This window comes from Mycobacterium heidelbergense (assembly GCF_050205645.1).
Taxonomy (GTDB): domain Bacteria; phylum Actinomycetota; class Actinomycetes; order Mycobacteriales; family Mycobacteriaceae; genus Mycobacterium; species Mycobacterium heidelbergense_A.
In genome coordinates, this window is sequence record NZ_JBNMQT010000029.1 from 1 (window position 1) to 56,416 (window position 56,416).

The following is a 56,416-nucleotide window of genomic DNA, read 5'->3' on the forward strand; positions in this document are numbered from 1 at the left end:
GCTCAGGCCCTCCCAGCCCTCCCGCACCCGCGGCTCCCGCAGCCCCGCCCACAGGGCGAACTGCGCCGGGTCAATGGGCGCGGCATCCTTGGACCGCTGCTGTACTAGGCCCTCACGGTAGGCCACGATCACCGCCTGGACGCGGTTGCGTACACCAAGCTTCGCCACGATCGCGTTGAAGTGTGACTTTACGGTCGGCTCATTGAGGTAGTACCGCTTGGCGATCTCTTTCGTGCTGAGACCCTGTGTGGCCAGCACCCTCAGCATCTCGCGCTCGCGGTCACTTAACGGCGCCAGACCCCCCCGCAGAGCTGGTGGCGCGTCGGCGACAGACGGATGCTCTTCACCCCGTGCCAGCCCTTCCAGCCGCCCCGGCGACGCGGTGTCGGACGCCTCCTTTCCGGAGGCCGCGGAGCTGGTCGACCCTCGCCCTCCCCTCAAGGGGAACCCACGCTTACGTCGGTCGAACATGTCCGCGGGATCGTTGCGCGCATTGCGCTGAGCGTCCGGATCCCGGTGAAGACCGGCCGGTTCCGGATCCTCTGGGCCCTTGTCCTTTTCAACCTCGGAGCCCACCGGCTGTGTGATCGCGCGGTCAGGCATAACGGTGTCAGTGCTTTCACCCGGATCCTCAGCCTGCGAACCCGAATCACCAAGCGGCGGCGACTCCACCATGGTGGGCGGTGCCCAGTCATCGAGCCGGTCGGCCGCGTCGTCGAGCAGCGCCGCGACCTGGCGGGCCTGGATACTGTTAAGCGGGCCCGCCTCCCAGGAGACCTCGACGTAGACCCCCGGTGGCTCCTGGTCGACGTCGATGGTCCCGTCAGCGAATTGGGTGGCCCCCACAGACACCGTCAGATCGTGCCCTTTGACGCGGCGCTCGGCGGTCGTGATGAATCGATACGCTTGGGGCTGGCCAGGCTCCCACCGGCCGTCCCATTGGGCCCCCGCGGGTAACGGAATATCAGAACCGGTCTCAGCAGTATCAGCCCGATCCGACGAAGGACGCGACCCACGTGGAGCGACCTGATCTGGCGACTCGACCGCGGTGGGCGGCGCCCACTCGTCGAGCCGGTCGGCCGCGTCGTCGAGCAGCGCCGCGACCTGGCGGGCCTGGATACTGCTAAGCGGGCCCGCCTCCCAGGAGACCTCGACGTAGACCCCCGGTGGCTCCTGGTCGACGTCGATGGTCCCGTCAGCGAATTGGGTGGCCCCCACAGACACCGTCAGATCGTGCCCTTTGACGCGGCGCTCGGCGGTCGTGATGAATCGATACGCTTGGGGCTGGCCAGGCTCCCACTGGCCGTCCCATTGGGCCCCCGCGGGCAACGGAACATCAGAATCCGTCTCACCCGTATCAACCGAATCTGGCCACACGACTGAGGCGGGGGACGCTTGGAGCTGCTTCGGTTCACTCGCGGACAACGTCGTTTCGCCGACCCGGTGCGGACCGGGCTTCTCTGTCTGTCCGGCGCTGAACTCGTGCGGCTGGTCGCCACCGTCGGCGCCGCCGGACCTGGCCGGCCACGCTTTCCTTGACCGCGATCCACGCGCACCTCGGCCGAACCCGTCCTCGGGGTAGCCATCACGCGCATTGCGCTCAAATGGACCCAAGAAATCGCCAGGTCCACGCGCTTGGCGATCAGTAACCGCGCCAGGGGATTGTTCGCTTGCGCTGGGGCTTATCAACGAGTTGACGTGACGCGCAGCCTCCGCCGTGGCTGCCTCGATCGAGGCGGGCGTGCCGTCGGTGTGCACGACCTTCACGAGCTTCTCGAGCAGCAGGCGTCTATCGTCCATCCACTGCCTGCCGAAGTGGCCCATGTGGTCGGATTCCACGTCGGGGTACTTGAGCTCACCCGTGTTCAAGAACGATTCGATCTGTTCGGCGAGATAGGCGCTGCCGTTGTTGGGGCGGTTCTTGTCGGCGTCGTAGACGGCCTTGTCGCCCATCGGACCGCGCATCGAGTCGTCGGCCATGAGCACAACCGGGTTGCCCTTCTCGATGGCGCGCATGAAGTCGAAGACCGTCACATCGCGTCCACCCACCGCAACAAACGCAGTGGAGGCCAGGGCGGTCGCTTGGTTGTACTGGGCCTTGTCGTCGAATACGTGCTTGGGCGTGCTTGCATATGCGGCCCGGTCCATCTCGGCAGGGAACTTGCTGGGATCGATGTAGCGGACGTAGTCCTTTGCGGTGATCGACACGACGGGCACGCCCTTCTGCTGGCCGAGCATCGTCGTGATGGCGTCGATCGAGCCTTGATCAGCAGTCGGTGACGTCGTGAAACCGACGTTGGCGGAACCGAGTTCGTCGGCGAGCTTGTCGAGGAACGCGGCCGCGTTCTCCGCGTAGTTGGTGCCCGCGGGTGGAGCTGAATAGCCGGCCGTCGCGATGCGCACTTTGCGCCCCCCGAAGATACGATCGGCAATACCGGCAATCTCCTCGGGCGACGACATTCCCTTGAGGTTGAACTCCTCGATCTTCACTTGCTCGACGCCGTCAAGGACGCCCTGAACACTGACGCGGCCGGTTGGCGCCCCATCGCCCCGAGCTCGCTGGCCCAGCAGGTAGCCGTCGTCGTCGCTACCCAATTCCGTGATGTAGGTCTCGCTGTTGTCACCGAAGTCGTGGACTGGGGTCGCCGCCGCTGCGGGGGTAGCGGGGGGCCTGCCGAATTCGACGGTGAGGGTGGTGCCGTCGGGCGCCGTGGTCAGATTCCACGTGGTGTCGGCGAGCAAGGTAGCAAGGTCCTCGCCCCAGGCGGATGTCAAGTGCTCGGCGCTACTCGGGGCGGGCACCCCGACGGTAAGTTCCAGCCGCACGCCAGATTCGTTGGAATGCAGGGTTTCCCGGATCTGGCCGCCGGTGCGCCGGGAGATGCCATAGGCGCGGGAGCCCAATTCGTCGAGCAGCACGAGCGCGTGCGACGACAGCTGATATGCCGCGCGGGACGAATTGACCGTCGCGAACAATTGCGCAAAGTCCAGGGCCGCGGCGCGCGAAGCCGCCGCGCTCCGATAAAGCGCATCGATCTGCCCGACCAAATGCGGGTAGCGGCGCTTGGCTTCTTCTACCAGTGCAGCGGTCCACTCGGGGGCGAGAGCTTCGATCGCACCGTCGTCCCACCGGTCGCAGTGGACGGGACCGCGGTGGGCCTCCTGCGCGGTGATGACAGTGGCCCACTCGAATCGCCCGTACGAGTTCTGATCCCGCAGCACCAGTCCGGCGATTTCATCGCGGTCTGGTTCGAGCATTACTCGCACATTGTCGTTTTCGTCCATAAACGACTCGTAATCGGTTGCGATCTCACGCAATTCCTCGTCGCTGACCCCGGCCGTCTTCATGGCCGCCAGCGCCGCGGCGAGCTGGTAGGGATGCATCAATAACCCAGTGGCGTACTCGTTTTCAACAGACCGGAACTTCCCGGCACCCGTCAACCGATAGATGCCGCCCTCGCTAAGCGCGTTGACGGGAACCACCACAGTCCCGTCGTCCGTCAACTCAACACGCTGCCGCAGTGCACGCTGCGAGGTCGGGGTCTCCACGACCGGCAGCCCCCGCGCGGCGGCCAGTCGCTGCAACCCTTGGGCATCCAATGCACTGATGGGTGCACCATCGGCCTGCGGACTGACCACCCCAATGATTTCCACACCGGGCCCAAAGGTGCTTTCGAACTCGACCGGCCCGCCCTCAGGCGCGTCGGTGATCAGCTGATCACCGTTGATCTCGCCCGGATATGACGGCCGCGCCATCCGCCGCGGCGAAATCCACACCAACAGTCCGGCTTGCTCCGGCAGATGCCGCTCATCAATGAGAACCGCATGAGCCATAGGCCGCCGGTCATTTCGGTTACGCCACGGGTCAGCACCAATCAGGTCCGGATCGCCAAGCAACACATCCTGTTGAACCCACTGAGCTAGCCGAGAATTCGGGCCCGCGATTTCTTTGAGCCACCCGCCCAGCGCGCTCACTGGCACCATCGCATAACGCCAACCCGGACCATGATCTCGAGGATTGGTAACCCCCAACGGGTTCGGCGCCAAAACCTCTTCGGGATTCGGCACAGCCACGCTCGAGTTGTCGTGACTGGTAGCTGAGACAACCCTGGGCCTGTGCAGCGCAACCCGGCCTTTGTCCGGCTTGTAGCCGAAGAGTTCAAAAGCAAGATGCCGCTCGCCAGCAGAGCTAGACAGCGTCATTTGCGCATCCACGCCACCGGCTGCTGCTGCGTCGCGGTCCTTAACCTTGGACCACTTATTAGCCGCTTTGGCGGCGGTCCCCTGGAATTCGGAATCGCCTGCAGCGATGACACCCAGCAGCGCCTCGGCGTCATCGACGAGTGTGCGTCCGCTCGTACGGCGCCACCGCACAGTAAGCTGGCGGCCGCCCTGCTCATCGGGCGTAACGGACACTATATGGCTGCTACCCTGCACGCTGATCTCGAGGCCGTTCTTGCGATCAATAGTCACGTGTAGGTAGGCCAACCGTTCCTCACGTGGGTATATCGACGATGTTTGCGACAATAACCGTTGCGCCAGCACCTTGGTCACGGCGCCGGCGAGGAGATAGGGCTCGGTCATTCCAGCAGTCAGCGAACCGAGCACAGGGCCGACCCGCGCGGGGGTGACCCCCATAAGCGACACGCTCGTTTCCAGGGCGCCCGTGTCATCGGTATCCAAATAAATATGGAAACTCTGATTGTCGAAGTCGCGTGGTTTGAGGTGGACAGATAGACGCCGTCCGTAGCGCCTCACTTCCACCCGCATTCCGTCATCGTTGAATGCGGCCAGAACCCGGCGAATCCAGTCCTGCAACAGCGGAACTGACACTCCGGACGGAACGATGACGTTCGAAGCATCGCGAACAACGCGCCCGGCGGTATCGGCGGCATCACCCGGGAACTTGTTCCCGGTCACCCTGATCTCGCGATCGACGTGGTTGATCTGCTCGATGGGGCGCTGTGCTATCGGCTGACCACCTGGCATCGCCCCCGCAACCGTGACCGTCCACATCTGGGCCACCGGATCACCGGTGACCATGACAGTGAGCATGCCCCTGGACGGGGCAACGTCAGCCAGACACGACCAGAGTGCTCCGACAACCGACTCGCGGGTTTTGTTGTTCTGCCATGGCAGCAAAGCGTTGATTTGGGACACCAGGTCGTCTTGTGAGAACTTGCCGCCGACGAATCGGAACGCGAGACGCCCCAACACCTCGCCGTCGGTGTCACCCGACTGGCCTCGAACCCACTGCCAGTACTCATCGGCCCGAGCCACATCGCCGTCGAAGAACTCGGCGACGACGTCGGGTGCGCCGACGGCCTCGGGGGTATCACCATCCTGCAGCCGTTCGATATCGCCGGACGTATCGGGCGATCGAACCGCGGTTCCGACTTCACCACCAGGAGCCGAATCCCGTTGAGAATCAACATTGTCTGTACCACCGTCGTCCGCCGGCTCGTGGAGCTCGGTGTCTGGCTTCGAAATCGGTTGCTGGACAACGTGTTCCACGACCTCGGCGTGGTCCTGTGGCGACGCGGAAGCGGCCCGTGGCCCTACCGCCCGGAAGAGCACGGCCGAAAGTTTCGAGACCTTGTTGAGGGAAACGACCGAGACATCTCCGCTCGTCGGGTCGACCCGAAGGATGTTCGATCCAAACTGTGCGGTGATCACGACCAAAAGATCGCCGACGTTCAGGCCGTGGGTCCGTTTGGCTACCCAGGCTATGACGCTGCCTGCCGCAGGATTCATTGCCGTCTTCGCTGCCTCCATCCGCAGGTCAACCTTGTTGCGCTTGGAATGTGTTCCGGCGCGAGCGGACAGGTCTGCCGTAGCCCACTCGAGCGGCGATACGTCGGGCCACTGGGGATCGGCGGCAACCGGACCGGACGCGGCGCCGGTGCGCCTCGCACTTTCCGCCCGCTGCACCTCCAGCGCCGCAATCCGGTATTCCTCCTTCGCGGACTCCAAATCTTTAGCGGTGAGAGGAAAGCCAAAACTGGAGAGTCCTCCGGATTCCCGCAGCGCAGAACGCAATTCGCGCAGCACAGACTTAAGAGGCGACACACCGATGCCCAGCGCGTCTTCCACAACTTCGATCCGATGAGCCCACGAAACCATCCGCAGCACAGCCCAGGCGTGCGCGGCACGCAGTTGCCCAAGCCGCCGGTACTCCGCGGCAGCCGCCTTGACCGCCGACGGATCCCCGCTACGACGCGCGTCCTCTAACCGGGAATACGCCTGCTCCAACCGGCGGGTAAACCGCACCATCTGCTGGGCTATCTCCGGCTCACCTTCGCTGCGCGGCTCGCCGGTACCGCTGCGGGACCCCTCGTTGTCCTCGCCGTCGGGGTCGTCGGTGTTCATGCGCATCGAGTAGTCGTCATGGGGCAGGTCGGTGCCGGACCGCGCGGCCACCAGCTTGCGAACAAGGTCCCCAACGCCCAACGGCTGGTCCGCCTCGCCGGACAGCTGCAGCGCCTTGCCCAATACCTCGCTGACCCGCGCCGGCACGTCCACTGGCGGGGCCCGGCTGCCCCCGGAATCGACCTGCACCGCCGCGAGGTCGTCGGGCGCGAAGCCGAACCACACTTGTCTAACCTCGGAATCGACCACGACACCAGAGCGCCCATAGTGCTGCTCCAACCACGCCATGTCGGGCCCCTCACGCTCGCCGTGGGTCACACTGACCCGCAACCACGGGCCCGATGCATCCTCGAGCACTGCTGCGACGACGCGCCCCGCCTCGACACGGGTGGCCTTCACCAGTGCGGCGACCGCCGCGACCGCCTCCGCCGCAGCACGCAGCGCCGCCTCGGGCGCCCAGCCACGATTCAGCGCCATATCAACGATCTCCCACAGCCGCTGCGACTCCGCGCCCCGCCACACCCAACTCACGGCACCGCTGGCGTCGGTGCCCGGATGCTGGTGCGCCGAATCGAACACCGCCCCAAGCAGTTCTCGGGCGATGTTGACGCGGTCGGCGGCCGTGGCTTCATCGGTGCCGAACCGCTCAGCAACCCGCTCCAGGGACTGCCCGAGGAACACATGATCGACAATCGCGTCGAACTCGTCAGCGGAAAAGCCCACAAACGTGGCGCGAATCCACTCCAGCACCTCGTCATCGCTGACTTCCGGCTCCAACACGGGGTGCGCGGTCTGGCTCGCCACCGAACGGTCCTGGCCGCTGCGCCGTTGTAGCACCGCACGCGCGAACTGCACCTGCCCCACCGATAAACCGAGCGCCTCGAAACGCCGGCCGCGCCGACTGCGCACCCTGGCCACCACATCGTCAACGCGGCGACCCAGATACACATCCTCGAAGCGCTTCCGGATCACCGCCCGCCGCGCCCCCGCGACCGAGTACCCCAACGCCTCAAGCCACCGCTCAGCGACCTCTGCGGACGGCCGATTCTTGCCCGTCTCCACGAGGCTGATCATCCGCTGATCCACTTCGACGGGCTTGGCCAAAGCGCGCTGGGACAAACGAAGCCTCTCGCGGGTGGCGCCCAACCAATAGAGCCGGAAGTAGTCGCAGTCGATCAATGTCTGCACCGCCGGCACCGCCAAAAAGTGGTCAAGCACCATCCGCAGCGCCATCCCCGTGTACCCGACAGCCGCAACCAACCGCTTAGCAGTGTCCCTCGGCGGTTTCGCGCCCCGCATGACCGAACTGACGCCTTGCTGACTCACCTTGGCCCTCCCGGCCAACTTGGCCTGGGTCCAGCCAAGGGTCTCGCAGTGGTCGCGCAGCCAATCCCCAAAACGCCCCGGGTAGGTGGCCAACATGTCCCTCAGGTCAGCAAGGTCGTCGGCGCTAAGCGAGTCGCTGACCGGATACTGCGCCAGACCCGCTGTGTTGTCCCCGGGCAACGAATCGTGGGCGTCATCGATATCCGATGATCGGGGCGCACCAAACGTTGCCTCAAGCAGTTGGGTGGCCGCGTCAACGCAGCCAACGGCCGCGGCTTCCTCTACACACAACCGCTCGGCGGTCCTGCCCAGAGGCTCGCGCAAAAGCACCCGGTCGAGAATGATGTCGACCTTTTCTTCCCCGCTCAGGGGTGTTGCGAGCACCTCTGCCGGCAGCTCCAACAGTGGCCCCCTCTCCGGCAGGTCCAGGACGGTGTCGATCTGGGCTGCGGGCAGCTCGGCCAATCTGGTGCGCAAGAAGTCGAGCACCACGCTATCGCTAACTTGTTGCCCCGACACCGAGTCCGCGGCTTGGCTGGCCGCGGTCCGGTCATCGCCGATCTCCCGCTGCAGCACCGCACGCGCCAAGTCAATCTGCCCCACCGGCAAACCGAGTGCCTGGGCCACCTCGGAATCACTTGGAGAGCGGCCCAATTTCGCGGAAAGCTGCTTGCGCCCGGTGCGCACCAACTCCACCAATTCGTCAACCGGCCGACCCAGATAGGCGCCTTGGAACCGGATCCGGATCACCGCCCGGCGCGCCTGCTCAACCGAGTAGCCCAGCTCCCGAAGCAACCGCTCAACGAGCTCCGCGGTCGGCGAAGTCTTGCCCGACTCCATATAGCTGACCATGCTCTGAGACACTTCGGCCCGCGTGGCCAAAGCGTCCTGGGAAAAACGACCCTCGCGGGTAGCGCGGAACCAATACCGGAAGTAGTCGCAGTCGATCAACGCCTGCACCGCCGGCACCGGAACGTAGTGGTCGAGAATCACCCCCAGCGCCATGCCCCGGTACTCCAGACCCTCAACCAGCTGCTTAGCAATATCCCTCGACAACCATTGGCCGCTCACGACCTGAGAGACCGCGCGCTCAGGCACTCCAGCGCGCTCGGCAAAGTCGTGGTAGCTCAAGTCACGGGATCGGAGTTCCTCGCCTAGCGCCCGCCCGAAAGCGCGTGCGGTGTCGCGCGCACCGGTACCCGACCGCGGTGGACCAAGGGCCTCCTCAAGGAGCTGCATGGCTGTGTTGACACGTTGATCGGCCGTGGCTTCATCGGTCTCCAACCGCTCGGCAAGCCTGTCCAGAGGCTGCCCCAGGAGCACGTGATCGAGAATCGCTTCGACCTCGTCGGCCGCCAGGTCGGCCAACACTGCACGAACGACGTCCACCACCGCGCGGTCGAGGACTTCACGTTGCGACAACATCTGGTCCGCGGCCTGGCTCGTCGTCGAATCCTCATTACCGATCGCCCGGTCCAGCACGCTACGCACGAACTCAACCTGCACCTGCGGCAAATCGAGTGCCGCGGCCACGACGGCATCATCCGGGTATTGCCCCGATTCCTCGAAATGCGTGTCGCGCCAGGCGCGCACATCCGCCACCAGTTTGTCAACGGGCCGACCCAGATACACACCTTCGACGCCGATCCGCATCGCGCCCAGCCGCGCCTCCTCAACCGTGCAGTCAGGCAAGGCCGCAATCAACCGCCCAGCCGCCTGCCCGGATACCCGCACGATCCCCGCGGCCTTGCCCGACTCCACGTAGCTGACGAGGCTTTTATGCAGTTGGGCCCGTGCGGCCAAGTCGAACTGCGCCCAGCCCAGCGACCCGCGTTTGATGCGTAGCCACTTCCCGAAGGCCCCGGACCGGGCCAACACCTTCAGCACTAACGCCTCGGAACCGCCGTCGATGTGCTCGCCGCCGAGTGTGTTGTCGTCCGCGGGCTTCTCTGTCTGTCCGTTGGCGGACTCACGCGGCTGGTTGCCGCCACCGGAGACGCCGGCGGACCTGGCCGGCCCTCGCCCTCCCCCGAAGCGGAACCCAGGCTTGCGTCGGTCGATCGTGTCCGCGGGATCGTTACGCGCATTGCGCTGAGAGACCTCACCCCAGAAATCGTTGCCGAGTCCACGCTCCCGAGGATCGACAACCTCCGGCAACGTCGACGACGAATCGGCATCCGCAGCACCCTCCGGGGGCGATTCTTCAGAATGCGACGGGTCGGCAGCCCCCGATTGGTCAATACGATCGCCGGACGATGGCGAGGGCGAATCCTCCGGCTTCGTCAAATAAGCAACTGCGGTGAGTGACACCGTTGTTTCATCCAAAGGTGGCGGCCACGCTCCCCGCCGCCTGTTGTACGCGTCGACGTACTCGACCACCGAATCGCGGTTTTCGGCAATGATCGCGCTGCCGTTCGGCGAGGCTGTGTTCCACGATGCCAGGACACCCACCGAGCCCGGCGGCATCGCCGCCACGGTTGTCTGAATCTGGTCATAGGACGCCAACTGCACATCCGATCCGACGACGCTAAAGAACAACCCGGCGGAGATTGTCGTTGACCTGTCCATCAGGTTTTCGGCGCTGAACTCCCGCTCGTACATCAGCGACAAATAACCAAGCACAAACATCGCGCTTTCATCGAGAGGGCGCCCACGAATGGCAGCGAACGCGGGATTACGCGAAATGCCAAGGCTGTCAGCGACTTCGGCATCGGTAAGGCCGGACGCCGCCAGCCGCGTCAAGACATCACGCTCCCGCGCGGTCAACTCACGTTGGCGTGCGCGGGCCGCCTCGCCTGCCGCGTCGAGCCGACCGACGCGGTCAGCATCGCGGACCGCACGACTTGACAGCTGCCTTGCAGCCTCGAGCAACGCCTGCCGCTGCTCCGCGGCTAACGCGCGCCATTCCGAAACCCTGTCAGCGACTTCGGCATCGGTAAGGCCACGAGCCAGTCGCGTCAGCACTTCACGCTCCTGCGCGGTCAGGTCACGCTGGCGTGCGCGGCTGGCGGCCTCGCCTGCCGGGTCGCCGCTTTGGTCACCACTTGCCGAATCCTGTTGAGACTCAGCGTAGCTCGTACTATCACCGCCGCCCGACGTCGGCGCATCCGCTTCCGGCATGCCCGCAACGGCGATGTCGGTTGTGGGCAGGAAAGGCCGCTCAACATGCTCGATATCTGAGTGCTCGCAGTCGATTTCGAGCACCGACGCGTCCGGCCGCACCACCCGCGCAATGGTCGGCGTGCTGCTGTGCGCGTCGAACACTTCCAGTCGAATGGTCGGTCTGTACGACTGCAAGCTCTCCCACGTCCAGAAGACCGTCAACACCACCCGTCGAGGCCCCGCGGCACGCTGACGATCGACCTCATCCTCGAACATCTCGGACAGCACCGTCTGCAACGTCGAGGCCAACGCGGCGAATTCGCCCACCCGGCCGAAAGCGCTGCGCCCGAGGGCCCTCTCGACCGCGGCGTGCACGACCGGTTCGACGCCAGCCAATGGCTCACCCGTTCCCACCGGCAGCTCCGCACGCAGCACCGGGCCGTTCTGAGGGTCCGTCCACGAATCGACCACAAGTCCGTGACTTTCACCGCTCAGCACAGCCCTGAACTCGCCGCGTGGACCACCGCTGCCTACTGTCAACTGCCAAGCGGTGTGCGAGGCGCCAACGCTAATAACGGATCTCGCACTACGAAGGAACGCCGCGATAACGGTGTCGGCGATCGCCTGCAAGGATTCGCTGTATGGCAGGCTGGCCCCTCCCAACTTGCCGACGATCTCGTCGTCGACATACCCGCCGACGACCGGAAGTGTCACACTTGTGGTTTCGTCCGAGATGAATTCGAAGTGCGCCGCATCAAGCAACCCAGCCTGAATCCGGCCGCGCACGTCATATCCATTGAAACGGTGCGCCGTGAGCTCCACAGAACCGGCCCTCGCCTGCATCCGCTGTATCAGATAGCTGACCGCATTGGACCGCGCATGTCGCGCCACTCGCCAGTTGACGGCCCGGTCGATGCGCCGGGCAACGTCGGCTGGGGCGTCGCCGGGGCCGAAGCGTTCCACAACGGGGCTTTGCTCTGCGGCTATGCCGAACGCTCTGGCCTGTTCAGCTACTGGATCCCGCAGTGGGATAGGAAATTCGCGGTCGGCGATCAGTAGCCCGGCATCGTCGTGGGCGGCAACTCGAAATACCGAATACTGGTGCCGGTGCCCTAACCAATTCCAACGAGCAGCCTGTGCCCCATTGAATTCCATGACCAACCGGCCGGACCTGAAAGCGCGCGCATGACCCTCGTTACTGAACACCGCGAGCAACTCGCGCGCCTCAACGGCAGCGCGCCTCCCCGCCACGTCGATGGCCTCGCACAGATCCGCGGCCTCGTCCACCCGACCTGTCGCGTCTATCCACTCATGCGACGGCCGCCGGAAGCCCAACGCCATCCCATCGCGAACGAACCACCCTGCCGCGGCGACCCGCACAGCCAGGTCCAGATCTGCGTCGACGACCACCGGCACCTCGACCCGCACCACTGACGTCTCGCTCATGGCCGAAACATCAGGAGGCGGCGCCCGCGCATCAACGACGACCGAAAACTCGGGGCGGGGACCATCAACGGTGGCTCGCAATGAGTGCCCGTCGCTGCCATCCTGGCGCAACGTCGTGGTCAATTGGGTGGGCGCCGTTGGTGATTCGTCTCGCGCCAAGGTAGTCGACGCCGACTCGAAGGCCGCGCCGAGCACATAAGCTGCCGCCTCACCCCAACGACCGTGCTGCGCCAACTCGGCGATCACCCACTCAAGTGCCTCCCGGCGAGCCGGCGACGCTCCCGCCCAAACCGACGCATTCACCTGCACCTCAACACTGGACTGCGTCACCTGGATTACCAGCGACGCCGCCTCACCGGCAGGGCCATCCAAATCGATACGCACACCGCGCACATCGCCCTCGTGGAAAGACCGCACATCGATCCCTGCAACGAGGCCCGCACCGAGCGTGCCACCGTAGATGAAACGCGCTAAGAAACCGGCAGCCGCACGCGCCGTGTCCCGAACACCCTCGGGCCACTCCGACATCGCATCGCCGACGACATCACTCATGTACAACGTCGAGTGCACCGGTTGCGTCAGCGACTCGGCAGATTCTTGCGATGACGATCGTGTCGGCGCGATCTCACCTCGAATCGCCGCGAGCGCGGCCTCAAACTCGGCTTGTCCGGATGCCGCGCCCAGGCCGTCGGCGGGCTCGGCGCCCGCCTGAGTCGCGCGTTCCTCGTCCTCGCCGTCCGGGTCGTCGGCGTTCCTGCGCATCGAGTAGTCGTCATCGTCTTGGTCTGTGTGTGCGACGGTGAATCCATGTGGCGTATCGGGGCGGGCGGGACCGGTGCCCGGCCACACCGGGTAGCCGTCTGGGGTGAACACCGCCGCCCAACACTGACCCTGTGAGGTCGTGGGGGACATGTCGTCGTGTGGGGTGAGTTCGCCCAAATCGATCGTCTGTAAGTGGTGGCCCTCGCCGTGGTAGTCCCGGTCGTGCTCGCGGGCAGGGTCATAGTGGATCTTCAGCTCCACCCGATACACATGCCCGGCGCGCTCTCCCGGTGCGGGAGCCCGCACCACCACCGCAAACACACCGTCATCGCTGTGCTCGCGAATGGGCTGATCCTCACCGGCGTTGATCTCATCCATGCGTCGCAGCGCCTTGGCCTGCTGACGCAGCAACCGCTCAACGGCAGCCTGCACCAGCGACCGATCGCCGTCGGGCAGCCGGCGATATTCGGCCCCGGTGAAGGCCCCCACGAACTCCACATCGGCCCCGGCCCGCCCGATCACATCGCGGGGACCAAAGCCCACCCGCGCCCGGCCGGCACCCAAGCGGGGACTGGCCCAATCCAGCCGGAAGTAGCGATCTCCACCCAATTCCGTTGCCGGGTCGCGGTATTCGTCAAACCACGCCGGCACATGCTGACCCTCCGCATCGGTGAACACCACCCACACTGGCTGCGTCGGATCCTGGTCCTCGGTCTCGGTCACGCCCGTCACGGTCTCGTCCACGAAATCCAGAACAACCTTGCCAGCACCATCCAACCGGGCAATCCACGAATGCACCGACCCCAAATCCCCGGCAACCACCGGTGATTGCACGATGGTGGCCCGCAGACCCTCACCCGCTGCCCCCAACTCCGCGGCCCGCTCTGCAAGCAGCCGCTTGGCCTCAGCCACACCGGCCGCCCGCATCGCCGGCCCGCCCCGCACCGCCTCCAACACCGCCACTGTCGGCGCCGTCACCGCACAACCCGTGCGCTCCTCAACCTCAGCCAACGCCAACGCCAAACACTCATTAGGCGGCGGTCGGTGGTCGATCACCTCGATGCGACGGTTTCCGTCCTCGTCCTCAAGGCTTTCCAACATGTTCTTGACGGCGGGAGGCGCACCCAGCAAGCAATGCACCTGGATCTGCGCTGCCTCCCCGTCGACCCAGTACTCCCGGTTGAAATGGGAGATCTGAAGTAGCTCGACGCCATGGGCTTCCAGCCTTGTTTTGCGGTCGAGTAGTTTGCGGGGCGACAGGGCTCTCGCTAGATGCCAGACCCCACCGGCGACGACGTCGATGTCGGCGGCGATGACACCTAGCGTCGGGTGCTCGGCAGTGACACGCTGGGACAAGGCTTCGATGCGATCGAATCCTTCGGCCAACCCGATCGCGCCGAGCAAACCACGTACCTCTCCCGCTACACCACCGATCCCACGCAAGTCCACGGTGTCGGGTGCGAGCGCTTGTCCCGTCGCACCCCTGCCTTCGAAATACTGGGCCGACAATTCGGCCAGCCGCCGACGAAACTTCGCGATCTGATCGAGCCATCGCCGCCCGCCTCTGTCCGCCAGGCCCTCGTGCCTCTCGAGCAGGGCATGCACCCGCCGTTCGGCATCACCCAGCTCCTCGAGCGCCGCGTCCAGCGCGTCGATGCCGACACGCTGATCCTGGCCCGGTTCTTCTTCGACCGCCGCTGTCGGCTGGTCCCGCGCTGGGGAAGTCGGATCATCCAGGTTCGGGCGAGCGCCACCGAGGTCGTCGTCGCTGTCGCTCGCGGGTCCCGCATCGCCGGGTCTTGCTGCCCCGATGGTGGGGGTGCCGGGGGCCAGGACAGGTCTGGCCGTCCCGGTTTCGCTCGACGTGAATTGTCGCCGTTCGTCGCTATCCGCGCAGAACTCCGAAACCACCTCTGCCAACCGCGAATCCAATCGCGCCTTGCGATCGGCGAACTCGCGACGGAGACGATTGATCGCTTGGGCGTGCCCAACCAGCGTGTCCAGTTGCCGGGTGTCCGTTAGTTGATCCTCGGCCGATTCCGCTGCTCCTCCGCGCGCCGCATCACGCAGAACGAGAAGGAATTTCAGCTCCAACGAGCGCTCGCTCAGCTCTGCCACTAGCACCGTGTAGGAGCGCGCGGCCTGCTGCATCTCCGCGTCATCGGTCAGGTCCTTGATCTGGAATGCGACCCGCTCGGGCACGGCTGCCAGGTCAACGAGCTCAACGGCGGCTTCAAACAACAGATTGTCTCTTTCGCGCCAATAATTGTGCGCGGCAACCGCTTCCGCTAGCTCCTCGCTCGGACCGGCCGGCCTGAGTGCGCTCACCCTCGCCTGCCAGTAACGGCGTTGGTAGGGCGCGGCGGCTAGCGCTTGCTGGAACCGCCCGATCCCGATGAACCTTTCCACGGCCTCAGCCAACGAGCGAGTTGTTTCAATCAGGGCGTCGAGATTGAGGAACTCCCGACACTTCGCGATCATGCGCTCAACCGCGCGCATCAGATCCGCAACCGCGCCCGCGATGGCGCCGGAAGAGTCCTGCGTCAAATCCTCCGTCAGCGAAATCAAAGCCTCGACCACCGATTGCACGACCGGCGGAGTTAGCGCCACATCGCGGTTCAGCACCAGCCGCAGCTTCTCGAGTCCATTCTGCGCAAGGATTTCCAGCGCAGCTTCAATCTCCCAATCCCGCAACGCGTCATTCACCACCCGCTGCGCCGCATCCCGCCTGCCCTTGAGCCGCGTCAGCGCCTCCCCGCCTTCGAACACGCCTTCCGGTGACTCCCCCACACGCAACGCCAGATCCCGAACGTACTTCCGGATGTTGTTGCGGTCTTTCTCGATCTGCGCGTGCAGGTCGGCGATCTTCAACAGCACGTCAGCGTCTGCAAAATACTTGTGCACTTGCCAGCCAGTGCGTGAAGGCTGGGGAGCAGCGGCGTCGGCCGTTACTGCCGGTTCTATACCGAGCGAATTGTTGACGTCGGTTTGCTGCTTGATCAGGAGATTGCTGAGATGCCGGCAGACCGGCCATGTCGCTTCGAGGCGGCCGAGGCGTTGCGCCGCAACGACGATTGCGACTGGGTCCGGTGACGCGGCCGTCAACGCCTGCCGCAACTCCTGCCAGGCATCGGCCCGCGCCGTCCAAAACGTGGAGCGAAGCCACCCGGTCGGGTCGAGCGGCGCAGGCAACTCGAGCCGCCGGACCACCGAATCCAGCTGAGCACGTAAGGCAATCTCGTCACGCGCCTTCGCCTCCACAACCCGGAGGTCACTCGGCACGTCGTCCATACCATCGAGTCGCAGGGCCACATTATGCAGAGCGTCTCGGCGCGCGCCCGCTCTCTGAATCGCCCTCACGGATTGGATCAACGAATTCATCTCGATGAAACGACGAGCCGGCCCCAACGTCTTCGGCATCTCCAACGACTCACTGGATATCGTTTCGACGTAGCGCAACACCAATTTCACCGATTCCGGATCGAGATCGACCCCGTCCTCCGGATAAGGCAGTCCAAACTCCCTCGCCGCGTCCACGAATGATCTTTGCGCCAGGTTCGCGAAAGCTTGGAACTGTTCGCTGTTCCAGCTGTCCGAAAGCAGCTGATCCGCGAGACCCACCGCCGTTGCCCGCTCGCGCAATTCCTCCAACAGCAGGCGATAGTTGTCGTCCGCCTGCTGCGACAACTCAGTCAGGCAGAAACCCGGCTCGCGTCGCTCATCGTCAATCTTGACTGTTCTCGCCTCAACCACCTGGCCGGCGTGCACCATGCCCGCCTGTTCGGCAATCTCCGGCAATTCCATGACGCTGTCAACCAGCACGAGGCTCTCGACCTTGTCCTGGTCCCACGCTTGACCGTTATGCCCGACGGCCTGAATCCAGTAGGTCGCGTTGGCCGGTCCCGCATGGAGTAGGGCGCTAGCTTGGCCCGCCAACGCCTCGGCCTGATGCTGCCGCAACTCCGCGTCTGCGTCACACGGGACGCCGAACCGAACCACCACCACGGTGGCCACCGGCAGACCCTCGAACCTGCGATGCTCGTCGAGCTCGCGGTCGAGCATGCGTTGCGCCTGCAGCGGATTCGTCGCATCAAGCACGCGCACCCGAACACTCGCTGTGTCAACCGAATACGGATCGCCGAACGCGACCGCCAGCTGCACCCACGGGCGGTCCTCGGATTCGTCGGCGGCCGCCGACACCAGTGACGCACCCAGTTCGGCCGACACGAATCCCCCTATCCATGCCGCCTCCTGCAGCACCCGCGCCGCCCGCTCGCCCGTAACGCGACCCAGCGCGTCGGTCACCACGGAGGTGACCGACCGGTGTCGAGTCTCCAACGACGGCGCTGATATCGGGGCGCCCAGCACTCGCGGCCCGGCAGTACCCGGCGAATGGAGCCACGCCAAAGCAGAAGCAGACTCCGCGGTGGTCTCGACAATCTCGACCGCGGTGTCAAGCGATCTGTCCGGCCCGTCGGCTAGTGGGCCGTCCAGACCGGCAGGCGTCGGCGACGCACGAGCGGCATCAGGCTCCTGGGACCTCACCCGCTCCTGGACGCCGAGCCAGTCATCGATCAGGTTTTGCCACTGAGGCAGCTGCGCGCCGAGATGCGCGCAGAACGGCCGTGTCGCGTCGAGGCGGGCGAGGCGTTGCGCCGCAGCCGCGATGGCGGCTGGGTCCCGTGACGGCGCGGCCAACGCCTGCGCGAACTTGCGCTCGGCGTCCTCACGCGCCGACGACCATGTGGTTCTGAGCCAGTGGCCCACGTCCCAACCACCCGGCGGCGCCAGCTCAAGCTGCGCGGCCACCGAGTCCACCTGCGCCCATAAATCAATTTCGTTGTGGGCCAGCCCATCCAGACGCATCTCGACCAGATCGTCCACACCCGAAGCCGGCAGGTCGGCCAGAGCGTCTCGGCGCGCTTTCACCCACCCCATCCACTCGACAATGGTGGTCAGGGAATCCAGCAGGACCAACCGATGGCACCAGAGCCGCGTCGCCTGCTTGTCCTCTGGCGACACGTCGTGCATCTCATCGAGCCGGTCCAGCAGCGACTGGGGAACGGCACCATAACCCGGATACCGCTGCTCGAGCTCCCCGCTCAGCGCGTCGTATTCGTCCTCGAAAGCGGTGAATTGTTCGTCCCAGTTGTCTGGATCTAGCTGATCCGCGCCGAGTTCGCCGGCCACGGCCTGCAGTTCCTGCCGCAGCAGGCGCAGATCATCCTCAGTCCGCTGCCACAACTTAGTAAGCCAAGGACCAAATCCACGCCGCTCGTAGTGAACCTGACCAAATCTCGCGGGCACCGAGTGCGACGGCATCACTGGCCCACCGTGCACCACCGTGCCCGTCTGTTCGGCAAACCCCGGTGACGCCATGGCGGCTTCGACCAGGCGGAGGTTTTCGACCTGGGCAAGGTCGGCCGCGCGGATCTGTTGCTCGGGTAGCTGAGCCTCAACTGAGCAGGCCGCGTTAGCTGGACCCGCCCGACACAACGCGCTTATCTGGCCCGCCAAAGCCTCGGCCTGACGCTGCCACAGCTCCGTGTCAGCCTCGCTCGAGGCGCCCAGGCAAACCACCACCACGGTGACCATCAGCAGATCACCGAACTTGGCGCGATGCTCATCCCGCTCCTCGGCGAGGATGCGTTGTGCTTCAGCTGCGTTGTCGGCATCAAGCACCCGCACCCGAATACACGCTGTGTCAACCGAATCCGGATCGCCGAACGCGACCGCCAGCTGCGCCCACGGACGGTCGTCGGATTCGTCGACGGCCGCCGACACCACCGACGCACCCAACTCAGCCGACGCGAATGCCGCGGTCTGTTGCGCCTCCTGCAGCACCTGCGCCACCGGCTCAACCGCCGCCCGAACCAGTCCGTCAGCCAGCACCGAGGTGATCAACCGGTGTCGGATCTCCAGCGACGGCGCCGACGTCGAGGCACCCAGGACGCGCGGCCCGGCCCCACCCGTCTCGTAGAGCCACACCAAAGCAGAAGCAGACTGCGCGGTGGTCTCCACAACCGATGCCGCCACATCATCGTCCGGCCTATTCTCGCCGCCGCCGGACGCATCGGACCGTGCTTGCCGGCGCCTCCTCAAGCGGGACCTGTGCGCACCACGGCCGAACCCGTCCTCAGGGTGGATAGTCCTATTGCGCCCAAAGTCTCGATCCGCGTAATCACCCAGCCCAACGCGCGGTTCCACCTGCTCTGGCCTTGCCGCGACCAGGCGGCGCCGGTAGGCGTAAGCCAGCATCTGGGCGTAATCATCAGCGCCCAGCCGGTGGCAAAGACCCTCGAGCAATAAGTGGACACCGGATCTGCCCGATCTGCCCAACCCGGCGGCGATGTCGCCGACGCTGTCCCTGGCGGCCAACCGCACGAGCACCCACCGCTGCTCACGACTCAACTGCACCGCCGGTGGCCGGACCTCGCGCGGCGCCTGCATCTCGGGCGGCGCCTGCACCACACCGCTGTCGTAGGACATCGCCACCAACTCGGCAAGACTACGCGCACCCACCCGCTGCTGGGCCCGATGCAAACACGTCTGCACCGCGGCCACCGACAACCCTGTCCAGTCGCTGATCTCCTGCTCCGACCAGCCCCCGGCACGCAGCTTGACCAGCTGCAACTCCCGTCCCTCCAACCGGCCCCGCCCCACCTCGGCGAAATCAACCACCAAACCGGCCTCACGCGCCAACCTCACCAACTCGGCGCGATCGCCCACACCCAACCTCGCCATGACCTGCCGCACCCCAGCACTGTCCTCGCTGCGCCCCTCGGCACCGATCTCCCTCATTGCCGCACGCTCAGCCTTGCCCAACTGCGCCAGCAACGCCTCAGCGTCGTCCGAGGGCCCCGCATACAGCAGCCCCGACCGGAACAACAACGCCACCAGCTGGGCACGATCATCAGCACCGACCGCCGCCGCCACGGCGTCCAAGAACGCCGACACCACGCCCTCGGCCAAACCCACCCGGCCCGCCACCGCCCGATCACCGCACACCTCACCCAGCGCCGCCAGCACCGCACGCCCCGGCACGGCCAAGAACCGCACGCCATCCAGAAAGTCCTCGCCGAACTCGGCATCATCCAGAAAGTCCTCGCCGAACTCCGCATCCGGGGCAGCGGCCTTCCACAAGAAGTACAGCCTCACCAGATGTATTCGGTCGCGGTCGCGCGCACCCAGCGGCTCCGGCAACGTCCCGACGTGGAATCGCGCGGTGCCTTTGCTGATGCCTAGCTCCGCGCCGATCTCGGCGTCGGTAAGCCCCGCAGCCACCAGGGCCCACACCTCACGCTGACGTCCCGTCAACGTCTCCACCCGCCCCATCAGGGTTGCTGGGTGTTCCGCGGATTCTGGACAGGGGTCGTCCGGGAATCGCGGATGTAGTAACCCCAGCTGGTAGGCCTTGGCCACCACATCGGGGCGATTGCGGGCCCCCAGCATGTCCTGCAAGCGTTTGATACGCCTATTCACTGCGTTAGCAGTGGTGTTCAACTCGACGGCGATCTGTTCGGACGTGAACCCCTGGTCCAACAGCTCAATCACCTGCTGCTGGCCTTCGATCCCCTCGACAGCGCCGCGACGAGGTGTTGGCGTGCGCTCCGGGGGTTTGCGTTCGGGACCGGTGTCGACGACCGAACCCCCAGCACCCCCCGGCCATCGTTTTCCGGATTGGCCGGAGGTGCCCATGGGGTCTAGCTCGCGGGGGCCCTGACCGACGGACCTGGGGGTGGTGGTGCTCATCCTGGATCGCTCAGCACCGGCCGCCCCCTCAGCCGAGTGGTGTGTGTCATCGCCCTCACCGCCGTGACGGCCTTCGACCGGGCTGCCCACCTCCTGAGGGACGGCGGACGCCGGATCGAGCACGCCATAGCGGAAGAATAGGTCCACCAGCTGGTTGCGGTTCCTTACACGCAGCAGCCTGTAAAGGCGCTCCAAGTGGTTTTTCACACCCTTGCGTCTCAAACCAAATTTTGCAGCGACCTCCTCGAGGGTGCCGCCATCAGCAACTGCCGCCACAACCTGGCGTTTCCGCGCGGTCAGCCTCTTGAGCAGCGGCCGTAGGTGCGCTGGCGCGTCGGCCACACTCTCCCGAGCCAGCCACCCGCGCTGGTGGGCCTTCTTGACCACGTGGTAGCGGTCCGTTGCACCCAATAGCTCACAGATAGCCGCGACCTCGGTTGACGCCCGGCTAGAACTGGTGTGCAGCTCTGCGGCGATCTGCTTATCGCTGCGGCCATCGACCACCATCATCAGCAGCCGGTATCGACTTTCGAGCGACAACTGACTCTTTAGCACCAGCAGCCGCCCGCCGCGGCTCTTCAGATCCAGCAGGCCACCCAGTTCGATCTTCGCCACCAACTCGGGGCGACTCGCGGCACCCAGCTCCTCCGTGATGCGGTCGATGCAGGTTTCCACGACGGACTCACCGAGATGCAACTGCGCGGCGATGTCCACGTCGCTGCGCCCATCGACCACCATCGCCAACACCCGGCGTTCGTCGACGGACAACGCCACTTGGGGCTTTGCCTGCCCGATCTCGTCGGGCGGCCCCGGATCCCGCTCGCCCGCGTCGCGGTGGTTATCGGAGTCGCCCGACGTGTTGTCCCCGCCGCCAAAGCCGGCCGACCGTGCTGCCCATCGCGCTGCCCCGGATCGGGACCCACGCGTACCTCGGCCGAACAACCTGTCCTCGGGGTAGCCACGCACATCGCGCCTAAAGCGCTCACCTAAGAAACCGCCGCCCAGTCCACCGCCGGGTTCCGGATCGTCGGGAGCAGCCGCACCCTTTATGCGATCAACATCTGAGCGCAGTTCGTCGGCTGACGGAAGGCCCCCGCCCATCCGACGGACCACCGCGTCGGCAACTTTGAACACCGGTCCCAATAGCAACAGTTCGCTGAAGTCATCGAGCCGATCCGGAACCATGGGCGTCTGTGCCAGAAGGTCCAGCGTCCGGTCGATGTTCGCTGCGCCAAGCGCGTCGGGGTGATCATCCAGAAACTCGCTCAACCACGGAAAATGGCCGGCCAACTCCTGGATCCTCGCGGCCACCTGCACCCACCGGGACACCGCGGCCCCAAGGGTGTCGTCGGGTTCGACCGCACTACCGTTGATCCAATCGCGGATCTGTTCGACCGCCTGGGCACGGACGGGAACCGGAGCCGTCATCCAGTCGTCGTTGGGCGGATGCTGCAGCCGCCATCCCGTCCGGTATGGATTGTCAGTGGCGGGCTCATCGACGGCCCACAACCGCCAGACGGCGCCGTCCGGTTCGACGATTTCGTAAATCTCGCTGCCGACCTCACCGACCGACCTCCACCCGGGTCCCGCTGCCAGCCCGTTCGCTAACGTCTGCCCGCCCTCGGCGGCCGCCCGCAGCAACTGAGGGCCAAGCATCCCGATTAGACGGCTCAGCCGATGGTATTGATGAGTCAGCTCCGCCAGCCGCCTGTAGTTGTCATCAAATTCGAGATCCGGGCCGCCGCGGATGGCTAGTAGTTCTCGCCGGTAACGATCGGGTGCCAACAATCGCTTCGGGTTGGCCCCGTACCGCGGTGCGAGCTGACGCAACATGTGCTCGACTCGGCCACGCTGCTCATCCAGGCCGAGATGCTCTGTCTGCCCGACGGCGTCGCCATCCTCACCGCCGGCTCCCCCGTCGTCAGCCGCGTCCGCGTCGGGCTCGGCAGCTTGCGGTTCGCCAGATCCGGGTTGCCCATAATCGCCGACCGCCGATTCCGCTGGTGGATTCTGGGCGCCAATTCTCTGCCGCTCCGATACAACAAGCCTCCACTGGTGATACAGGGTCACCAACTGGGGTCTGCGTGCTGGACTCAGCTTGCGCGACAACTTACTGACATGATTTGCCACGGTCGACGCACTGATGGTCATCCTTTTGGCGATCGCTTTGGTATTTAGCGCCTCGGCCAGCAACATCAGCACCTCGCGTTCAGGAGGGGCCAACTTAGCCATGATGTCGAGCAGGTGGTCTGGGCCGTGCGGCCACTGCGGACGTATTAGGTCGAGTAGGTAGGCCTTCGCGACTGCCTGAGTACGGTCGCCCTTTGCATCGAGCTTGTCCAGGATTTCCCCGATAAGCTTTACCGCCTCCGACGCGCTGGTGCCTTCCCGCTCGCCGATCTGTTTGTCGTTGAGCCCCTGGGCCACCAACCAAATCAACCGGCACTGGTACTCGGTCAGGATCTCTGCGCCCTGCTCCGACGGCTCATCGCCTCCGGGCTCACGACTTCCCACACCCGCGCGCGTTTCAGCGTTCGATTCCCCGCGGGCATGGCTGACCCCGATCGCGGCGTCGTCCGCGCCAGACTCGCCGTCTGCATGATGGTCGGGCTTCCCGGATGCGCCCACATAGAAGTCAAAGTCAAACTGGTCGGGTCCGTAGTGCCAGCGGATGTTCGGGTAGTTCTGCATGAACGCCGCCGGCACCGGCGTCATCGGATGTCCTTCCTTGGTCAGGATCAACACCAACCGGTCCGTGCCCGAGTTGGGCTGGCCGGCAACCCTTTCCAGGCCGAGGTCGTCTGGCTCCAGGATGCCAGCCTCATTCGGGGCCCACAGCTGGGCATGCCAGGTCGTCTGGCCCAGTTTCGGCGGAATGAGCACCGCCACCATCAGCCCGTCCGCGGCATCCGGCCCAGCCGTATCGTCAATCCACCCGCGCACAGCACCGGCCAGCTCGGGGATCGACACGTCGTCATCCAGATGCCGGAAATACTCAAAGACCTCGCCGGGCAGCCCGTCTTGGCCCAGCATCCCTGCCAGCACCTCGGCGACCGGTACTCCCAGGTTGCCCTCAACCGCGGCAGGGTTGCTCTCAACCTCGGGAACACGTACCGGCCAACGACGTTCGGGATGATCGCGCGTGTTGTGCTCAACACGGTCCTTGATCTTGGCCACCAACGCCCGACCACACTCATTGAGCTCTCGTGAGTAGTCGACCACCTCGATGCGGCGGTTTCCGTCCTCGTCCTCGAGGCTTTCCAGCATCTGCTTGATGCCGCGCGGCACACCGCGCAAGCAATGCCAGATGATCCGCGGCGGCTTCCCGTTGACCCAGTATTTCTTGTTGGAATGGGACGCCCGAAGTTGTCTGAGGGCTTGGGCTCTCAGCGTGGGTTTGCGGTCCTGCAGTTTGCGGGGTGCCTCGACTTTCACCTCATGCCAGACCCGCCCGTTATCGGTGACGAGGTCGATCTCGGCGACGATGCGCCCCAGTGTCGGGTGCTTAGCGGTGACACGTTGGGATACGGCGTCGACCCGGTCGAATTGCTCGGCCACCGCGATCTCGCCGCACAAACCAAACACCAATAGCACTAGACCCTCGATCCGATTCCATTCCGGGGCGTCTGGGGTGATCGGTTGTCCAGTCGACGTCTTGCCTTGGAAATATTGGGGACACGCTTCGGCGAGCTCTCGCCGAGTGTTCGCGATCTTGTCAAGCAGTTGGCGCCGCCCCGGGTCCGCCAGGTCCTCGAGATCGACCGGACGGTTTGCACGCATCCGCCGTCCGGCATCGGCCAGGTCCTTGAGCGCGGCGACCAGTGCGTCGATGCCGACACGCCGATCCCCATCCAGCGACGCATCGATCTCGAGGTCCCACCCGTGCTCGGCGCGATAGATACAGGCGAGCCAATCCACAAAGTTGGAGTCGGCCGCTTGCGCGCGCTCACGCCAGGTACCCACCCACGTCTCGGTATCGTCCGCCGCCGAAGTGTCGATCATTCGGCGCGCACGCTCGGTGCCAAGGAACGCGGCCCAGCCCTCATCGTCGCTGACCCCCGACGCCGGCTCCTTGAGAAGCAGCTCCCGACGCACGGCTGCGGCCCGTTCCTCCAGGTGCTCCCGATGCCGTTCGCGGACCAGGCGCCTAGCCAATTTGATGGCGCTGCGATCGGTGCCCACACGGTCGATCTCCGCCTCCACATCCAGAAGCGTCTCGCCGCCGGTCTCCTCGGACCCACCAGGACCCTCACCTTCGCTGCGCTGCCGTTGCACCTCGCGGTCGGGCGTCTCATCCTCATCGCCGAGTGAACCTGGTGGGTTTCCGGGCCGATCGGAACCCTGCAACGCATGCTCGGGCAGTTCGCCTGTCGGCGCGCGTCCGGCGGCGGCGGGGTGATAGCCGAACACACACTGCGGTAGGCCGTCGCCCGCGCGCTCTGTGCGAGTCACCACGATGTTCAGGTCGCGGGCCGCCACCACCACGGCCTGCCCGTGTACATCGAGACCCAGCGCGGGCGTGCCGGCGGGAAGCCGCACGAACACCACCAGACCATCTTGGCCGCGATACCTTTCGATCAGCGGATACCGTGCGATCACCGACTGCATTGGCATCGCGGTGTTGTGAACCTCACCCACCAGATAACCGCTTAGATGCATGACGGCACCCGGCTCGCTGGGCACCTCCACGTGGTCGACAGGCAGCCATGCGCGCACTACGACGTCTTCAGGGAGCGGCTTGAGCCGTTGGTCGGCATCGATCAGGCCAATGTCGTTTTCCATCTCGTCGGAGCGCTCACCTTGATCGCGGTGCACGAGATACCGATTGATCGTGGCGAACCAGTCCTTCATCGCGCGCAACACCGCAGGGGTCGCGACCTCCGAGACCGCTCTTGTCCCCGCGGCAAACGCAGAAACACCCGAGTGCCAAATGTCGCGGACGTAGGTGATCGCCGCGCTGCGCGTGTCCTGCAGCCCAAACACCTTGGCGGGCACGCCCTCGGCGTCGATGAGTTCCGCGACCGCACGATCGAGCGGGTTCGCCACGTCGGCCCGCGGCCGGTATTTGAACCCAGAGGATGACGTCCTTGCGGGAACACCCAGCACCTGCTCCAGGTAGGTCAGCGCATGCACAGAGACCTCGATGTTCATCCATGTAGCGAGAGCCTTGTGAAGCAGCTCACGGTCATATCCGTGTGCGTAAGCGGCGTCAAGGAGCTCCCGAGCTTTCGCGACGAGTTGCTGGTCCGCCACCAACTGCTGGCGGGGCACTTGTTGGTCGAGTCGCTCCGCCAGCTCGACGAGTGCATCCACGCTGCGCTCTCGTGCGGTCAAGGCGCCGGCATACACCTTCTGCGCGGCCGCTTGCGCCCACACCCCGTACGAGCTCGTGCTGAGGGTTTGCCGCACCGTGTGTACCGCGTCCCCGAAGGCCCGAACGTCGTCAACCGTTTCCTTGTAATAGCTTGCGACGACGTTAATCTGATTCAGAATCCGATCGTCTGAGGTGCTTGGGCTCCCTCCTAAGCTCAGCAGATTTCGCCACTCCTCCAAGTGTTTTGCGACACGTATCAGGTACCGAACGACTTGTTCTCCCTCACCGACTCTCAACACTGGCTCCGGATCCACTGGGCTACTCAGCCCGCCGGCCAAGGAGTTCAGCAGCTCGGCGGCGCCGAACATCTGCGACTCCGCGATAAGGATCATCACCTCGCTACTGGTTAGTATCTGGCGCCGCTCGTCCCCGTGCGCTGCATCGTCATCGTCGTCTTCGTCGATGAGGCCAGCGAACTCGAAGACCTCGTCGAACCTGGTTCCGAGCCCAAGGTTCGGATTCTCCTGCAAGACCAACGCCTGGCGTTGCTCGGTAGTGCCTATCGCATGCAACAGCAGCACGCACAGCACCTTTTCTGGCGCACTGGCCCGCAGCCCCCAATGCCAGACTGCGGCAAAGGATTCCACCAGCGCTTTAACCGGTTCGAAGGCGCCGTGTTCGTCGAAACACGCCGTCGTCAGCCCATTGCGCAGCCATCGCATGAAATCCTGCGGCTGCCCCCCAATAACCTGGTGATAGCGGCGCAGCGTGGGCAACGCCTGTTCCACGAGATCGAGCCCTGGTTCGTCCTCGTTGGCTGCCTGTTCCCCGTCGATCGGTGCCAGGCGATATTGGGCTTCAAATATGATGGCCCGACCCAACGCGCTGATCATGTCGCCGTAGCCGACAGCTCCGACCGGATCGCAATAATAGCCCAGCAGCGACGCGCGAGTGGACTCCGCCGAGTACTTTTCCGGATTGGCAGCGAAGTCCGCATTCACGCTCAGCCGCATTCCAGCGAGGGGGTCAGCGGTAACCGCCGTTCTGCCTTTCCGTACAGTTCCCTGCCCGGTTTCTCCGAAACCCCCACGTGGGAAATGGATCAGGGGCAGCTGCGCGACGTCGATGATCGCCTGCCCGACATTGACTGCAACATCACGATCCGCATCCTCGAACCCAAACGGATCAGCATCGAGCTCCATTTGCAGTTCGTCGACCACCGCTTGCGCAGTCGGGTTCAAACTCAGATCAACCTCGCCGCCCCGATCCACCGGTTCGTGCTGTAGTAACGCCCGTCGCTCAGCCACCACCTGGGTCTGCTCTTTGGCCAGTTCAACCAGCACACGCTGCTCGTCGCTGCTGGCGCCCAGCGCCACGGCGGCAATGGCATTGAGCACGGCCGCGTGCGCCTTCCATTCGACGCCGCCCGGCACAACCTCGTCGCGCCAGGCGAGGTATTCGTCGCCCGGGCCCTGGTAGGTCTCCCGCAATACCCGATCGGCGAACAGGATCGCCCGATACCCGCCGGACTCGACCAACGCCGACGCCAACGCCTCAAAGACCAACGCCACCACCGGCCGGTCAGCGAACACCGCCGACAGCGGCCCCGGGGACGACACCGCGCCGGAATTGACCCGGACAGAGATACCACCGAGGCCCAACTGTGTTTCATATCGGGCGTTTTCAGCGAGCTCATCCGTAACATCGAGCGCCTCGATCAGTAGACCATCGACGAACTCCGTGCCGAACCAATCCACGACCCACTCGACGTCGTGAACCGCATCGGTATCGAAGTTGCCGAAAGATGCACGGGTGCCATGCTTTTCGCGCAGCCTTTGCGCCACCTTCTGGTGTGCTCCGCCGTGGCCAGGGTCCTCTACGGCGCCGCTGGTGGAACCGGCGGACGACGTCGGGTCCTGGACCGTGGCGGTCGCATCGCCGGGTTCTGCTGGGTCGCCCGGGGTGTGGTCGCCGCTGCCGGAGATGCTGGCCCTGGCAGGCCCTCGTACTCCCCTGGATCGGGATCTACGTATACCGCGGCCAAACCCGTCTTCGGGGTAGTCACGCGCATCGCGCTTAACGCGCGGCCCCCAGCCGCCCAGTCCACGCTTAGGGCGATCGGTAACCCCCAGAAGTGCGATCACCGCATCGCGGCCGCCCTCCAGCCATTTCGCGAAATCCCATGGGGCCTCACCGCGGCTGACCAATTCCGCGTGACGTCTCAGCAGTCCGAGCACGGGCTGGTCGGACCCGGCCGACCCCACCAACAACTCGTAGGGCAACCCGAATCTCAGCGCGAACACCGCATACACCACGTGGGCAGGATCAGACGGTGGCGCCGCGTCGCTCTGCACAGTCGCGTCGGGCTGTACATCTCCGTCGAAGAGGTCCCACCCTTCCGGGACGTAGCCGGCGAGCCCGCTAAACCACCGCCCGAAAGGCGAAGACTCCGACACCATGTGGCTTTCCGCGAGGTAGCGGTGCATCCACTCCAACGCATCCTTGATCGTGGCGATGTTTCCCACCCACTGCTCGAAAGACTGGTTCACAACGCCGCGGTCAACCAACCACCGATACAGCCCCTCCAACGCGGACTTGAGGTTCGGCAGATCAACCACGACCCGATGCAATCCCTCCAGCGCGGGTTTGAGGTTCTGCAGCAGATCGATCTCAGCGACGCTCGAATCCGCTTGCCGCGCAGCCACATCAGGAGCCGACGGCAACGCGTCGGCATCGGCGGCGTCCGGCCTCAGAGCCTTGATGATGTTCGGCCCGCCGTTGGCCAGGATCTCCCGTAGTACTTTCATAGCGTTCCTAGCGGCCGCCGCTTCGCGCCCGCCGCCTCGCGTTTGAAGATCCGCATCCGGTGAGCTGGTATCGGGCTCTGGCAGTCCGGCCATCGCGTATCCGAATTTTTCGGCGATGACGTACACCGCCTTTTTGGGATCCCGCAGCTGCTGGGGATCAATGTTGATGACTGTGCTGTCGTGATCCGTATAGCTACCGCTGCCCGCATTGAACGCGAAACGCCAACCGCCAGACTGCAGGTGTTGCCACTGATCCAGCAATGTCTCGGACAACGCGGCAAGCCCGTTCACCGGGTTCCAGCCGGCGACGTCGGGGAAGTCGGGGAAGTCGTCACACACGACTTCGATGGGAGTTTGGGCGATCATCGCCGCCATCAGTCCCTGGTCGTCATCCATCTTCTCCTTGACCGCCTCGGGGGCGTCGTAGTCCGTGAGCACCTTTCTCGTGTCGTGCCTTGAGGTGTGCACCACGATGCGCCCGGATTCGACCGTCACCGGGATGTGGTCCCAGCAGTTGTCGCGTGGCAGGGTTTTCGGCGCGGCATCCAATGCGTCGATCAGCCCTTGCGCACTGGCTTTTCTGGTGTAGGCGCCGGCGTGGCGTATCACCTTTTGCAAGCGGGCTGCATGCTGCCGTGCTTTGCGCGGGTTGGACGCGACCACGCGGAGGCGCTCCGTGAGCAGCTTGACATCCACGGGTGCGCCTTCGTCGTGCTTGACGAGGTTGAACCGCTTCACGTCCCTGATGAACTCGCGCCGCGCCTTGCGCGTCATGCCAGCGCGGTCAGCGAGCTCGGTCAGCCACACGCCCGCACCGCTGCTGGTTGTCACGATCACCGGCACTCCCTGAGCGATCGCCTCGGTCGCCACCAAACCGAAACCTTCTACCCACGAGGGCACCACCACAACCGCTGCCTTGCGGATCTGGTCACGGATCTTGTTGGGGTCCGACGTGCGCGGCAATACCTCCACGGCCGCAGGATCGCCGACGCCCTCGGCCAGCTTCGCCTGTTCCTTTTCCAACTTCTCGGGCTCAATTGGACCGCCCAGTGCGACCAGGCGAATGCCCTGTTCTGGCTGAGGCAGTGCGCCGACCGCTGCGGCGAGTTCGGGACCGCCTTTGTGACGGGCGCCGACGAACCCGAGGAACAGCACCTCCAAAGGTTCTTCGGAAGAGGGCAGCGCCGGCTGTTCGGCCAGCTCCACGACGGGAGCCAGTACGTGCGGAACGCCTCGCCCAGCCGATGCCGCGACGCTCGCGCCATACCGGCCCAGCACCGAGCCGATGCCGGCGAAGACGTCGGCGTCAGCGTAGATGTCGGTGGCGATGCTCCAGAGGCTGCCACCTGGCCTGGGCAGCGCGCGCCTACGGGCCGGCGTCTCATGCACGATCCGCCCCGTTAGCACATCAGGATTGTGATGCGCGGCAACCCATTTGGCGAACATGCGCGCCGCCATACCTGCCTGCTTGGTGTGGCCGATGACGTAGTCCGGGTTGCCTGACAGACACGCCCGCAGCGCATCCCAGTCGGGGAACATCAGCTGATGCGCGTCGGCGGTGGGATCACGATCGCGCGGCGTAAGCACGGTGACACCCGGCGGAATCTCGGACCCGGGAATCACCTCCCCCACATAGACGTACACCTCATAGCCGGCCTCGGCGAACCCACGGCACAAGTCGATGTTCATCGTCGCGGCCCCGCCCGTCGCCAATCCCCACTTGTGTGCGAAAACCACCACAACCTTGGACTCACCGACTTCGGACGGGTGTTCGAGTGAGCCGCCGCGGAGAACGCGGATAGGGCCGGCGTCCTCAGCACCGGGGATGTCGGTGTCGCGTTGTTCAGCGTTGTCGGGCGCAGTGCCGCCAAAGTCCTCGTCAGTGGTGTCGCCGTCACCCTCGTGCGGCTCGCCGAACTCGCGGTCGCCGCCGCGGCCCACCCGGCCCGCAGGCGAGGATGCTGACCTGTCAGTCCGGGACGGCAGCCGGAGCACGCGTCGCTTGTAGGCGTTCAGCACCAGCTCGGCGTCGCTGCCCGCATCAAGCTCGCTCCGGGCACCGCGGATCAGCTTTCTAGCTTCCCAAACCGGGATGCGCAGGCGCTTGGCGATGTCGGCTTCCTTGTTTCCGACGGCCAAGCACCCCACCACAAATCGTTCCGCACGGCTCAGCTGTGACCCGCGCTCGTCTTCCGGTAGTTCGACCAAGTGGCTCGCGCAGGCCATCGCCATCAGGTGAGCTGGAGTGAGCGCCCCCAGCCACTCCATCGCGTCACGGAGGACAGGGTCCATGCCTTTTAGCTCGTATTGCCGCGGGTCAGCGATGCCCTCATCGCTTGACAACGCCTCGGCCCACCGCCTCAACGCCCGCAGTTGGCGCTTCGTCAGCTTTTCCGGCCCTGTCGGCTGAGCTGGCGGCGCATCGTCGAGGGACGCTGAATCGCGCACGCCAAGCTCGCCAAGTAGGCCGTACTTGGCGAGCTTGGCCACAGCCTGGCTGCGCGTGTCTGCCTCCAGCTTGGCCAGCACAGCCTTGACGTGGCCCTTCACGGTGTCTAGTCCGATCCCCAATTCGTCGACGATCCGGTGGTTTTCGAGCCCCAACGCCAGCAGCGTCAAAACCTCAAGCTGACGAAGTGTCATCCCCCCAACAGCGGCTCGGAGTCGCAGGGCTTCTGGCGCGCCTTCCGACGGCTTCCGAACAAGCACGCCGAGCTCGTAGGCCAAGTTGACCGCCTGGGTGCGGTTATCTAGTCCCAGCTTGCGCAGCAGCCTGCTGACGTGATGCTTGATCGTGTCCTCAGTGAATCCGACATTCTTGGCGATCTGCGCATTGCTGAGCCCCTGGCCTAGTAGCCTCAACAGCTTGCGCTCGTCGCGGTGCAGGTCGAATTGCCGCCTGTCACGGATGCGATTATTACTTAACAGCGCCTCGGCCCACTGCCTAAACACCTGCTGTTCCCGCTTCGTCAGCTTTTTCAGATCTATTTTGTCTACGCCAAACTCATCCAGTAGGTCATACTTGGCGAGCTTTGCCACCGCCTGGCTGCGCGTGCCTGCTTCAAGCTTGGCCAGTAGGGTCTTGACGTGGGTCTTCGCGGTATTTACGCCGATGCCCAACTCGTCGGCGATTTGTTGGTTTTCGAGCCCCAACACCAGCAGCGTCAATACTTCACGCTCGCGACCTGTTAGCCCCTCAACAGCGGTGCGGAGCCGAAGGGCTTCTGGCGCGCCCTGCGACGGCTCCCGGGCGCCAAGCTCGTTGGCCAAGTTGACCGCCTGGGTGCGGTTATCTAGTCCCAGCTTGCGCAGCAGCCTGCCGACATGATGCTTGATCGTGTTCTCAGTGAATCCGACATTCTTGGCGATCTGCGCATTGCTGAGCCCCTGGCCTAGTAGCCTTAACAGCTTGCCCTCGTAGCGGTCCAGGTCGGTCAACGAAGCGGGGGGCGATCCGTGCGCGGGTTCCACTGCCGGCCCTCGTGCCTCTCGTCGAGCACAGCTTTCGCCGTCCTGCTCATGGACGCCGGTGTTGTCGCGGCCGCTGACGTCGGTTTCCGCGGGCCCGCGCAGGCCTTCTTCCTCACCCCCAGCCGACCCTTCGGCAGGAGCAGACGAAGGCGATGCAGCGGGGGGATTCGACTCGGCGGTGTCTAGGTGCTCATCACCCGAGGGCACCAGGTAGTCCGCCAGCAGGTCGCGGACCTCTTGGAGCACCCCCTCGCGACCCGAAGCCAACATCGGTTCGCTAGGTCGGTCCGCGACACCCACGTGCAGGTCTGCCTCGCCATCAGCTGCGTCGCCGGGCCCGTCGGCCGGCACAGCACCGAACGTCTGCTCGGACATCGACACAGCGGGCACGCCGTCGAGGCCCGGCATCGGTCGGTTTGTTTCCTTTTTCAGGTATCGCCATCCGGCGCGCTTCTCGACAATTTCGATCGAAAATGCTGAGACGTCATAGTCCCAGCGATGCGTGAATAGAGCCTCGGCGGTCCACTGCTTGACGCGCATTGGGTTCGCCGGGTCGTAGTCTCCGGCGTAGCCACCCCACCAGGTGTTGGTTTCCTTGTCGTACCATGCATAATTAAAATTCGTGCCGTTCGGCGGCCGAGCTTGATGCAGATCTTTCGACATATCGACCCGACCGGTATGGGGGTTTGGCGCAAACCTTGTGGGATCGGGTGTGTCGACGCCATACGTGAGGTCGACATCGGTATCTTCGATTTTGAATGAGCGGGCATTTTCATTTTGACCGGACCACAAGTCCTTATAAATGATCACCGCCTCGAGGCTCTGTAGTTTGCCGCTGGGCAGGGCCTGCTCGATACCGAGTCGACCGAGATCGGAATCGGGATGCGCTTGCACCAGGCGCACAATCTCTGCGGCATCCACGGGTTTTGTTGCAAATATTTTGTTCAGTTCATTCGCATAGTATTCGGCTTTGGCGAAGATACGTTTATTACCTTCGACTTTCGCTTTGTTCATGGCATCTTGCAATTCTTTAGCATTATGTCCTGTGGAAACCCTTGATAACGTTTCCCTGGCTTTCTCTAGATTTGCCTGGCACCATTCCAGATGCTCGGTTGCACTCATTGTTATCCCGGACGCGCCGTGCGTGAAAGTCAAATCGTCTGTTCCGTGCTTCCTTATGCCGTCTTCCGCGTCGGTGAGGAGCATCTGAAAGAACGCCAGATTGCTCTCGGCCGCCTCGATAGGGGCCAAGGTTTTACCTAGCTTCGCGATCTGCGCGTGTGACTTCACGTCACTGAAGGCGATCCTCATCGAGGGATCTCCGGCGGTTTGGCCGAGACGGTCCAGCACAATGCCGATACACCCCCGACGGATTGTCTCCCGTCGCTCATGCCCAACTGCCTGGCCGTCCTTTTTCTCCAGCATGCGAATGTATTCATCCAACGGATAATCGCGGTGCGTGACCGCACGCCCCTGAGAATCAACAGCGTGCGGGTCGAGCGGAGATGCCCACCCGATCGGATCCGGTGCGGGCTCCGAGGCTGCCGACACCACGTCTATGGTTTCGATGGGAGTTTGGGCGATCATCGCCGACATGACGTCCGGATCGGTCGTCATCGCGTCCGCGACAGCCTCGGCGATGTCGTACTCCGTCAGCTCCACCCCCGGGGTGGTGTGCACCAGCAGGCGATCGGGTTCGACTGTGACCCGGGTGCGCGTCCAAACCGGTTGGCGTGGCGGCACTATCAGCGCGGAGAACGCCGCATCGATCAGCCCCTGTGCGCTCCGGACTCTGGTGTAGCTGCTCATCTTGTGCTGTAGGCCGCGTGCATGAGCCCGTGCGGCGGGCAGGTCCGCGAGCACCGCGCCGAGCCGCTCCTTTAGCACCTCGACGTCCACGGGTGCGCCCGCGTCGTGCTTGATGAGGTTGAACCGTGCCACGCGCCTGATGAACTTGCGCCGCGACTTGCCCGTAATGCCGACTCGATCGGCGAGCTCAACTAGCAACCTGCCCGCGCCGCTGTCGGCTGTCGCGATCACCGGCACTCCCTGCGCGATCGCCTCGGTCACCACCAAACCGAAATCTTCAAACCGAGAGGGCGCCACGACGACTGCCGCCGAGCGAACCTGGTCACGAATTGCGTTGGCGTCAGACGTGTGCGGCAATGCCTCGACCGCGCCAGCATCGCCGACGAGTTCCGCCAGCTTCGCCTTACCTTGCTCCAACTTCGCAGGTGGATAGCCGAGTGCGACCAGGCGAACACTCGGACCTTCCTCGCCCAGACCACCTACCGCAGCGGCAAGTGGCTCACCGCCTTTCACAGGGTCCTCGACTCGCCCGAGAAACAAGACTTTCGCTTCGTCAGCAGAAGGCAGCGGCGGCTGTTCGGCCATCGCCACGACGGGAGTCAGTTCGTGGGTCGCGCCTCGTCCAGCCGATGTCGAGACGGTCAGGGCGTACCGGCCCAGCATCGAACCCACGCCGGCGTTCACGTCGCCGGCAGCGAAAATGTCGGCGGCTAGGATCCAACGCCCGATACCTGGCCTGTCCCGCAGAATGTTCCTGGGGATCGGCGTTTCATGGATAATAAGCGCCCTTCGTACGGCAGGATTCTGCTCGGCAACCTTCTTGGCAAACATGCGCGCAGCCATGGCTGCCCATCCGCTATGACCGATGACGAGGTCGACGTCATCCGGCAGGTCGTCCCAATCGGAGAACATGTCGCGCACTGTGATCAAAGTGATCCCCTGCGGAATCTCGGATCCGGGGACCACCTCGACTGCGCACACAAGCACCTCGTGGCCAGCCTCGGCCAGCCCGCGGCACAGGTCCATGTTCACCGCCTGAGCCCCGCCGTGCGCCAATCCCCAGTCGTACGCGAAAACCAGAACTCGCTTGCTCCCGGCAGCAGGAAGGCCCACGGTTTTGTCGCCGCCGTCCTCTACTGGAACAGCTCCACGAGACAATCGATATGGATCGATTGACTCCATTCGCTGCAGAACGCGCTCTCGCCATTGCTCGTCAGCCATCCAGCCGTACGAGGCAATGAGGCGGCCCCACTGGGAAACGAGAGGATCGGGAGCCCCGCGGTTGTGCGCGTCGCCAAGGTCTTCGGCGGCGGGCCGTCCATACTTTTCACCCATAGCGGCGGTGTGCCGCTTGGCGTCCCGGCGAGCATCCTCCAGCGTGTAGCCCGGGTCGTTTTCCAACCGGTCGGCCGTCAGGTCGTTGAATGTGGCGTGATCGAGGCGCAGCTCATCGCGACCGCGGTCGCGGTCGAGCACCCATTCGTTCGGCGGCTGGTAGATCCTGCGGAAGAACGCTCCGCCGCGCAGCTGCTTGATGAGGCTCTGGCGGGAGGTCATCAGCCTGGGACCGTACACAGGAGGAAACTCTTGGGTGTTACCGTAAATCCCCGTTAGCCGGTCGGCCTGTTCGATGTCGTTGACCCGAATGCCGGCCCTGTTGAACACCCGGCCCAGCACCCGCGGACCTATGCGCGCGGACCTTTCGTCCTCCTGGAACAAATCCAGCTCGGTCTCCGGCGAATCCGGCGACGAGAGGCCATGCAGGTCGGCAGCCGCCACCCAGCGGGTGATCTTGTCGGCGCGCGCCGCGTGAGTCTCATCGATCTCCCATATCCGCCGCAGACGGGCGGTGTCCTTGGCCCGCTGGGCTTTGGTTTCTTCGTCGAATCCGGTGCCGTGCACCGCCATCGCCATCAGCCGGGCATCAATATCATCATCGTCGTCGCCAATTTCATACCGCAGGGCGCGAGCGTACAGCAGTTTTGCCGAGGCCAATTCGTCGTAGTTCTCTGGGTTTTCGCGCTCCCGGCCGCCGCCGTAGTCGAGGTCGCTGCCGGCATCAGCGGCCATCGCCGACGCGATATCTTCGGTGTCCTCGCCCTGCAGCACACCATTGCGCACGATGTTTCGCAGGTCCTCCAAAATTCCGAAGCCGTTGTGGAAGAAGGCCCCGACCTGATATTCCTTCTTCTCCAATTTCCCGTGCAGGTGATTTGCCCTGCCGATTTTCGGGTGTCCATACAGCACACGGTTGGCGAATAGTTCCTCGGCCGTCAGCAGGATCAGCTTGACGGTCTTTGGCTTCATCAAGTCCATCCGCTGCTCCGCCGGCAGCTCCGCCAGCAGCATGTTGGTGATCTCTTTGATCTCGCCGTCAAGCACATCGGTCGACAGGGGCGGAGCCGTCTCGCTCAGGAGCCGCGCCTTGACCCAATCGGCCAAAGGTTCGTCGCGCGGCAGGTTGCGTTCCTGGATCCGGGCGTAAACCTCGGCTGGCCAGGCCACGTGCTTTATTTCGCCGAGTTCGGCGATGTGTACTGCCTCGATGGGCTGCCACTTTCGGTCCCACAGATCTTCGTGCGACACCAGGCCGTGCCAGCCGTACGACACCCGCAGCCGGCCAAGTGCCAACGCCGGGTAACGCCGGGAGGGCTGGGGCAAGACGCCGACCTTGAGCCCGTTGGGCAGGGTGCGGTAATCCTCCTCGTCACTGATCTCCACCGTCGTCCAGCCCGACTCCGGGTCCGCCAGCTGGTCGTACAGCTCCTTGGTCACCGATAGCTCGACGACATCGGCTTCGCCCGGCACGCCACCCGGCGGGTCGCCGCCCAGCGCCTGCTTGATCGCCAGACGACCAACCAGCACACCGTGTTCGGCCAGTTGTTGGGCCAGCTGCGGGTCCAGGCTGCGGATGTCGGTGAGGCCGGCATCGCGCGATGACTCTTCGCCGGTAGGGGACTCCGATTTCGACTTCGACTTGCCGTCGCGTCGGTCGGCACTGGGCGCGGGTCCAAGCCCGATTGCGGGCAGGGGGACGCCGTCGCTGTTGACGGCGATGGCGTGCACGGTGGTGCCGGATTCAAGTTGGAGGTGGCCGAGGACGTGCGCTTCCGTCGAGCACGCGTAGTCGTGCTCCACGGTCGCGTGGGGGTCGGTGTCAGTGGGGGCGGCGACGACCCAGTGCAGCTGCAATTCCCCGTCTTTGAATCTCCCGTCGTCGGGCTCGGGAGTGGTTAGGGTCCACACCTGCTCGGGCTCACCGGGCGTCGGCGGGGCGGTTGTCAGGAAGACCAGATCGGTCTCGTCCTCAGGGTCCAGGAGCGCGGCGCCCAGAGCGCCGATGTCGGGACTGTGGTCCCATTGGCTGTCGGCGGCGACGGATTGCGGTGATTGCGAGTCAGCTCCGGCGATGGCATGGCCGCGGAGATAGTTGGCGAATTCGGTTGCGGTTAAAGCACTCTGGGTCTGCGCGACGGCACGGCTGGCGTCGGCACTGGCAGTGCTCCTGGTAGTGGCACGCTTCTTGAGACGATTCGCGAAGAAAGCCAACTGCGGTACGGCGCCCAACAACGGCACTGACGCCTGCTCGACCGACTCCGGATCCGCCTCGGCCGCAGCAGGTTTGGCCGAATCGGTAGTGACGGAATCGTCGACAGTGACGGACGACGTGTCCGCACCAACCGCCGGAACATCCGTTGCGCCCCCACCAACCGACGGAGCATCCGTCGTCCCCGCGCCAACCGCCAAAACGTCTGTCGCGTCCCCACCAACCGGCGGAGCTGCGTCCACCGTGGCGCCACCACCGTCGGACAGCGCAACCTGCGGCGCTGCACCCAGCGGCTCGACCGGCGAAGTGCTCTGCTCGGCCGGCGTGGTCCCACCAGCCGGCGCAACACCCGACTTGCCCACACCACCGGGCGCCGACCTATCGGCACCCGTCTTGCCGTGATCGGTTGGCGACGACCGTTCGACCGGACGGCTGTCCCCATCGACGGGCGGCGCGCGCCCCGGTGTGGGCCGTGTCCCTAGTTTCAGCGTGCCCTCTGCGGGCGCGGTCGGCGGCACGTAAAGGGCCGGTGCGGGTCGGGTGCGATAGCTTTGCCCGCGCCGGGGGGTGAGTAGATGCTCTTCGGCCGCACGTTGCACGGCCGGCGCGGTCTCTTCGCGCAGAATTCTCTCTGCCTCCGCCACAACACTTTTGGCGGCTTCACGTTCGGCCGCCGTCTTAGCGGTATCGCGGGCCCCAACAGCGTCGAGGAATTGAATGACCTGCTTGCGGACCACGTCGTTAGCCACCCGAGTTCGGAAGTTCTCCGGCGACAAGTACTTCTTGTAGCCGCCCGGGGTACCGCCGTTTTCCCGGTCCTCGCCTTCGCCCCCACGCGCGGCGCGGCCCTCGGCCTGCCTGACGGCTCGATCCCCGTACTCGGGCCCGCCGTCCATTTTGACGGCCGTGCCCCCGGCCGCGCGCCACGTCCGGTTCGGAGTCGGGTCGATGCCACGAGTGTCACCCTTGTTGCCGAAATGGAGCTTGATGTCATTGTCGAGAGCTTCCCTGATGCGTACGCGGAGCTCGGACATGCGTACGTCAAATTCATCGCCGAAGGCGTCCGTGAGGTTGACGTGTTCACCGATTAACTCGACGACCTTGTTCACGTGGTATTCGACTTCAAACTCTTTTTTAAGGTGTTTGCCGAGCAGATTGTCCCATTGGTGCTCACCTTTGGAGGCGTCCTTGAGGTGCTCCTCGAGGAACTTGTACAGGTCGTACTTATCGCCGCCCCACTGCTTGGTCTCCAGTTTGGCGAGCCGTTCGGCCTCCGCGCCGTTGCCGTGCTCATCCCACCAGCGGGCATCCCGCATGGTGTATTCCACTTTCAATTCGACACCGTCGGCGATCTTGAGCCCGCGCTCGTTGGCCATCGCGCGCGCACGCGCATCGGTCAGTTGGTCGAACCAATCGACCAGCCCCTTCTCGTGGTCCAGCTTGTCGCGCCAATCGGTCAGTTTGATCTCTTTGCCGCCAACGAACCGGATATCGTCTCCGCGGATGTTGCGGTTGTCGAAACACACCACCCACTGCGGACGATCTGCCAACCGCACGCCAACAACCTGACCGCCCCGCACGACCAACTCAAGCTGCCCGTCGTCGAGGATGTCGCTGGCCATGCCCTGAAGTTTGGCTTGCTCGCTGTCAAAGATCTGAGGTGGAGCCTCTTCACGCAATTTCGACTCGTAATACGGTTTGACCTCCGCAACCAAAATGCCGTGGCGCTCGTAGAATTCGCGCTGGGCGAGTATGGCGGTGCCCGACCATCCTGATGTGTCGTGCATCAAATAGCTGTTGATGAATTGATCCACCGACACATACAGCGAGTTTTCCGGCAGATCGGCCTTCATCTGCTTGCGCGCCATCAGGTCGAGGAACTTACCGACGCGCTGTAACCGGGTCTGGCTGCCCGTCTCCCGATCGTCCATCACCTTGTCGTTGGTGCTCGACGCAAGTAGCGCGACCTTGCCCTCGCCTTCTGGATCGCCCCCATGGGCATCAATCCAATCGCTGTTGCGGCGATAAGCCCATTTCGCCTCCGCGCAATCGGCATACAACTGGGCATGAGGATCGTCAGCGGTCACCGGATCCCCGCCGGCGCGGTTGAGGAACTCGATCGCCTTGTCGGTCAAGCTCGCACCCCACGGCCCCATGGTGTTGTCCGGCCTGCCAAAATGCTTGGCGGTCAACCCGAGCTTTTCGGCTGCGTCCATGCGATCCAAGACCGCTTGATGCAGGGCCACCTCCTCGGCGGGCGCGTCTTCGCTACCGCCGGGCGACAACACGGCCTCCATCGGGTCAAGCACCGTGCAGAATTCGTCAGCGATCAGACGGCCGGGCGGGAACGGCTTGAACCGCCGCTCGCTTCCATATCTCTGCGCCGCGTCGTCGAGAATTTTCTTCACAACGTGAAGCGGCGGCTGCTCGTTGAGCCGCTCACGTAGGGGCGCCAGGATCTGTTCGCGTCGCGCCTCAAGTTCTTTCTCTGATACGCCGCGTTCGGCGGGTACGGCCTTTTCACCGATGTGCTCAAGCATGGAATGGATCTCATGCAGTGTGCGGAACTCGTACTTCTCCCACGTGGCGGCGTAGCCTCGGCTGCGGCCGTCGACCTCCTCGGGCAACTCCCCCTTGTCGTCCATGCGTCCGAAGTCGACGGGCAACTCACCAACCGGCGAGCGGGTCAGTTTCTCCACCGCGTCGACCATCTCAGAGGCCAGTTGGTCATTGCTGGTCGTGAAATGAACGGTGCCATGCTCGAGCAAGTCGAACACGATCTTGACGCTCGATATCAGGGTCTTGCCCTCGCCGGTGTTGACATTACCGACACCGAGCATCCACGCCATGTACTGCGTCTCCCGCATATCCATTCCCGTGGCGCGGCGCACAAATTCGGGCATGGTGGTGAGTCGTTCGATGGTGGTGCCGTTAATCATCGTGTCAAGCACGTGGTCGTCGGTCGCGCGCACCGCCACCGAGTCCTCCGGTGAGCGCCACATCAGCTCGTCATAAACCGCCGCCATTTTCTCGACGGCCGCCGCGGCGGCCTCACGCGCGCGCCGCGCGTCGTCCAACACCATATGATCGGCCAGCCCGTCGTCGTAGGCCTTCCTATACGCCTCATCCGCCCCGCGCAATAGCGCGATGCGCTGCTCGAGCATCCTCTTCACGCTCGATTCGAATGTCTTGCGCGCCTGGGCATAAGCCTGCGCCGCCGCCTTTTCCTGTGCCCGCCGTAACTCAACCTTGGCGGCCAGCGCATGAACAGCCAGCTCCTCCTGGAGGTGTTCGGCGCGGATAGTTACCGCGGACTCGAAGTCGGCGATCTCCTGCCGCTCGGGCCCCCCACCAGAGAACAGCCGCGCCCAAGCTCGGCGCAGCAGCGATCCTTCTCGCTCGCGGCCCGCGCTCAATGCAGCCCGCCGCTCGGCCTGCGCTGCCTCCAGCTGGGCGCCGTGATCACCCCGCGCAGCGTGCGCGGCGCGCAACAACGCCTCACGCCTGATCATGTCCTGGCGCAGCCGCGCCCTGGCGTCGGCGATATCGGCCTGCAGATGCTCCAGACGCTGCCGGCTAGGCTCAGAACGAGTCGACTCCGTGTGATGCTCCTCTTGGAGCTTCTCCAACTCCTCCACGTCATCCGCGACGGCCTTCCCCGCGTCGGCGATGCGCGCATCCCACTGTCCTTGCACCCTGGTCTGGAATTCGTCGTCCGCGTCTTTACGCGCCTGTCGAGCGTCCTCGAATGTCTTGTGTGTATCCGTCACGACGTCACGCAAGTCATACATGCGGTCACGGGTGTCGGCCAACGCCTGTTGGGTCTGGTCCTCGGCCGCGTCGATCCTCTGCTGCCCCTGGGTCTGCTCCGCGTCGTAGCGCTTGTCGACCTCGTTACGCAATGCCTTGTCGTGGGCCGCAACAGCGTCCTTGTGAGCGACCTTGGCCTCCATATGATCTCGAGCGCTCGCAACGAGATCTTCCAACCCCGGGGTCCACTCTTTGATCGGGGTCTGAAGTACCGATTCGGTCGCGGTCCGCAATACCTCTTCATAGGACTCCCGCGCATCCTCGACGCCGTTTCTAGCCCGCCACTCTTCGGTTTGGGCGGTCCCGAGGCGCTTGTTCAGTTCGGCAAGTTGTTGCTGGCGTGCGGATTTCGCTGCGGGATCGAATTCCGTGGGAGTCGCCTTTAAGCTGTCACGCTCAGCAACAAGGGCCTTCAGTTCCGCCTGACGCGCCGCCAAGTCGTCCTGGGCGCGCACCAGCGTCTCGTGCGCATGCTGCACACGCTCGTCCTGCTTGGCCATCGCCGACTCGAACGTGGCCCGACTCTTCTCAGCGCGTGCGCGTGCCGCAGCCGCCTTTTCCTGCGCATCAGTCACCCACGGTTCTTTGCGCGCGGCTTGAGTCAGCTCGGCCCTCTTCTTCGCCACATTCCGGCCCATCACCTCCTGCTCTTTGGGGGCAACCTCGGTCGTCTGGGCCAAGGCCTGGGTCGCCTTGTTGAGCGCCTCGATCTCGTCTCGCAACGCCTTCTCGTGGGCCGCAGCCGCGTTCTCAAGAGCCTGGCCGGCCTCCGTACGCTCTCGAGCACAGCCAAAAAGCTCCTCCACCTCCGCGGGCTGCTTTCCGGATGCGAGCCGCAACTCGGCGTCAAGGGATGTCGTCGCAACCTCGACGTCGGCTTTAGCCGTCCACTCTTTGGCTTCGGCGGTCGCGACGTGCAAGTCCAGGTCGGCAAGTTGTCGCTGGCGCGCGAATTCCGCTGCGGCATCGGATCCCGCGGGAGTCCCCCTCAAGCGGTCACGCTCGGCCCTGGCGGCCTCTAGTTCCGCCTTCCGCCCCGCCCAGTCCTCTTCCGCGCGCACCAGATTCGCGTGCGCCTGCTGCACCCGTTCGTCCTGCTTGGCCATCGCCGAATCGAATGCGGCCCGACTGTTCTCGTAGCGATCGCGGGCCTCGTTCTCGTGGCGCCTCGCGTCGCTCAAGCGCAGCTTCTCGGGCGGGGCTAAAGCGGCCGGCTCGGTCTGCTCCCGCCTGTTCCGGTCCAGCGCCTTGGGCTCGCCGACGGTAGCCTTGGCGGCCTCGGCCGGCGACGCTGCGTCGCGCTTTTCCGTTTCCTGCAACGGCTTCTGAGCATCCTGGACTTCGGCGAGGACCTCGTCCGCGCGCTCTTGTGTGGCCGTAACGGCTTGTGTGGCCGTAACGGCATCATCCGTCGCCGCTTCGCGCATGTCAGTCGCGACCTTCAAGGCCGCCTTATGCTCCGACCTGGCCCGGGCGCGATCCGCGAAGCGATCGTTAAGATCGGCTAAGGCCGTATTGCCCTCCGCGTCAAGCCGCTCGCGCAACGGATCCCAATCCCCCGCCTTAAGCAAGGCGATCCCCTCGGCGTCGAGTCGGCTCTTCATAGATTCGAGAGCCGACTTCAAATCCGCCTCCGCACGCACTAGCCTCTCGTGCGCCTTTTGCACCCGTTCGTCCTGGTTGGCCATCGCGGATTCGGGCGCGGCCTTGCTCTGCTGTGCGGCCTGAGCCTTAGGCTCTTCCGCCGTCGTCGCTTGGCGCGGGTCCATAGCCCGGGCGGCGTCAACGGGCTTACCGCGCTCCTGAGCGACGGGGTCTGTGGTCGTCTCAGCCACCCGGGCCTCTGCCGGTCGACCCGGTGCGCCGTCTGCCGGCGGAGCCAGTGGCTGCTCGGTGTGGTGGGCATCCGGCTCGGCGTATACCGGCTCGACGTGCCCGCCGGCGGCCTCACGCCCCCCCGGGGTGTCCGGATCGCCGATGGGCAGGATGATCCGGCCGTCTTGGGCCGGGCCTTCGGGGGATGTGGCGGCAGGGTATTCGCCGCCGGTTTGCTGATTGTGGTCTGGCGGTGAAGCGGCGGCGTCTACGCCGGGCTCGGCGTCTTTGGCGGCGGGTTGCCTAAGCTCGGCGCGCGCATCCGGGGTTGTTTCTGGGCCTGAATCGGCGCCGTGCTCGGCAGGAACCGCCAGTGGATGACCGGGGTCCGGTGTTGCTTCCACCCCAGAGGGGGTGGGGATTTCGACCGCCGTGTCGCGGGGTCCAGCGTCGACGCCCGGGTGCTGTGCACCCCGCGCCTCTGAGGGGCCGGCGGCCGTGCTGCGCTCAGCGCTTGCCGCCCCGCTGCGAGCCTCGGGTGCGCCGTCGGAGCGCGGGCCCTGGCCCCCCGCCGTGGCCTGGGTGGGACGGCCGCCGGTGGCGGTCCCGGCCGCGCGCGCGCCCTGCTCCCCGGTTCCCGCCGACGCGCCAGCTGCCCGATCACCGCCCCCGGCAGTCAGGCCCGCGGGCGTGGGCGTGGGTGTGGCTGGCGCGGCGGCCCCCGATGCGGCCGCACCCTCATGTCCACTGGTGGTTGCAGGTGCCGGGTCGGCGCCGAGGGTGCCGAGGTGATCATCGAGGGCAGGCCGCGGCGCGGGCACCACCGCCGCCACATCGCGCGGGGCGATTTGTGGCGGCGGGCCCCCCGACGCGTCGTGGCCGCCGCTCCCGGCAGGAACACCGCCCAGCGCCGCACTGTGACCAGCCCCGAAAAGACCCATCGCCAACAGCGACTCCGCGCCCATGGACCCAGCGCCGCCAGCGCCGACCGCCGCACCGCCGACCACACCCCCGGCCGCACCGGCCACCGCCCGATTGACCACCGCCGGCAGATCCTCGCCCGCCGCATGAGCGACCATGCCCGCCGGTCCGCCCGCCAACGCACCCTCGGCCATCGACTCCCCGGCCTTGAGAATCTGGGCCGCATCCCAACCGCCGCGGCCCTCCACGCCGTCCTGAACGAACTGGATCCCCGACTCCTGGGCCGCCCCGATGGCAAACGCCTCCCTCGCGCCCTTGCCCAGCTGTTTGGCCACCGCCAGCGCCGCCACCCGCCCCGGGGCACCGGCCGCCTCACCGGCCAGCTCGCCCAGCCCGCTGGCGGCCTGCTCACCCTTGGCCACCAGCCGCGGCAGCATCGTGTCGCGCAGCGCCGCACCTAGTGCGGCCTCCACCCGACCTTCCGCCTGCGCCGCCAGCTCACGAATCGCCTCGACGGCGGTCTGTTTGGCCACCGGAATATCGGCCAGCGACCCACCCCCAGTCGCCGGCGAGTTGGCCAGATCCCGCAACATCTGCGCCAACAACACCGTCAACGTGGTCGCGATCCCCAGCTTGACGGCCTGGATCTCGGTGGCGCCCTGCTTGGCCACATCCCCCAACCCGTTTTGGGCCCCCACCAGCTTGTCCACCGAATACGGCCCGCCGAACAACATCTGAAACTGCTCCTGGGCGGCCTGTGCGGTCTGCCCAGCCAACACCGCCGGCGTGGTCGCACACACCCGCGCCAACGCCGGCATCAACGCCGAAAACCCCTCGGCGGCCCGATACCACGCGCCCGAGACCCGATCCAACCCAGACTCACTCGCCGGTGGTCCCGGCCACGCCGAACCCGCCAAATACGCCAACGGCCGCACCGCGGGCGGCAACTGAATATCCACCGAGATATCCATCAACCCACCCCGCCGCACCCAGCCACCAAACCAACCCGGGGTGCGCGAGGGCTAGCGCCCACCCAGCCCGGCCAGGCCGACAAAGACTTCGCGTCGCCCGCAACCACGACGCCACCCGGCCGCATCAGATGTCCCTCGCGCAGCGTTTGGTACATGCTGTATCGCACCATTCCGAGAGATCACCACCTTGCCCAGCGTCCGATGCCTTGGCCCGCCGACAGGCGGAATGGAATCCGCGACTCGCGAGAGGTAGTCAACCAGCGATCAAGCGGATTCCGGATACACAGCGTATCACCAATCGGAGCAGAGCATCCACTGTCCACCAAAACCGCCGGATCTGGACGTGACCTGTCGAGAAACTCGGGCTGGCCTCGGTCGCGCCGATCGACCTGGTAGGGATCGTCGAGAAGTATGTCGGGCGGGAGCACAAGTCCGTCGAATACTCTGCGGCACACCCTGATTGGCGTCCCGCCGAGACACCGACGGTGACCGGCTCGCGGCCACGTTGACCAAGCGTGTGGCGGCTCCCACATTGGCCGGGCATTTACGGGCCAGGCGCCTCGTGAGCATTGTCGTCCCACGAGACCGCGCTTGTGCGCGCCACAACGTGGTGCCTCGGCCAGACGCTGCTCGCGCGTGTGCCGGCAGCGTGGACCGCCGAGCACCACGAGAAACCTTGTGGAGAGCGGTCAGGATTGGCGATCGGTATGTGCTGGACTCGACAGGGGCGCCCATCCCGCCACGGTTGTCGAGTCCTATTGTCCCGCATGTGATCTTGATTTTCACTAACTAGGCCGGCCGCTATAGCACGGGACGGCCCCGAAACTTTTGCCGGGCATCGCTCATGGAGGTGCGCAGGCGTTGCGGTTCACGTTGGACGCGACCGAGGAGCAATCCCGTTAGTTGGGACGGCGTTTCGAGGCGCACAGCAAAGCGTCACCTCACCAACGCAGACCACCACATCACGATAAGTTCGGCGTGCGTGCCTGCCGCCATACCCTGACATGGCTACGTTGGGATGCGAAAACAGTTCCCCACTAGGCGTTTTCGTAATTCCCCATCCCTGCGAAAGCGTCCATTGCCACAACGATGATGTGAAGTGCCATGTCCCTACCTAGCCCAGGTCAACGACCGCGGTGCCGCCGCTGCGAGTGGCGTGGGTGTAGACGTCTTACACGAAGTTGACGGGAGCGATTCCGGCGATGGCTGCCTTGACCTTGGGATCGGTCTCCATAGCGTCGGCCACCGCCAGGATGAGGTCGTGGTCGCCCGCTTCGTCGCCATAGGGATACACCGACACCCCCCAGCCGATCGCCTTGACCCGCGCGCGTGCGGGGGTGCCCTGCAAGGGCGGATCGGATCTGGCGTTTCGCGCGGCGTTGACCAAGTGCTCGGCGCTGTGTTGCGGGGTGAACGATGCGAGCCGCTCTTGCAGCTGCCGGGCGTTGGCCCACGCCGCGGGCAGATCGTCTAGAACGGCGTCGAGTCGCTCGATCCAGGCGTCGACGGATGGTGGTGCGCCGAAGTGCTGCTCGACGAGGTTGAACCGCTCGGCCGCCTCACGATACCCGGACAGACCGGTGAGGAACCGGCCGGCTCCGCTGCTCGACGGCATCATCACCGGCACGCCGTGTTCGATTGCCTCGGTGGCGACCAGGCCGAATGACTCGATCCGGGAAGGCATGATGACCAGCGTCGCCGAACGGATAATCGCCTTCAACTCTTCGGGATTCGAGGTACGCGGCAGCACCTCGACCGCGTCCGGCTCGCCAACCAAGGCAGCCAGGCGACCACGCGCTTGCCGGAGTGTCTGGGGGTCGCCGCCAACCGTCACCAGCCGTGTGTCGTGGCCGCGGCTGCGCCGTTGCGACACGATTCGTGCGGCCTCCTCGGCGCCCTTCAGCGGGTCGTCCGTTCGGCCGAACAACAGCACCCTCTCCGGCGCATCCGGCGAGGGCAGCGGCGGCTGTTCGGCCATCGTCAGCATGGGCGGCAACTCGAGGACCGATGCGCGCCCGCCCATCGATGACGACGCCAGCGCTTCCGCGGTCAACACCTCTCCCACGCCCGACACCAGATCGACATGGCGGGCTATGTAGATGTCGGCGGCCAGCCGAGCCCTACCGATATGTGGGGTCTTCGCAAGGGTGTACCACGCCATGGGCAATAGATGAAGCAGGTGAATACTTTTCGCGTCGGGATAGCGGTGCTCGACGGCTGCCACGGCGGCCATCCCGCCGTCGTGGCCGTGCCCTATCACCAGGTCCACCGACTCGGGCAAGTCCGCCAAGCCGGCGGGTTTGCCGTTCCGTGGGCCGATCACCGTCACGCCGGGCGGTACCGCTGCCTCCGCCTCCCGCCTCACCCGGACGTACACCTCGCGCCCGGCGTCTGCCCACCCGCGACACAAGTCCATGTTCAACGTCTCCATGCCGTTGTTCCGACCCCATCTGTCGCAGTACACCAAGATCCTGCGCGGCCAGGCGTCACCCCCCGCGAGGTCATCGCCGCCGGCCGCGCCAGGGCCCGGCATGTCAGGGCCGTCGCTGCCGTTGCCTCCACCATTTCGCGACTCCGGCTCGCCGTGCCCCGGATCGCTGTCGCCGTGCCCGGCTTTGATGACGCCAACATCCTTGCTGGGGCCGCCGTCAACCACCCGCTGCGAGTCGCCGACAGGGCGATCCTCATCGCGGGGTTTTTGAACATCGCTGCCGGTGTGGTCGGGGGCTGGGTGGTCCTCACCGGCCTGGTTTTGCCGCTGGGACTCCGGATTGTTGGGGTGATCGCTGCCCGGTTTTGCTGCGGGGTTGTCGAGCCCGCGGTCGGGGTCGTTTCGTCGGTGCGTCGTGGTGTTGGCGTCGTGGGGCTGGTGGTCTTCCCGGGCGGCGGCGGATTCATCGACTCCCCCGCGCGGATGTTTGACCCCGGGCAAAGATGTGCCGTCTATCAGATGACGGCCCAGATCGAGGTCGTCGGTCAGCGTCGATTCCCGGACCACAGTGTGATGGTCAAACCGCAGGAATCCGTCCGCCAGGACCAAACCGTCGCGATTGCAGAGCAGTTGCAAACCGAGGTCATTGGCGTTTGCGGTTGCCCAGTAGTGACCGTTCCGGTCTGCCATGACCAACAGCCGACCGTATAGCGCTCTGATCTCTCCCGCGGCGGCCACAGGCGCCCCCGCGAAGAACGACGAATGGTGCAGGCGCTCGAATATCTCGGTGCTAAAGGGATCGAGGGCGTAGAGATTGGCACTGCGATCCATCACGAACATTGCCATCGCCGAATCGCCGACGTGGAACGGTGTGCCGTCTGCCGCGCGGTACAGCCGGCCGTCGGGCCCGACGAACACGCGTGTCGCCTCAAGCTCGGCGGCGGACAGATTGTGCCGCCGGCGAAAGCGCGGAATATTCCAATCGTCTTCGCCGTGATACTGCTGGCGCAGCGGATGGCTCGCGGTCAGCCCGGATCCTGTGTGTGCGGGCGGGATTCGGTCGAGCGGGACATTACGCGGCACTGGGCACCAGTACCCTTCTGAATCCCTCCAGTACATCACCTCAGCTCCTTGCCACCACCCCGATTCGATCGTGGCGGAGCGGACTTCGGGCGAATCGATCTCGGACAGCTGGATCTTGGCGTGCGGGTCGACTCGGCCGGACAGGTACTGAATGTGTGCGCCCCGCTCCGTGAGCGCGGCGGCGAGCTCGGGGAACTGATCCAGCGTTGTGGTCAACGCCGCGTCATGATCCGACCCCTCCCAGTCGACGATGACAACGCGTGGATGCTCCCCACCGACCAGGCCGACGCGGCTGTTCAAGGCGCGGCCGCCGGCAGCCTCGATCGCGCCGCGCGCAGCGTCGGTGAGCTCCTTTTCGAACTCGTAATTCGCGCTCTCGCAAGGAGCTTCGAATTCAGGCTGCCCAGGCAGTCGCACCTCACTGAACCGCACTACGGTGTCGGCATTGCTGGCATCGGCCTGGCCGACGGTCGGGTCCTCTGCGCAATGCGTCCGCTGTGCCCGTGCGAAGTCATCGCCGCCGTCTTCACCCGACCGCGTTCCACCATCGCCACCACCTCCGCCGGCCCCACCACGATGGCTCCCGTCGCCGCCAAAATCGCCTGGTTCGCCGCGACGGTTGCGTGCCCCGTCGCCGACGGTGTCGGAGGTTCCGCCGGCGGGCGTCGCGGGCGGCCCAGTTGGGGAGTCCCCTGCGGTGGGAGAGTCGGCAAGAGCGGCGTGCTGATCGGTGGTCGGGTCGGCCCGCGTGGGGTTGGCGGTGTCGGTGACGGGCTGGATGTCGACCGCCGGCGGTGAGGTGATCGAGGGATCCAGGATCCCTTCTCGGTTGCTGGATTCGAGGCGAGTGATTGGGGAGTGCGCCGCCTGAGCGCCTGCGGGGAGGTGGTCGGCGTGCACCTCCGCGGCAAGCGCCCTCGGCAGGTTGTCCGCCGCCGGGCCCCGCTCAGCCACCGGCGCGCCGTCGGGCCGGATGCCATCGGCACCGGCGGCCGCGGGGCCGGGCGTGGGTGCGGTGGCCGACCGCCCCTCACGGTCTGCCGCATCGGTTCGGTTCGCGCTGGCAGCGGTGGACCCCTCCGCCAATCGCGTGCTGCGATCACCAGGGTTGGGCGACGTGTTCGACGGGGGGCCGCCGACGCGATCACGGCCCGCCGGGACCGCGGGCGTGCCTGGCGCGGTCGCCGATTGAGCCGCTGGCACGACGCCTTTGGTGGTGGAATCCATCCCGCTAGCGGTGCCATTGCGTGCCGTGCTGGCCTGTCCGGAGGCCGACTCACCGCCGCGGGCCGTGTCGAAGCCGGCCGCGCGATGTGGGGTGGTGTCGGCCGGTGGGCCACCAGATTCAGCGTGGCCTTGGCTCCCCCCATGGTTAGCACCGCCCACCGCGCTGTGCGCGGCTCCTAGGATCCCGAGGCCGAGAATCGCCGGGTCCACCGGCCCACCGTCGGCGACGGTGGGAACCGCAACGCTGGCCTCCGCCGCGGCCGCACCGGCCACCACCCGATTGACCACATGCGGGAGATCACCGGCGACCTCACCAACCAGGCCGCCCACCGGCCCACCCACCCCGGCACCCACGGCCATCAATTCCGCGGTCTTAAAGATCCGCCCTAGATTGAAGCCGCCGCGGCCTTCAACGCCCTGAATACCCTCCACGCCCCCCTCTTGAACCAGTCCGGTGACTAACGCGGACGCCGCACTGTTGCCCAGCTGCAACACCGCCGCTGCCCCCGCCTGCTCACCCCGCGCCGTTAGCCGCGACACCGTCGTCTTGGGCAACGCCTCGGCCAGCGCGGCCTCCAACCCGTCGGCGACCTGCGACTCCAGCTCACGAATCGCTTCGGCGGCCGTCTGCTTGGCCACCGGAATATCGGCCAGAGACGAACCTCCGGTCGCCGGGGCGTTGATCTCATCCCAGGCAATCAACGCCGCCGTAACCAGCAACGTGAGGATGATGTTCAGCTTGAGGGCCTGCAGCTCGGTGGCGTCCTGCCTGGCTAGATCCCCCAACCCGCACTGCGCCGCGACCAGCTTGTCCATCGCAAACTCGCCTGCAAACAACAAGCCGAACTGGTTGTGGGCGGCCTGGGCGGTGTGCCCACCCAAAACGTTCTGGGTCGCCGCACACACCCGCTTCAACTCTGGTATCAATGCGCTAAACCCAGCAGCCGTCTGATACCACGCGGCAGCAATGCGATCCATCCCCGACTCACTGGCATCCGCCGGCCACGCCGAGCCTGCCAAATAGGCCAACGGCCGCAAACCCGCGGGCATCTGAATATCCATCTGAATATCCATCAACCCACCCCACCCCAAGCCACCACACCAACCCCAGACCCGCGGGCGCTAACCTCCACCGCAGGGATCAAAATCCGCCACAGGCAACCACAGTGTTTGGTTCGAAAGTTACATCGCACCTGTTTCGTAACTATTTCGATTGATTGTCTGGACCGCTACACGGGCTCACCGGCCCAGTGAGCAGCGCCACATCGTCGGCGGGTGATGCACCCTTCTCATGCGACCACCCGTCGCATCCGGCAACGTGACTCGGCACGTCGCTGACAGACCTGCAGCGGTGACGCTGAGGTTATTCCGACGGTACAGATAACGTGCGAGACCTGTTGCTGCGCAAGGACAATAGCGACAATTTGGATAGGTCGCTGGCGTGCACGACAATCACCAAAGGCGCCGTCATGTCCACCTCGTTATCGTCCCCGAGGTGTTCGCCTTCCAATCGAATCTAGGCTGGGCCTCGCTCAGGTGTCAGTCGAGTCCTCGCGCGCGGACACCCGCGGCTCGGTGGCGCCGGGTGCGATGTCATCGACGTCGCCGTCGGCCGCGACATCGGTATCGCCGAGCCGGACGTCTGCCGCGCCCTCGCGTCCGATGTCAACGCCGCTCTCGTCGTGGTCGGTGGGTGACACGGTGGGCGGCCGCTCATGCGGGGGTTGTTGCTCACCGACCGGGTGGGAACCCGCGACGTCGTCGGAATGGCCTGTGGCAAGGCCGATCCCGTCGGCGGCCTGCTCATCGCCGACGACACCGCTGCGCCGCGCTTTTTCGGGCCCGCGGCGTCGAGCGCGCGCAGCGCCTTCGGGCCCGGCGCTGTTCCCGTCGGCCGCCGCCGAACGCGGTGGGCCCGCGGCACGCGGTGAGCCCGCGGCATCTTCTGCGGGACGATCCACACCTGTGCCGGGCCGCTGCTTGCCCGGGTCGACCTGAGCCGCGGAAGGTTCCGCCAGCCCCGAGCCGCCATCCATTGCCGGGGTCGCCGACTCCGAATCCTCCGGGCCCGGGCCATCCGGCGCGCCGGCGCGCCGCCGTTGCGGCGGCGTCGGGAAGCCCGGCGGCGGTAGGTACGGCGGCGCCGATGGATCCGACCCTATCGGCCCCGCGGCGTCGCTCAACGGTTCGGTGTCGGGCGAGGCAGTCGATTGGTCAAGTGCCTCTTGCGATGTGCCGGCATCAACTGGCGCGGCCGCCGCGGCGCCCGCGTCGGCACCCAAGCTAGCAGCGTCGTCGGAAGGGCCGTCGGCCGCCGACGCGTCCGCCGTTACGCCGTCAGAGCCCGGATCCTCGTCCGCCGCATCGCCTTGACCCGCGGCACCGCCACTGCCGGGTCCGCCCCAAGATCCGCCGCCACCGGTGCTTCCGCTGCCGATACCGCCGGCCGGGCTCCCCGACCCTGTGGCCGTGGTCGGTGAGGCGACCGCATTAGCTGGTTGCCCAACCATATTGGTGAGAGCCGGAGTGGCGGCAGCGGCGGGGGTGCCCCCGATCGCACCGGCCGACGTCGGGCCCCCGGCGCCTTGTCCAACGGGGGCCCCATGTTGGCCGGCAGGGCTGCCCGACACCGCTCCATTGTCGTCGGCCTGTTGGAACGAATCCGCCGCCTGCCTGAGCATGTCCGAGTAGTAATCGAGCAGGGCGGTCTTGGCGTCAACCGACCCGTTCACCCAATCGACTTGGGCCAGGTAACCACCGGGGCCGTCGGCGAATTGATGTCCAATGTCGCCGTCACCCCATACAGGGCCCTCGGCGGCTAGCTCTGCCCGAAGTGTTGCCATCACCGTCTTCATCGCGGAGCTGACCTCGTGCAGGTCGCGGGAGACGCGACGGAGTTCCTCCGGTGAGGCACGGAATTCTGCGGCCATCGGCTCATCTCCTCACTGTGGGGAAATCGGCATCGCCGCGGTCGTCGTAGCCAACGCCCGAAGGCGCAGCGGGCTCCTGGCGCCGCGGCGCCTCGACAAAGGCGTCCAGCCCAGGTGGTACCAAATCCTTGGGATCCGGGATGTTCTCGACGATGTCGGAAAACGACGGGAACTCCTTGTGCCGCTCATTGATCGGCGCCAACATCTCGGCGACGCGCCGCGAGGCATCCTCGGCGGCTGCCCGCGCCGCCTCGGTGATGTGGTCTCCAAGATCCTCGAAGTCATGGTCATCGAGGTACGACTTGTCGATGACCGCTTTGACCAGCTGGCCCCTGGCATCGACGGTGACTTCGACAGTGCCATCGGCAGCCTGCGCGTTGAGTCTCAGCGCGGCCTGCTTCTTTTGCAGGGCCGCAATATCTGTCAGCTGATCCTGCAACCGCGCCAACACGTCGGTCACCCGGTCACGGGCCGCGTCGTTACTCATCTACCTCACCTGCCGTCTACGAGTATCGCTTGCTGTGGCGATACATAGTGTATCGCCACAGTTTGGCGGGTCAATTCGAGCGACAAGGAGCGGTCGGACGACCTCTTGCTGACGAATACCTGTCAGGCCTTCGCCAAAACAAACCCGCTGATCGCTTTGCCAGCGGTCCCAGACGATGCGATTCATTGAATCTGAGCCGCGCCGTCTGTGTTAATGGATTTAGTCCCAGAGTATCTCGCGCTGACCTCACCGAAATATGGCTCTGCGCAGTCGATTCGCCCTCTCGGTACTCCATAGCCCGCTTGAGTGGCCGCATCTCTGCGGTATGCAACGTCCGGTGATCACTCTGCTGCCATACGCTGGACGCCCAGCTTCCTGGCCAAATTCTTCAGGACCTGTCGACTCGGGCGTGGCGGCGAACAGAACTGTCTGCCACAATAAGCGATACTTGGTGTATCACGGATAGTCAGCCCACGGAGTTGAACATGAAGTCCCACTTCCGCCCGTGTTCAAATCGGGCTAATAGCCAGGGCGCACGCCTCGCTACCGCCACCGACGGGACGTACTACCCGAAGTTTGAGACCGACTCACACACCCCACATGCCACAAGCTTGGGCACGATTGCCGGAGTGGTCGCCCGCGGCGCGGCTTTGGGTTTGACTGCCGCCGTAGCCGCCTGGGCGCGCCGGGTCGGCCAGCGCCGAACCGGCTCGCTACGCCGACTAGCGCCGCGATTCAAACCCCATACCCTTCAAGGCAATTTGCGTAGATCAGGCGAGAACGCCCACCGAATGGGAGGTTGCAATGCTGGCACCCACTGCGCCGTGGATCGAGACTTGTAGCCAACTCCTGCTTTCCCGGGAACTGGTAAGGCTTCTGGGCCTGCCCGACGGGGTGGTTGTGACCCCGTTGGTAGGCGAAGCCGCCGGCGATACGCACTGAGCGCGTCACGAGTCGCCATCTCGCCTATCCGGGGCAAGCGCGCGGCCCTCGATCAGTTCCGCATGAACAGCGCAGTCCTCGTGCGATGTCGGACACCGACATCAATCAACAGAGATGCCCGCCGTGACAGAGAACCGATTGATTGGCGTCGCATGTGATCACCGAGATCGGTGTTGGTGAACGGGCGTCGGTCCGGGGCGTGGCCTCCAACACCACACGGCCGCGACTGGCGGTTACTGGGGTCTGGGAGGTCAGTGGTTGTGGATTTGCCCTAATTAGACGGACGTCCGTCACAGATTGTGAAGTCGGGGTTGGAGGCGCGGCCGCCACTCGTCAACGACCACTAGCGGATACGCAGAACGATCTGCCACAATACGAAGATACACTCTGTATCATGAAGCGCAGATAACGCCCGATCGTTCCGGTAGGCGGTCTTGATGACGACGGTGATGCTGGGGCCGGGATTCGCACGTCAAAGGAGACAAGGCGATGGCAGACCAATTTCGTATCGACCCCGCTGAGGTGCGCGCGGTTGCTGATGGCCTAGCGGGTTTGAGTGCTCGGATGACAGGGCACGTGTCGGGGCTGGGAGCGCAGGTGTCCGCCGCGGGTGCACCATGGGGTAGCGATGCCACCGGCGATCAGTTCGCAGGCGGGCCGGACGGTTTAGTGGCCCACATGCAGCAGTCGTTGCAGGCGATGGCCGCACGCGCCGAGACGGTCCAGCGCCACGCGGATCGTCTCGCGACGGCCGCGGGGTTTTTCGAGCTGGCCGATCAGGCCTAGCAGCTTGCGCATCCGGGTCTAGGGCGCGTCGATGGTTTTCGACATTGCCACCTTGCATGGGCTCGCCGCCGATATCGGCGCTCCCATTCCTAATGGCGACCCAGACGCGCTTTTCGCCCTCGCTGATCACATAGAGGCCTCGGCGCAGGCCTGGGACGGTCACGCCGATGAACTGGCGCAGTTGAAGGCGCAGCTGCGCTCGGTGTTGGCCGGCGACACCGCCGAGGCCCACGACCAACAGTTAGCGAAGTTACTCGACGGCCCGGATTCGCTGCAGGGCGATTCTGAGGCGGTGCGGGCAGGGGTGGCGGCGCTGCGCAATTACGCGGCCGATCTGGAGGACAACCAGTCGACCTCACTATTGCTGGTGGGTTGGCTGCTGGCGACCACAATCCGGGGGATAGCCTCGGCCGCTGTCACCGGCGGGGAATCGCTAGTGGAAGTGGCGCTCGCGCGGGTGCGCACGGCGGCAGCGATCAACGCGCTCAAAGAAGCGTTGTGGCGGCGTATCGCAACCGTCCTGACCGAGTTGCTGGCCAACACCTGTCGGGGAGTGTTGTTCGGCGGCGCCGAGCAGCTGGCGCTACAGAGCGTTCAGATCGCGAGGGGAGAACGCACGAGCCTCAATGGGCAACTGATCACGGAGACTGGGCTGTCTTTTGCCAAGTTCGGGGGCCCAGCCGAGGCGGTCGAACGCGGGTTGTTGTGGGGGGTCGCCGGTGTTGTCAACGACTCCAAGGCTGCTAGCGTGGCCGCGTGGGCGACGAGCAAGGTGTTATCCGGGATCGGGGGCAATACGTTTGCCACCGCCATTGCCGGCGACCCAATCACCCTCGAAACCCTGCGGACTGGGGCCTTGATGGGCGTAGTCGGGGCGGCCGGGGACGTCCGCGGTACGGGCGGTAACGGCGGTAAGGGCGCACCGGCCGTAGACACCAAGCCCAACGGAAACGGCTTCACCTCGCCGGCCGAGACCACCCATGATGCTGGCCCCCAGGCCCACACCGCCCCAGCGCCGGCCCCCACCGCCGAGCCAGCCAAGGCCGCCGGTGAGCACAGCGCCGGCACGCCAGCGGCTGCCTCGCCCGCTGCCGCCGACCCCGGGGCGCGGCCGGTGGAGGCGACCGCCACCAGGCCGCCGGCGACAGCCGACGCTGGACACATGCCTGTCGCACACCCCGCCGCCGGCGTCGAACCGCCGCCTGCCACACACGCCTCGGCTAGCTCACACCTTCAGGAGGGCACAGTCGATATCTCGACAGGCTCGCAAACGGCCCACACCGGGCCCCCCACCGCCACAGCCAGTCC

Annotated in this window: 5 protein-coding genes and 1 pseudogene; 2 read left to right on the forward strand and 4 right to left on the reverse strand. The window is 65.3% G+C overall.

Going from position 1 to position 56,416, the window contains the following annotated elements; all coding sequences use genetic code 11:
• The 4 genes from ACQI5H_RS22570 to ACQI5H_RS22585 all read right to left on the reverse strand — a co-directional run.
• Positions 1 to 45,222: LuxR C-terminal-related transcriptional regulator (locus ACQI5H_RS22570; protein WP_427081516.1), on the reverse strand; the 45,222-nt coding region annotated here is incomplete at its 3' end.
• A gap of 1,171 nt (positions 45,223 to 46,393) precedes the next feature.
• Complete coding sequence (locus tag ACQI5H_RS22575; RefSeq protein WP_427081517.1) at positions 46,394 to 51,037, reverse strand: glycosyltransferase; 4,644 nt, start codon at positions 51,035 to 51,037, stop codon at positions 46,394 to 46,396.
• Between the two features lie 458 nt (positions 51,038 to 51,495).
• Complete coding sequence (locus ACQI5H_RS22580) at positions 51,496 to 52,893, reverse strand: hypothetical protein (protein WP_427081518.1); 1,398 nt, start codon at positions 52,891 to 52,893, stop codon at positions 51,496 to 51,498.
• A 4-nt stretch (positions 52,894 to 52,897) separates the two neighbouring features.
• Positions 52,898 to 53,380: a YbaB/EbfC family nucleoid-associated protein gene (locus ACQI5H_RS22585; protein ID WP_427081519.1), complete on the reverse strand. Its 483-nt coding sequence runs from the start codon at positions 53,378 to 53,380 to the stop codon at positions 52,898 to 52,900.
• Positions 53,381 to 54,811: 1,431 nt separating this feature from the next.
• Here ACQI5H_RS22585 and ACQI5H_RS22590 point away from each other — a divergent pair.
• Together ACQI5H_RS22590 and ACQI5H_RS22595 are read left to right on the forward strand one after the other, a co-directional pair.
• The gene (locus ACQI5H_RS22590; protein WP_427081520.1) at positions 54,812 to 55,108 is read left to right on the forward strand and encodes a WXG100 family type VII secretion target; all 297 of its coding nucleotides are present in this window, start codon (positions 54,812 to 54,814) and stop codon (positions 55,106 to 55,108) included.
• Positions 55,109 to 55,139: 31 nt separating this feature from the next.
• A pseudogene (locus ACQI5H_RS22595) lies at positions 55,140 to 56,416 on the forward strand (hypothetical protein); the annotation flags it as partial.

Bases quoted from the DNA above. Each gene is read 5' to 3' on its own strand.
- ACQI5H_RS22590 (WP_427081520.1), top strand. From the start codon at position 54,812: ATGGCAGACCAATTTCGTATCGACCCCGCTGAGGTGCGCGCGGTTGCT.
- ACQI5H_RS22580 (WP_427081518.1), bottom strand. From the start codon at position 52,893: ATGGCCGCAGAATTCCGTGCCTCACCGGAGGAACTCCGTCGCGTCTCC.
- ACQI5H_RS22575 (WP_427081517.1), bottom strand. From the start codon at position 51,037: ATGGATATTCAGATGGATATTCAGATGCCCGCGGGTTTGCGGCCGTTG.
- ACQI5H_RS22585 (WP_427081519.1), bottom strand. From the start codon at position 53,380: ATGAGTAACGACGCGGCCCGTGACCGGGTGACCGACGTGTTGGCGCGG.